At 71.5% G+C, this 49904-nt stretch carries 47 protein-coding genes; 25 read left to right on the top strand and 22 right to left on the bottom strand.

Translation table 11 applies throughout. The features are described 5' to 3' along the window. From ACH34R_RS42630 to mfd, 4 genes are all read right to left on the bottom strand, one after another. Positions 1 to 882, bottom strand: an 882-nt coding sequence (locus tag ACH34R_RS42630; RefSeq protein ID WP_397567319.1) for a serine/threonine-protein kinase, incomplete at its 3' end; no start/stop codon positions are given. A gap of 35 nt (positions 883 to 917) precedes the next feature. Continuing rightward, positions 918 to 1868: a MazG family protein gene (locus ACH34R_RS42625; RefSeq protein WP_397567318.1), complete on the bottom strand. Its 951-nt coding sequence runs from the start codon at positions 1866 to 1868 to the stop codon at positions 918 to 920. A gap of 19 nt (positions 1869 to 1887) precedes the next feature. After that, a complete protein-coding gene (locus ACH34R_RS42620; protein ID WP_397567317.1) occupies positions 1888 to 2565 on the bottom strand; it encodes a SurA N-terminal domain-containing protein in 678 nt (225 codons plus the stop codon). Positions 2566 to 2597: 32 nt separating this feature from the next. Then, on the bottom strand, positions 2598 to 6140 hold the full coding sequence (gene mfd / locus ACH34R_RS42615) for a transcription-repair coupling factor (RefSeq protein ID WP_397567316.1): 3543 nt from the start codon (positions 6138 to 6140) through the stop codon (positions 2598 to 2600). A 159-nt stretch (positions 6141 to 6299) separates the two neighbouring features. On the opposite strand from mfd, the gene ACH34R_RS42610 reads away from it, so the two are divergent. The 3 genes from ACH34R_RS42610 (at position 6300) to ACH34R_RS42600 (ending at position 9387) form a co-directional block, all read left to right on the top strand. Beyond that, complete coding sequence (locus ACH34R_RS42610; RefSeq protein WP_397567315.1) at positions 6300 to 7079, top strand: methyltransferase domain-containing protein; 780 nt, start codon at positions 6300 to 6302, stop codon at positions 7077 to 7079. Positions 7080 to 7220: 141 nt separating this feature from the next. Continuing rightward, positions 7221 to 8459, top strand: a complete 1239-nt coding sequence (gene cysC, locus ACH34R_RS42605; RefSeq protein WP_397567314.1) for an adenylyl-sulfate kinase — start codon at positions 7221 to 7223, stop codon at positions 8457 to 8459. A gap of 7 nt (positions 8460 to 8466) precedes the next feature. Further along, the gene (locus ACH34R_RS42600; RefSeq protein WP_397567313.1) at positions 8467 to 9387 is read left to right on the top strand and encodes a sulfite exporter TauE/SafE family protein; all 921 of its coding nucleotides are present in this window, start codon (positions 8467 to 8469) and stop codon (positions 9385 to 9387) included. On the opposite strand, the gene ACH34R_RS42595 is transcribed toward ACH34R_RS42600, so the two are convergent. Then, positions 9335 to 10279, bottom strand: coding sequence for a glycoside hydrolase family 26 protein (locus ACH34R_RS42595; protein ID WP_397567312.1), 945 nt, complete (start codon positions 10277 to 10279; stop codon positions 9335 to 9337). The two genes, ACH34R_RS42600 and ACH34R_RS42595, sit on opposite strands and share 53 nt — an antisense overlap. Positions 10280 to 10960: 681 nt before the next feature. Between ACH34R_RS42595 and ACH34R_RS42590 the strand changes: the two genes are divergently transcribed. From ACH34R_RS42590 to ACH34R_RS42565, 6 genes are all read left to right on the top strand, one after another. Continuing rightward, the gene (locus ACH34R_RS42590; RefSeq protein WP_397567311.1) at positions 10961 to 13816 is read left to right on the top strand and encodes a Wzz/FepE/Etk N-terminal domain-containing protein; all 2856 of its coding nucleotides are present in this window, start codon (positions 10961 to 10963) and stop codon (positions 13814 to 13816) included. Next, the gene (locus tag ACH34R_RS42585; protein ID WP_397567310.1) at positions 13813 to 15129 is read left to right on the top strand and encodes a hypothetical protein; all 1317 of its coding nucleotides are present in this window, start codon (positions 13813 to 13815) and stop codon (positions 15127 to 15129) included. Before ACH34R_RS42590 ends, ACH34R_RS42585 begins: the two co-directional genes overlap by 4 nt. Continuing rightward, complete coding sequence (locus tag ACH34R_RS42580; protein WP_397567309.1) at positions 15126 to 16058, top strand: hypothetical protein; 933 nt, start codon at positions 15126 to 15128, stop codon at positions 16056 to 16058. Before ACH34R_RS42585 ends, ACH34R_RS42580 begins: the two co-directional genes overlap by 4 nt. A 104-nt stretch (positions 16059 to 16162) precedes the next feature. Further along, positions 16163 to 16975 (top strand): sulfotransferase domain-containing protein, encoded by an 813-nt coding sequence (locus ACH34R_RS42575; protein WP_397567321.1) that lies wholly within the window; start codon positions 16163 to 16165, stop codon positions 16973 to 16975. Next, positions 16972 to 18393, top strand: coding sequence for a lipopolysaccharide biosynthesis protein (locus tag ACH34R_RS42570; protein ID WP_397567308.1), 1422 nt, complete (start codon positions 16972 to 16974; stop codon positions 18391 to 18393). Before ACH34R_RS42575 ends, ACH34R_RS42570 begins: the two co-directional genes overlap by 4 nt. Then, positions 18390 to 19304 (top strand): sulfotransferase, encoded by a 915-nt coding sequence (locus tag ACH34R_RS42565; RefSeq protein WP_397567307.1) that lies wholly within the window; start codon positions 18390 to 18392, stop codon positions 19302 to 19304. The genes ACH34R_RS42570 and ACH34R_RS42565 overlap by 4 nt, the downstream gene beginning before the upstream one ends. A 33-nt stretch (positions 19305 to 19337) precedes the next feature. On the opposite strand, the gene ACH34R_RS42560 is transcribed toward ACH34R_RS42565, so the two are convergent. Genes ACH34R_RS42560 through ACH34R_RS42550 form a run of 3 tightly spaced genes read right to left on the bottom strand, consistent with a single transcriptional unit; the run spans position 19338 to position 21903 of the window. Next, positions 19338 to 20111: a WecB/TagA/CpsF family glycosyltransferase gene (locus ACH34R_RS42560; RefSeq protein ID WP_397567306.1), complete on the bottom strand. Its 774-nt coding sequence runs from the start codon at positions 20109 to 20111 to the stop codon at positions 19338 to 19340. A gap of 56 nt (positions 20112 to 20167) precedes the next feature. Beyond that, on the bottom strand, positions 20168 to 21094 hold the full coding sequence (locus tag ACH34R_RS42555; protein ID WP_397567305.1) for a glycosyltransferase: 927 nt from the start codon (positions 21092 to 21094) through the stop codon (positions 20168 to 20170). Continuing rightward, the gene (locus tag ACH34R_RS42550) at positions 21091 to 21903 is read right to left on the bottom strand and encodes a sulfotransferase (protein ID WP_397567304.1); all 813 of its coding nucleotides are present in this window, start codon (positions 21901 to 21903) and stop codon (positions 21091 to 21093) included. The genes ACH34R_RS42555 and ACH34R_RS42550 overlap by 4 nt, the downstream gene beginning before the upstream one ends. A 242-nt stretch (positions 21904 to 22145) precedes the next feature. Between ACH34R_RS42550 and ACH34R_RS42545 the strand changes: the two genes are divergently transcribed. Next, entirely contained in the window at positions 22146 to 22484 is a 339-nt protein-coding gene (locus ACH34R_RS42545; protein WP_397567303.1) for an ArsR/SmtB family transcription factor, read from the top strand. Between the two features lie 65 nt (positions 22485 to 22549). Beyond that, the gene (locus ACH34R_RS42540; protein WP_397567302.1) at positions 22550 to 23353 is read left to right on the top strand and encodes a cation transporter; all 804 of its coding nucleotides are present in this window, start codon (positions 22550 to 22552) and stop codon (positions 23351 to 23353) included. Here the strand turns inward: ACH34R_RS42540 and ACH34R_RS42535 are convergent. Next, positions 23276 to 24193, bottom strand: a complete 918-nt coding sequence (locus ACH34R_RS42535; protein ID WP_397567301.1) for an aldo/keto reductase — start codon at positions 24191 to 24193, stop codon at positions 23276 to 23278. The genes ACH34R_RS42540 and ACH34R_RS42535 overlap by 78 nt on opposite strands. 438 nt (positions 24194 to 24631) lie before the next feature. Between ACH34R_RS42535 and ACH34R_RS42530 the strand changes: the two genes are divergently transcribed. Continuing rightward, positions 24632 to 25243, top strand: a complete 612-nt coding sequence (locus tag ACH34R_RS42530; RefSeq protein WP_397567300.1) for a TetR family transcriptional regulator — start codon at positions 24632 to 24634, stop codon at positions 25241 to 25243. Here the strand turns inward: ACH34R_RS42530 and ACH34R_RS42525 are convergent. Next, the gene (locus ACH34R_RS42525; RefSeq protein WP_111170727.1) at positions 25200 to 25526 is read right to left on the bottom strand and encodes a helix-turn-helix transcriptional regulator; all 327 of its coding nucleotides are present in this window, start codon (positions 25524 to 25526) and stop codon (positions 25200 to 25202) included. The genes ACH34R_RS42530 and ACH34R_RS42525 overlap by 44 nt on opposite strands. Positions 25527 to 25650: 124 nt before the next feature. Between ACH34R_RS42525 and ACH34R_RS42520 the strand changes: the two genes are divergently transcribed. The 7 genes from ACH34R_RS42520 to ACH34R_RS42490 all read left to right on the top strand — a co-directional run bounded on the left by ACH34R_RS42520 (position 25651) and on the right by ACH34R_RS42490 (position 34495). After that, entirely contained in the window at positions 25651 to 27114 is a 1464-nt protein-coding gene (locus ACH34R_RS42520) for an MFS transporter (RefSeq protein WP_397567299.1), read from the top strand. Positions 27115 to 27924: 810 nt separating this feature from the next. Then, on the top strand, positions 27925 to 29127 hold the full coding sequence (locus ACH34R_RS42515; RefSeq protein ID WP_397567298.1) for an IS701 family transposase: 1203 nt from the start codon (positions 27925 to 27927) through the stop codon (positions 29125 to 29127). A 217-nt stretch (positions 29128 to 29344) separates the two neighbouring features. Continuing rightward, on the top strand, positions 29345 to 30304 hold the full coding sequence (locus tag ACH34R_RS42510; protein WP_397567297.1) for a ParB N-terminal domain-containing protein: 960 nt from the start codon (positions 29345 to 29347) through the stop codon (positions 30302 to 30304). Between the two features lie 179 nt (positions 30305 to 30483). After that, a complete protein-coding gene (locus ACH34R_RS42505; RefSeq protein WP_397567296.1) occupies positions 30484 to 31686 on the top strand; it encodes an acyl-CoA dehydrogenase family protein in 1203 nt (400 codons plus the stop codon). Between the two features lie 74 nt (positions 31687 to 31760). After that, entirely contained in the window at positions 31761 to 32825 is a 1065-nt protein-coding gene (locus ACH34R_RS42500) for a zinc-binding dehydrogenase (RefSeq protein WP_397567295.1), read from the top strand. A 180-nt stretch (positions 32826 to 33005) separates the two neighbouring features. Further along, the gene (locus tag ACH34R_RS42495) at positions 33006 to 33515 is read left to right on the top strand and encodes a flavin reductase family protein (protein WP_397567294.1); all 510 of its coding nucleotides are present in this window, start codon (positions 33006 to 33008) and stop codon (positions 33513 to 33515) included. Positions 33516 to 33535: 20 nt separating this feature from the next. Further along, positions 33536 to 34495, top strand: a complete 960-nt coding sequence (locus tag ACH34R_RS42490; protein WP_397567293.1) for a Gfo/Idh/MocA family protein — start codon at positions 33536 to 33538, stop codon at positions 34493 to 34495. Here the strand turns inward: ACH34R_RS42490 and ACH34R_RS42485 are convergent. Beyond that, entirely contained in the window at positions 34449 to 35180 is a 732-nt protein-coding gene (locus ACH34R_RS42485; RefSeq protein ID WP_397567292.1) for an SDR family NAD(P)-dependent oxidoreductase, read from the bottom strand. The genes ACH34R_RS42490 and ACH34R_RS42485 overlap by 47 nt on opposite strands. Positions 35181 to 35272: 92 nt before the next feature. Between ACH34R_RS42485 and ACH34R_RS42480 the strand changes: the two genes are divergently transcribed. After that, positions 35273 to 35785: a MarR family winged helix-turn-helix transcriptional regulator gene (locus ACH34R_RS42480; RefSeq protein ID WP_397567291.1), complete on the top strand. Its 513-nt coding sequence runs from the start codon at positions 35273 to 35275 to the stop codon at positions 35783 to 35785. On the opposite strand, the gene ACH34R_RS42475 is transcribed toward ACH34R_RS42480, so the two are convergent. Next, positions 35766 to 36179, bottom strand: coding sequence for a pyridoxamine 5'-phosphate oxidase family protein (locus ACH34R_RS42475; RefSeq protein ID WP_397567290.1), 414 nt, complete (start codon positions 36177 to 36179; stop codon positions 35766 to 35768). The genes ACH34R_RS42480 and ACH34R_RS42475 overlap by 20 nt on opposite strands. A gap of 57 nt (positions 36180 to 36236) precedes the next feature. On the opposite strand from ACH34R_RS42475, the gene ACH34R_RS42470 reads away from it, so the two are divergent. From ACH34R_RS42470 to mltG, 3 genes are all read left to right on the top strand, one after another. Beyond that, positions 36237 to 36620, top strand: a complete 384-nt coding sequence (locus ACH34R_RS42470) for a VOC family protein (RefSeq protein WP_397567289.1) — start codon at positions 36237 to 36239, stop codon at positions 36618 to 36620. An 84-nt stretch (positions 36621 to 36704) separates the two neighbouring features. Further along, the gene (locus ACH34R_RS42465; RefSeq protein WP_397567288.1) at positions 36705 to 37217 is read left to right on the top strand and encodes a SigE family RNA polymerase sigma factor; all 513 of its coding nucleotides are present in this window, start codon (positions 36705 to 36707) and stop codon (positions 37215 to 37217) included. Then, on the top strand, positions 37214 to 38128 hold the full coding sequence (gene mltG, locus ACH34R_RS42460) for an endolytic transglycosylase MltG (protein WP_397567287.1): 915 nt from the start codon (positions 37214 to 37216) through the stop codon (positions 38126 to 38128). Before ACH34R_RS42465 ends, mltG begins: the two co-directional genes overlap by 4 nt. Before the next feature lie 213 nt (positions 38129 to 38341). Here mltG and ACH34R_RS42455 read toward each other — a convergent pair whose 3' ends face one another. Continuing rightward, entirely contained in the window at positions 38342 to 39595 is a 1254-nt protein-coding gene (locus ACH34R_RS42455; RefSeq protein WP_397567286.1) for an FAD-dependent monooxygenase, read from the bottom strand. Positions 39596 to 39634: 39 nt separating this feature from the next. Continuing rightward, complete coding sequence (locus ACH34R_RS42450; RefSeq protein ID WP_397567285.1) at positions 39635 to 40006, bottom strand: winged helix-turn-helix transcriptional regulator; 372 nt, start codon at positions 40004 to 40006, stop codon at positions 39635 to 39637. A 76-nt stretch (positions 40007 to 40082) separates the two neighbouring features. On the opposite strand from ACH34R_RS42450, the gene ACH34R_RS42445 reads away from it, so the two are divergent. Continuing rightward, a complete protein-coding gene (locus ACH34R_RS42445; RefSeq protein WP_397567284.1) occupies positions 40083 to 40952 on the top strand; it encodes an NAD(P)H-binding protein in 870 nt (289 codons plus the stop codon). Between the two features lie 307 nt (positions 40953 to 41259). Here ACH34R_RS42445 and cysN read toward each other — a convergent pair whose 3' ends face one another. The 4 genes from cysN to ACH34R_RS42425 are packed head-to-tail and all read right to left on the bottom strand — an operon-like array spanning position 41260 to position 45601. Further along, on the bottom strand, positions 41260 to 42525 hold the full coding sequence (gene cysN / locus ACH34R_RS42440; RefSeq protein ID WP_397567283.1) for a sulfate adenylyltransferase subunit CysN: 1266 nt from the start codon (positions 42523 to 42525) through the stop codon (positions 41260 to 41262). 4 nt (positions 42526 to 42529) lie between these two features. Continuing rightward, complete coding sequence (gene cysD / locus ACH34R_RS42435) at positions 42530 to 43444, bottom strand: sulfate adenylyltransferase subunit CysD (protein ID WP_397567282.1); 915 nt, start codon at positions 43442 to 43444, stop codon at positions 42530 to 42532. Between the two features lie 37 nt (positions 43445 to 43481). Next, positions 43482 to 44249 carry an inositol monophosphatase family protein gene (locus ACH34R_RS42430; protein WP_397567281.1) on the bottom strand — a complete coding sequence of 256 codons (768 nt, stop codon included), beginning with the start codon at positions 44247 to 44249 and terminating at the stop codon, positions 43482 to 43484. Beyond that, positions 44249 to 45601 (bottom strand): sugar transferase, encoded by a 1353-nt coding sequence (locus ACH34R_RS42425; protein ID WP_397567320.1) that lies wholly within the window; start codon positions 45599 to 45601, stop codon positions 44249 to 44251. Before ACH34R_RS42425 ends, ACH34R_RS42430 begins: the two co-directional genes overlap by 1 nt. 270 nt (positions 45602 to 45871) lie before the next feature. On the opposite strand from ACH34R_RS42425, the gene ACH34R_RS42420 reads away from it, so the two are divergent. Beyond that, a complete protein-coding gene (locus ACH34R_RS42420; RefSeq protein ID WP_397567280.1) occupies positions 45872 to 46516 on the top strand; it encodes an exonuclease in 645 nt (214 codons plus the stop codon). Here the strand turns inward: ACH34R_RS42420 and pth are convergent. The 4 genes from pth to ACH34R_RS42400 all read right to left on the bottom strand — a co-directional run bounded on the left by pth (position 46491) and on the right by ACH34R_RS42400 (position 49631). Beyond that, positions 46491 to 47087, bottom strand: a complete 597-nt coding sequence (pth, locus tag ACH34R_RS42415; protein WP_397567279.1) for an aminoacyl-tRNA hydrolase — start codon at positions 47085 to 47087, stop codon at positions 46491 to 46493. The two genes, ACH34R_RS42420 and pth, sit on opposite strands and share 26 nt — an antisense overlap. 387 nt (positions 47088 to 47474) lie before the next feature. Beyond that, positions 47475 to 48092 (bottom strand): 50S ribosomal protein L25/general stress protein Ctc, encoded by a 618-nt coding sequence (locus ACH34R_RS42410; RefSeq protein ID WP_397567278.1) that lies wholly within the window; start codon positions 48090 to 48092, stop codon positions 47475 to 47477. Positions 48093 to 48186: 94 nt separating this feature from the next. Continuing rightward, complete coding sequence (locus tag ACH34R_RS42405) at positions 48187 to 48813, bottom strand: TetR-like C-terminal domain-containing protein (protein ID WP_397567277.1); 627 nt, start codon at positions 48811 to 48813, stop codon at positions 48187 to 48189. Positions 48814 to 48890: 77 nt separating this feature from the next. Continuing rightward, positions 48891 to 49631, bottom strand: coding sequence for an SDR family oxidoreductase (locus ACH34R_RS42400; protein ID WP_397567276.1), 741 nt, complete (start codon positions 49629 to 49631; stop codon positions 48891 to 48893). Positions 49632 to 49904 lie beyond the last annotated feature (273 nt).

The raw sequence follows: 49904 nt of genomic DNA, 5'->3' as shown, positions 1-49904 counted from the left end.
GGCGGGGGCTTGTTGGGGGCTTGGGGGCTTCGAGGTGCTGGGGGCGTTCGGGGCTTCTGCCGAGTCGATCAGCCTCAGGAGCGTCTCAGCGGCCGTAGGGCGTCCGGAAGGGTCCTTGACCAGGCATCTGTCCAGCAGGTGGCGTAAGGGGCCCTCTGGGACCTCTGAGAGGTCCGGAGGGGCGTTCAGGATGCGGTTGAGCACCGCGGGGATCGTCTGGGCCCCGAACGCCGGGCGTCCGCTGGCCGCGAAGACCATCGTGATCGCCCACGCGAACACGTCGGAGGCCGGGCTCGCCGGGTGGCCGGAGATCTGCTCGGGCGAGGTGTAGGCCGGGGTGCCCATCACCGAACTGGTGGTCGTGGCCGTGGCCATGTCCAGGGCACGGGCGATGCCGAAGTCGATGACCCTCGGCCCGTCGGCGGCCACCAGGACGTTGCTGGGCTTGAAGTCGCGGTGGACGACCCCCGCGTGGTGGATCGCGGCCAGAGCCGTCGCCGTACCGACCGCGATGCGCATCAGCTCGTCGCCGCCGATCGGGCCCCGGTCGCGGACCAGCCGGTCCAGCGGAACGCCGTCGACGAACTCGCTCACCACGTACGGGCGATCGTTGCGCACGTCGGCGTCGAGCACCGGGACGGTGCAGAACCTGGCGACCCGGCGCGCGGTCTCCACTTCGCGCCGGAACCGCTCGCGCGCCGTGGCGTCGGCCGCGAGCCTGGCGTGCAGCAGCTTGACCGCGACGCGCTCGCCCGAGGCGGACTCGGCCAGGAAGACCGTGCCCTGGCCGCCCTCGCCGAGCAGCCCGAGGAGCCGATAGCCGCCCAGCGCGGACGGATCTCCCGGGCGTAATGGATCCACGTTGGGCATCCGCTCGTCCACGGGTACGGCGCCTCCCTCTCACGGGGTGTGGCCGGTCAGCCGGCCGTACGCTCCCACGCGCGGACGCGGTCGCGGTAGGCGCGGGCCGCGGCCCGCAGCTCGGCCTCGGGGTCGAGGCCCTCGGCGCGCGCCTGGCGCACCAGCTCGAACAGTCGCGCGCCCAGCGCCGAGACCCCCTCGCCGGGCAGGTCGGCGGGTGCGCCGATCCGTTCGGCGCGGCTTTGCAGCTTGGCCGCCAGCGTCAGCGACGGCTGGCCGAGCGGCACGCCGGAAAGGACCGACTCCTTGCCCTTGGCGGCCCGCTCCGCGGCCTTGATGACCTCCCAGTTGTCAATGACCTCCGCCTCCCCGCCGGCCTCGACCGACCCGAAGACGTGCGGGTGGCGGCGTACCAGCTTGTCCACGATGCCCGCGGCCACGTCGTCGATGTCGAAGCCGTCGGCCCGCTCCATCGCCAGCCGGGAGTGGAAGGCGACCTGGAGGAGCACGTCGCCCAGCTCCTCGCGCAGCGCCGGGTAGTCGTCCTCCTCGACGGTCTCCTGCACCTCGTACGCCTCTTCGAGCAGGTAGGGGACCAGCGTCTCGTGGGTCTGCTTGGCGTCCCACGGGCATTCGCGGCGCAGCCGGTCCATCACCCCCACCAGGTCGAGCATCCGCGCGCCGGGCAGGTCGTAGGAGCCGGGCATGACCTCGATCGCCGGCGGGTCGTCCTGTCCGACGGCCACGTGCCCGACCGCGCGCAGCAGGTCGGAGTCGCCGTCCTGGGCGGCGAGCCACACGACCTGGCCCGCCCGCGCCTCGGCCACCAGCCGGGCCGGGTCGGGCTCGATCACCTCGATCTGGACCCCGGCCTCCGCGAGATAGGGCAGGCAGGGGTGGTCCGCCGAGCCGGTGTAGGCCCGCCCCTCGCGCAGCAGACGCCAGGCGTCGTGCCCGAGCAGCCCCGGCGCGACCCGGGGCGAGGTGGTGATGAGGATCAGCGGCATGTCGGCATCACCCGCCGGATCAGCCGTCCTGCGGCATCTGGCCCTCGGGGCCGCCCTGCTGCGGCCCGCCCTGCTGGGGCATGCCCTGCTCGGGCCCGCCCTGCTGCGGCTGCGGGGCCTTGCCGAACCGCTCGGTCGCCAGGAACGTGCCCTGCTGCTGGTCCCACCGCCCGTAGCGGGGGTTGAAGGTGACCGGCACCTTCTGGATCTCCTGCACGAGCGCCTGCTGACCGCGCTGCAAGGACGCGTCGTCGGTGCCGCCGCCCATCTCGACGATCAGCTTCTGGCCGGTGAGGAAGGCGCGCACGTAGTCGCGGCTCTGCGACGGCGGCACCCCCTGCACCAGGAGGGCCTGCTCGATCTGGCGCGGGTTGCCGCCGCTCTGGTTGGTGATGAAGGCGTCGATCTCGCCGTCGGTGACCCTGACCTTCTGGGACTCGGCGAGCTGCGCGTACCTGTTGGTCTCGACGAGCTGGAGCAGCACCGACTGCGGCACCGGGCGCGGGAGCTGCTGCTGGGCCTGCGGAACGGCCTGCAGTGCCTTCTGCACCTCGCGGACGCTGTCCTCGACCTCGGCGACGCTGATCCGCTGGTCGCCGACGATCGCCGCCGCGCCTGCCTTCATCGGGGAGCACGCGGTGAGCAGGACGACGCCGCAGGCCGCCGCGGCCACGGCCAGACGCGTTGAAGTCTTCACGGTGGGATCCCTTCCGACAAATCCCGCCTACCTTACCGTGCCTGCTTGACGGGAACCGATTCGAGGAACATCGCCTGGACCAGGTCGCCGCACCACTTCAGCAGATCCAGGTCGCGCAGCGGCTGCCCGCCCAGCGGCTTGGTCTTCGGCACCGGCACCAGCAGGGTCTGCACGGTCTGCTTGTAAAGGGCCTTGGGGTAGAGCCGCTGGAGGCGGACCTGCTGCGACTCGGCGAGCCTGACCGGGGCGAACTTGACGTGCTGGCCCTGCACGGTCACGTCGGTCAGGCCGGCCTGGCGGGCGCGGACCCGGAACCTGGCGACCTCCAGCAGGTTCTCCACGGCCTGCGGGGGCCGCCCGTACCGGTCGGTCAGCTCGTCACGGACCGCCACGATGTCCTCCTGCGCGCCGATCGCCGCGATCCGCTTGTACGCCTCAAGGCGCAGCCGCTCGGAGGTCACGTAGTCGTGCGGGATGTGCGCGTTGATCGGCAGCTCGACCTTGACATCGGCCCGCTCGCCGTCGGCCGCGGGCGCGCCGGTCAGCTTGGCCTTCTGCTCCTGCACCGCCTCGGACATCATCCGCACGTACAGGTCGAAGCCGACGCCCGCGATGTGGCCGGACTGTTCCGCGCCCAGGATGTTGCCCGCGCCGCGGATCTCCAGGTCCTTCATCGCGACGTACATGCCCGCGCCCATCTCGGTGTGCTGGGAGATGGTCGCCAGGCGTTCGTGCGCGGTCTCGGTCAGCGGGCGTTCGGGCGGATAGAGGAAGTAGGCGTACCCGCGCTCGCGCCCGCGCCCCACCCGGCCGCGGAGCTGGTGGAGCTGGGACAGGCCGTAGCTGTCGGCGCGATCGACGATCAGCGTGTTGGCGTTGGGGACGTCCAGGCCGGACTCCACGATGGTCGTGCACACCAGCACGTCGAAGTCGCGTTCCCAGAAGTCCACCATGATCTTTTCGAGCTGGTTCTCGTTCATCTGGCCGTGCGCCACCGCGATCTTGGCCTCCGGCACCAGCTCGTGCAGCCGGGCCGCGGTCTTGTTGATGCTCGCCACCCGGTTGTGGACGAAGAACACCTGGCCGTCGCGCATCAGCTCGCGGCGCACCGCCGCGGCGATCTGCTTCTCGTCGTAGGGGCCGACGAAGGTGAGAATCGGGTGCCGCTCCTCCGGAGGCGTCAGGATCGTGGACATCTCCCTGATCCCGGTCAGGCCCATCTCCAGGGTGCGCGGGATCGGGGTGGCGGACATGGACAGCACGTCGACCTGCGTGCGCAGGTGCTTCATGGCCTCCTTGTGCTCCACGCCGAACCGCTGCTCCTCGTCCACGATGATCAGCCCGAGCTGCTTGAACCTGATCTCCGGGCTGAGCAGCCGGTGCGTGCCGATCACGATGTCCACCGAGCCTTCGGTGAGCCCGCGCATGGTCTCCTTGACCTCGCCGTCGGTCTGGAACCGCGACATCGGCCTGACCACCACGGGGAAGCTGGAGAAGCGCTCGGCGAACGTGGACAGGTGCTGCTGCACCAGCAGGGTCGTGGGGACCAGCACCGCCACCTGCTTGCCGTCCTGGACGGCCTTGAACGCGGCCCGCACCGCGATCTCGGTCTTGCCGTAGCCGACGTCGCCGCAGATCAGCCGGTCCATCGGCAGCGGGCGTTCCATGTCGCGTTTGACCTCGTCGATGGCGGCGAGCTGGTCGTTGGTCTCGGCGTAGGGGAAGGCGTCCTCCATCTCCCGCTGCCAGGGGGTGTCCGCCCCGAACGGGTGTCCCGGCGAGGCCATCCGGGCGCTGTAGAGCCTGATCAGCTCGCCCGCGATCTCCTTGACCGCCTTCTTGGCCCGCGACTTGGCCTTGGCCCAGTCGGCGCCGCCCATCCGGTTGAGCGTCGGGGCCTCGCCGCCGACGTAGCGGGTCACCTCGTCGAGCTGGTCGGTCGGGACGTACAGCCGGTCGCCCTTGGCGTACTCGATGACCAGGTACTCCCTGGTCGCCCCCTGCACCGTGCGCTGGACCATCTCGATGTACCGGCCCACGCCGTGCTGCTCGTGGACCACGTGGTCGCCGACCTTGAGCTGGAGCGGATCGACCATGTTGCGGCGGCGGGACGGCAGCCGCCGCATGTCCTTGGTGGACGCCTTCTGCCCCACCAGGTCCAGGTGCGTGAGCACGGCCAGCGACTCGGTCACGAAGCCGTGCTCCACCCGGCCCGTGGTCACATGGACCACGCCCTTGCCCGGCTCACCGGCCAGCCCGGGCTCCAGCCTGGCCGGCACGTCGACGCCCTTGAGCAGCTCCACCATCCGCTCGGCCGGGCCGTGGCCCTCGCTGAGCAGCACCACCCGGCGGCCCTCGCCCAGCCAGCCCTTGATGTCGGCGAGCGCCCGCTGGGTGTCGCCGCGGTAGGACTCCGCCTCGTGCGCGTCGAGCGTCACCCCGTCGTCGTCGCCGGTACCGGTGAACGGCGCGATCGACCACCACGGCAGCCCCAGCTCACGGGCGTGGGCGCGGACCTCGTCCAGGCCGCGGAACGCCGACGCGCCGAGGTCGATGGGGGCCTCGCCGCCCGCCGCCGCGTTGATCCACGACGCCTCCAGGAACTCCTGGCTGGTGCGGACCAGCTCCTCGGCCCGCCCGCGGATGCGCTCCGGATCGCACACGAACACCGCCGACCGGACCGGCAGGTGGTCCACCAGCAGGTCCATGTCACCGGCCAGGACCGGCGCGAACGCCTCCATGCCCTCCACCGGCGAGCCCTCGGCGAGCTGCTCCAGGGTCTCGGCCAGGGCGGGGTGCCGTTCGGCGAGGTCCTTGGCCCGGGCGCGCACCTCGGGCGTGAGCAGCAGTTCCCGGCAGGGCGCGGCGAACAGGCCGTCGTCGGCGACCTCCAGCGAACGCTGGTCGGCGACCTTGAACCAGCGGATCTCCTCGACGGTGTCGCCCCAGAACTCCAGCCGCAGCGGATGCTCCTCCGTCGGCGGGAACACGTCCAGCAGCCCGCCGCGCACCGCCACCTCGCCGCGCCGCTCGACCATGTCGACCCGGTGGTAACCGTTCTCCACCAGGCGGGCCACCACGTCGTCCAGCTCGGCGTCGTCGCCGGAGCGCAGCCGTACCGGGGTCAGGTCGCCGAGGCCCGCCACGATCGGCTGCAACAGCGCGCGGACCGGCACGACGATCACACCGAGCGGCCCCGCCGCCAGGTCGCCGTCCACCGGATGGGCCAGCCGGCGCAGCACGGCCAGCCGCTTGCCGACCGTGTCGCTGCGCGGCGACAGACGTTCGTGCGGCAGGGTCTCCCAGGCCGGGAACACCGCCACCGACGCCTCATCGAGCAGGCTGCCCAGCGCCGCCGCGAGATCTTCGGCCTCGCGCTCGGTCGCGGTCACCGCGAGGACCGTTCGCATGCCCCCGGCCGCGCCCTCGCGGGCCAGCGCCGCCGCCGTGAACGGGCGCAGCGCGGGCGGCGCGAGGAGCGAGACGTCGGAGGCGACGCCCCCGCGCACATCGCTCAGCAGACCGGCGAGGCGGTCCTCGGCCACGACGAGATCGAGTAGTCCGGAAAGGGTCATCAGAATTGCCCCACAGCCCCACGATGGCAACACGACTACCCCCGGCGAAGGGATTCGGGCACGGGGGTTACTCCATACCAGGGTACTTCCCCCGGTCGGCCCGGCGTCGCCACCCGGGTATCCGCGACTCTCCAGAGCGGATTGACTACGCTAGGTGACATGCACGAGGTGAGATCGGTCATCGAACGAGGCGACCTGTTCAACCGCATGATCCGCGACCAGTGGACCGAGCATCTGGGGCGGCGGATCGACGTCCTGGCGGTCGGCTGCGGCGGGGGCGGCGACCCGTTCCGCGCCACCGAGGCGGCGTCCGGGCCGGGGGCCGGGCCGGGATACGGCGGCGCGCGGCCGATGGAGACCAGGGTCACCGGCATCGACGAGGACCTTCCGGCCCTGCGGCGCGTCGTGGAGTCCCGCGACGATATCGACGCGTTCGCGCTGGGCGACCTGCGTTCGGTCCCGGTGCCGCCGAGGTCGTTCGACGTGGTGCACGTCGAGCATGTGCTGGAGCGGATCAGGTACGCCGAGCTGGTGCTCGACCGGCTGCTGAACGGCCTGCGCCCCGGCGGCCTGCTGATGGTCCGGATGCGCGACCGCGAGTCCGCCTACGGGTTCTGGGCCCGCCGGGTGCCCGCGCCGCTGCGGCGCGCCGCCTGGCGCGGCTTCACGCCGTCCGGCACGGTCGGGCCGCTGCCCGCGATCTACGAGCCGATCACCTCCCGCGACGGCATCCGCTCCTTCTGCCTGAGCCGCGGGCTGCGGATCAGCGAGGAGCACACCGCCGTGGGCGGCCCGGCGCTGCGCGGCGCGCTGGGCGGGCTGGCCAGGCTGGTCTGCAAGCTGACCGACCGGCTCAGCGGCGGGCGGCGTACGGCGGCGTACGACGAGGTGACGTTCGTGATCCGCCGGCCACAGAACCAGTTCGCCCGGCTGCTCTGAACGCCTTGACCTGGGCGATCCCGGGTTGATGTGGGCTGCGGTCAGTCGTTAGGGTGACACTCCCCGACCATGGCGGTAGGTTGGCCGGGATTTACGGGGTTCAACGGTGGTTTCGATGGCGACGGAGCATAAGACGCGCACATGACGGCGACCTTCGAGTGGACCCCCGACGCCCGTGAGCTGGCCGATCTTGAGCTGCTGCTGTCCGGCGCCTTCCACCCGCTCACCGGCTTCCTCGGCGACGCGGACGCGCACTCCGTGCTGGAACGCGGCACGCTCGCCGACGGCACGCCCTGGCCCGACCCGGTGCTGCTGCACCTGCCCGCCGACCATCCGGCCCAGGCGGGCGACCGGATCACGCTGCTCGACCCCGAGGGCGCGGCGCTGGCCGTACTGACCGTGGCCGAGCGCGGCCCGCACGGGGTGGCCGGCCCGATCGAGGGCGGCGCCGGTGGGCCCGAGCACGGCCCGTTCGCGCGGCTGCGCCGCCCGCCCGGCGAGGTGCGCAAGGAACTGGGCGAGGGCCCGGTGCTCGCGGTCACCATGCGCGGCCCGCTCGACGACACGGTGCTCGCCGAGATCACCGCCACCGCCGCCGAACTCTCGGCCACGGTGCTGCTGCTGCCCCTCGCGTACGGCGAGGCCGGGCCCGCCGTGGTGCGCGCGGCCCTGGCCGCCCGCGACAGGCTCCCCGCGGGCACGGCCGTCGCCGCGGTGCCGCTGGCCCCGCGCGAGCCCGTCACCATCGATCTGGAGCTGCGCGAGCACGTCGCCGACGCGTACGGCGCGAGCGAGCACCTGGCCGCCCCCGACCCGATCGCCATCCCCGGCCCGCCGCACCGGCGCGGCCTCGTGGTGTTCTTCACCGGCCTGTCCGGCTCGGGCAAGTCCACCATCGCCCGCGGCCTGCACGACGTACTGCTGGAACGCGGCAGCCGCACGGTGACCTACCTGGACGGCGACGTCGTGCGGCGGCTGCTGTCGGCCGGGCTGACCTTCTCCAAGGCCGACCGGGACGCCAACATCCGGCGCATCGGCTTCGTGGCCGCCGAGGTGGCCAGGCACGGCGGCCTGGCGATCTGCGCGCCCATCGCGCCGTACGCGGCCACCCGCGCCGAGGTCCGCGAGATGGTCGAGTCGGTCGGCGCCGACTTCCTGCTGATCCACGTCGCGACCCCGCTGGCCGAGTGCGAGCGCCGCGACCGCAAGGGCCTGTACGCCAAGGCGCGGGCCGGCCTGATCCCCGAGTTCACCGGCCTCTCCGACCCCTACGAGGAGCCCGACGACGCCGAGCTGGTGATCGACACGACGGGGATGCCGATCGACCGCGCGGTCTCCCGTGTCGTCGACCTGCTGACCTCGGGAGGCTGGATCCGGTGAGGCGCTGATGGACCTGCCCCTGGTCGTTGGATCGTTCTTCGTCGCCATCATCGTCGGGCTGACCGGCATGGGCGGCGGCGCGCTGATGACCCCGATGATGCTCCTGGTGTTCAACGTGCCGCCGCTGGCCGCGGTGTCCAGCGACCTGGTGGCCTCGGCGGTGATGAAACCGGTGGGCGGGTACGTCCACCTGCGCCGCGGCACGGTGAACCTGCGGATGGTGGGCTGGCTGTGCGCCGGGTCGGTGCCCGCGGCGTTCTGCGGGGTGTTCGTGGCGCGCGCGTTCGGCGACGGGGCGGACGTGCAGCGGGCCGTGAAGTACGCGCTGGGCGTCGCGCTGCTGCTGGCCGTGGCGGGGCTGGTGGTCAAGTCGTGGCTGGCGCTGCGGGCGGGCACGGCCGACGGGCCGGCGGGCGCCGGGGGGATGCCGGTCGTTGCGGTACGCCCGATTCCTACCCTACTGGTCGGTACGGTCGGCGGGCTGATCGTCGGGATCTCCTCCGTGGGGTCCGGCTCGCTCATCGTGGTCGCCCTGCTGGCGCTGTATCCGGCGCTGCGGGCCAACCAGTTGGTCGGTACGGACCTCGTGCAGGCCGTGCCGCTGGTGACCTCGGCGGCCCTCGGGCACCTGCTCTACGGCGACTTCCGGCTCGACCTGACCACGTCGCTGCTGGCCGGGTCGATCCCCGGGGTGTACCTCGGCGCGCGGATCTCGGCGCGCGCCCCCGGCGGGTTGATCCGCGCGCTGCTGACCGTCGTGCTGCTGGCCTCGGCGCTCAAACTGCTCGGCGTGAACGACATCGCGACCCTGTGCGTCGTCGGCGTCGCGGTGGTGGCGGGCGTGGCCGGGTGGCGGTTCGTCCGGCCGGCCCGGGTCAGCGTTCCACAGGGGTCGAGCGAAAGTAGGAGTCCCGCGCCAGATCGGTGAACGCCCTGCGCGCGCCCGGGGAGGCGTCGAACCGGGTGTCCCCCCTCGGGGCGTGCGGCGAGTCGAAGTAGACCAGCGCCTTGATCTGCGGATAGTGCTGGATTCGCCTCCGGACCGACCGGAAGAACTCCCGCTTGAAGGCCCGGTCGCCGGACCGCTCGAACACCCCCCACTCGGCCACCATGATCGGCTTGCCGGGGAAGCGCCACTGCATCCAGCGGTAGAAGCCCGGCCAGTCGGGGTAGTCGGCGCGCCGCTTGTTGATCAGGCCGTCGAAGTCGCGTACGCGCCTGTCGGCGTAGGGGTCGAGAGCGACCCAGTCGACCACGTCGTCACCGGGGTATAGCCGCTCGAACCACGGCTTGGACGCCCAGTTGGGCGCGCCCATGTACGTCATCACGGTGACCGCGTTGCCGACGCCACCGGCCCGCAGCCGCAGCACCACCCGCCGGTACATCGCGGCGTAGTCGTCGGCGGTCATCCCGGAGCCGGGGGCGGCGCGCACGTCGTTCTCCGGCTCGTGGTGGACGGTCAGGAAGAACGGCTCGCGGTAGGTCCTGGCGATGTGCCGCGCCAGCCGGTCGATCCGCCGGTCGATGGCGCCTGCGGCGATGTCGGCCCAGGTGTGCTCGAACGACGGCTTCCAGTTGATCAGCAGCATCCGGCGGTCGCGCGCGAGGCCCTGTTCCTCCTCGGAGGGGAACAGCTCGTCCTCCCGGTGGTAGAGGTGCACGATGTCGGCCCGCCGCCCCATGCGACGCTCGGCCCGCCCCAACGCCCGCTCAGGCGGGCGCCCGGTGAACACCTCGGGCGCGATCCCCCACCAGGCCCCGCACGAGGGGATCAACTTCGCCGCCACCTCACAGGGCGCCGACGCCCCGAGCCCCCGCATGTTCCCGCCATCGTCATGACCCTTCTCGTGACCCTCTGAGGACCTCGCCGCGGCACCCGAGGTCCCCCGACCCGCCTCCCCGGCACACGCGCTACTCCCCCCGACCAGAACGGCCACCACCCCGACCGCCACCCAGCGTCCCGCCGAAGGCCGCCCGCAGGGCGTGGCCGGGGCCGGGGCCTGCCGGGAGTGGGTCGGCGGCAATGTCGCAACGGGCATCCGAAGGCTTCGGATACGCCCCCTATTTGCGATTTTCCGGAGAAAGAACGGACAGATCACATTAAGCCGGAAAGCCAGCAGCGGCTTGACCAGAGCCCCGATTCCGGATTTTCCACCCTTACGACCACAATGACGCAAGACTTCACCACTTCCTTCGCCATACGCCACGCCCGCGCGTTTTCCGACACCGCCGCCCACCACCATCCCACCGGCGGATCACCTCACGTCAGGCACTTTACATAGCTCTTGCCCGGCCACTCGCCCAGCTATGTCTGAATATTTCCGAACAATCCGCCCTAACTCAGCATGTTTTACTTGCCGAAATTCATCCACAGGACGGAAAATCTCGGTCAACCAGGTCGGCGAAATGGCCGACCGGCTTATAGTGGGGAGCCGTTCATCTTTGCGTGCGCGAGCCGATTCGCGCAACTACCCGAACCAGGCGGGAGGGGCACGATTTCCATGAGCGGCCTGTCGCCGGACTTTCCCGAGCGCGGTTCGGGCACGGACCTGTCCGAGTACACCTCACTGCTGCGCAGACGCTGGCTGATCTTCTTCTTCTGCCTGGCCTCCGGGTTCACCGGCGGCGCCGCGCTGCTCAGGGTGACCCCGCCCGCCTACACCTCGACGACCCAGGTCCTGGTCTCCCCCACCGGGGTCAACGACCAGGCCAACCAGGTCAACGGCCGGCAGCGGGAGTCCCTCAACCTCGACACCGAGGCGCAGGTCGCCCAGTCGGCCGTGGTCGCGGAGCAGGCCCGCGCCAAGCTCACGCCCTCCGCGATGGCGGAGCCGATCCCGGCCGCCACGATCGCCGTCGCCGTCCCCCCCAACTCGGCCGTGCTGTCGATCTCCGCGACCGCCGCCACCCCGGCGTCCGCCGCCGCCCATGCCCGCGCCTACGCCGACGCCTACCTCCAGCACCGCACCGAGGCCGCGCAGCGCGACGTGAGCGCCCAGCTCAAGGCGCTCGCCGCCAAGCTCAAGCAGCTCAACGACGACCTGAGCAAGATCGCAACCACGCTGCCCGGCCTGGCCAGGGGCACCGCCGAGCGCACGATCGCCCAGCAGCAGCAAGACGTGCTGACCCGCCAGGTCTACAACCTCACCGTCCGATACGACACGCTCAGGACGGTCGCCATCACCCCCGGCTCGGTGATCAGCGAGGCAGTGCCGCCCGGCGCGCCGAGCGCGCCCAGCCCCGCCCTCTACCTCGGCAGCGGCCTGATGCTCGGCATGCTCGCGGGGGCCGGGGCCGCCTTCGCCCGTGACCGCCTCGACACCCGGCTGCGCACGGCCCGCGACGTCGAGCGGCTGACCGGCGTCCCGGTGATCGCCGGGCCGTCGGGGGTGCCCGCCGGCCGCGACCCCGACACTCCGCATGAGCTGGCGTCCACGCTGCTCGCCGCCCGTCCGGGCGGCCACCTGCTCATTCGCCCCGTCGGCGCGGACTACGAGGCGCGGCAGCTCGCCGACGCCCTGGCCCGGCCGCTCGGGCCGACCCGCGTCCTCACCGGCGAGGGCCTGCACGACCTCGCCCGCGCCGACAGCGCGGTGCTGCTGGTCGCGCTGCGCGGGGTTCCGGCGCGCGAGGTCGTCGCGGCGGCGCAGGCGCTTCACCGGGCCGGGGCGCGGCTGATCGGAGCCGTCGTGGTACGCCCGGCCCGCCGCCGCACCCGCCGAACCCGCCGCGACCCCACCACCCGCCCCAACCGGCCCGCCGAACCCACCGGGTCCGGTACACGCTCCAACCGGCCCGCCGAACCCACCGAACGTTCCGACTGGCCCGCTGAACCCACCGAGCGTTCCGACTGGCCCGCCAGGCCCACTGCCCGCTCGGACTGGCCCGCCGAACCCACCGGGTCCAGCGCACGCTCTGACCGGCCCGCTGAACCCGCCGAACGTTCCGACTGGCCCGCCAGGCCCACTGCCCGCTCGGACTGGCCCGCCGAACCCAACGAGCCCGGCACACGCTCCAACTGGCCCGCTGAGCGTTCCGAGCGTTCCGACTGGCCCGCCGGATCCACGGAGTCCGCTGAGCTTGCCGAGTCTGCCGAGCCCGTTGGGCCTGCCGCCAGGACCGCCGGGCCGTTCGGGCCCGCCCGGCCTGCTCAGCCCGGCCAGCCCGGTCAGCGTGCCGGGGGGTCCGCGTCGTCGCCGGCCGCTGAAGGCGGCCGGCCGGTCCCTGCGGTCACACCGGCGCCGCCCTCCCGTACGGCCTCGCCGGAGGAGCACCAGGCCCTGGCCGCGCAGCTCACGACCACGCGTTCGCGGACCGGCAGGGACCGGCCGCACGCCGCACCGCAGGCACCGGCGAGCGCGGACGAATGGCCCGTGCCACCGCGCCCGCCGGCCACCTCCCGCCCCCTCCCGCAGACCGGCGCAGGCGCGCCCGCCGCCGCCGGCGAGGCCGCTCGTGCCAGGCGAGACGCCGGGCCCGCGCCGGAAGGGCTCGGCAAGCTGGTCGTACCGGCTCCGGGCAAGGGCGGGCCGGGCCGTTCGGCCGCCGAGGACGGTACGACCACCGGCACCCACGCCACCGAGGCCCTGATCACCAGCCCGCTGCACCAGCTCAACGACCCCGCCCACACCGCCGGACCGAACAGCGCCGCATCCCGCCGGCCCGCACCGGCGGACCCACTCGACGGCCCCCACCCGACACACCGCCCCGGCCGAGCCGGCTCCCGCTGGGCCGACCCACAGGACGAACCACCCACCGGCCGCAAATGGGGCGACCTCCCCGCACCCACCACCAGCGACCCCGCACCCCGCGCGACCACGCACACGTCCTGGAAGGACCAGCACACCCCAGGCCACGCACCCCCCGAAACCTGGGACAACGAATCCTCCCCCAGCGACCGAGCACCGCACGGAACCACGCGCTCATCCTGGAAAGACCCGCACACCCCCGAAACCTGGGACGACGCCCTCTCCCCGGCCGTCCCGCCACACACCACCTGGACGGACCGGCAGTCGGTGCCCGGTGACCCGGTACCGGAGACCTGGGACGACCTGCCCTCCGGCGACCCGGCCCCCCGGGCGTGGGGCGACCGGGTCTCCCGCGACGACCGGTCCGACCCCGCCGCAGTACCGCACCCGGCCGCACACGACCGCGCGGCCCCGGCCGCGCCGGCGACACCACGCCGGACGAGCCCTCCCTATCCCCCCAGCCGCAACGACCGAGACGAGCACAACGACCCGCCGACCCCCCACAACACCGACCAAGAGCGCGGACGCGGACGCCCCGCCGCAAGCCGCAACGCCCTTCAGTCCTGGCTGGAAGACTCAGATCCGCCCGATCCATGGCGCGAGACGTGACTCCCAAGACCCACGGCAAGCGCTGGCGCCTCCACCCGGCCGCCTGGCCGATCGCCGCGTTACTCATCGGCTACCCCCTCTGGTGGGCCCTCGGCTTCGGCGGCCTGTCGGTGATCGTCATGGCGGTGCCGATGGCCGTCATGCTGTGGCGGCGCAGACCGGTCAAGGTACCGCCGGGGTTCGGCCTGTGGCTGCTTCTGCTGGCCGGCCAGGCGCTAGGCGCGCTGATGCTGGCGGAAAACCCCCCTGGCACCTACGGCGACCTGAGCCAGGGCAGGGTGCTCGGCCACCTCATGCGCCTGGCGCTCTGCGCCGCGCTCCTCGTCGTCGTGCTCTACCTGGGCAACCTCACCCAGCGCGAGCTGCCGCAGCTCACCCTGGTCCGGATGCTCGGGGCGCTGTTCGTGATCACCGTCGCCGGCGGCGTGCTGGGCCTGCTCGCACCCGGCTTCCAGTTCACCTCCCCGGTCGAACTCGCGCTCCCCGACTGGGTGAGCGGCAACTCGTTCGTCAGCAACCTGATCCACCCCACCGCCGCACAGACCCAGAAGGTCCTCGGCCACGCCGCCCCTCGCCCCGAGGCCCCCTTCGAGTGGGCCAACGCCTGGGGCAGCAACCTGTCGGTGCTCGCCGTGTGGTTCGTGGTGGGCTGGTGGGTGTACGGCGGGCCCCGCCACCGGCTCGCCGTCGCCGGGGTGCTGGCGGTGGCCGCCGTACCGGTGGTGTACTCGCTCAACCGTGGCCTGTGGATCGGCATCGGCCTGGCCGCCCTCTACCTGCTCATGCGGCTCAGCGCCCGCGCCCGCATCGCGGTCTGCGCGGCCACGGCCGCCGGGGCGCTGCTCTTCCTGCAAAGCCCGCTCCAGGCCGTGGTCGTGCAGCGGCTGGACAACCCGCACAGCAACGACGTCCGCGCCTTCACGGTGTCGGCGACCATCGCCGCCGCCGCCCACTCACCGATCATCGGCTACGGCAACACCCGCAACGCGCTGGGCAACCACCGTTCGATCACCACGGGCAAGACGCAGTGGTGCGACGAGTGCGGGCATCCCCCGCTGGGCAGCGACGGTCATCTGTGGCATCTGGCCATCGCCCAGGGGTTCGTGGGGGCCGCGCTCTACATCGCGTTCTTCGGCGGCGCGGTGCTGCGGTGGTGGCGCGACCGGAGCCCGGTGGGCCTGGCCGGGGTCCTGGTGATGCTGCTGGTGCTCTTCTACATGCTCATCTACGACGGCTACTTCACCCCCCTCGCGTTCTACATGATCTCGTTCGCCCTCCTGTGGAGAGGGTCCCTAGCCAAGGGGTCACCGTGAATGACGCTCGTGTCCGGGTGCGCTATCTCGACGAGACCGTACACCGGCTGTTCCCCAGTGGAGACAGCGGCGAGATGGCCGCGTACTCCCTGCTGCCGCACGCCCGGCTGCCCCGCCGGCTGGTCCGCCGCCGCTGGTGGCACCGCCCGCTGAGCAGGCCGGTCATGGTCCCGGCGGCCGATGGCGGGTCGATCGAAGATCACCTGGGCGAGGTGCTGGGCATGCCGATCCGCACGGTCCTGCACGTACGGCCGGCCCGGCGCGCCAACCGCAAGCCGATCCTTTCGGCGTACGGGCCGGACGGGCTCGCCGCCTACGTCAAGATCGGCGACACCGAGCGCACCGCGAAGCTGGTCGGCGACGAGGCGCGGGCGCTGCGCCTGGTCGCCGACCTGCCGCTCAAGGTGGTGACCGCGCCGACCGTGCTGCACCACGGGAGCTGGCGGGGCCTCGCGGTGCTGGCGGTGTCGCCGCTGCCGGTGCCCCGCCGCCATCCCCGGGGCACGCGCTTCGCGGGTGACACGGTACGCGCCGCCGTACGCGAGATCGCCGAGCTGTGCCCCGGCGAGCCGTACGCCTGGCACGGCGACCTCACGCCCTGGAACATGGCGCCCGCGCCGGACGGGCGGATGCTGGTCTGGGACTGGGAGCGGTTCGCGACCGGGGTGCCGCTGGGGTTCGACGCGGTGCACTTCTTCCTGCACCGGGCGCTGCGCCGGATGCGTCCGGCGCTGGCGGCAAGGGCCTGCCTGGCGCAGGCGACGGGCGTGCTCGCCCCGTACGGCCTGTCCTCGGCCGAGGCCCGGCTGACCGTGCTGCGCTACCTGATCGCGCTCGCCGACCGGCACGCCGCAGACGGGCACGAGCCGTTCGGGCCGCCCGCGACCTGGCTGTCCCCGCTCATCGATCACGCGGAGCCGATCCTTTGAGCCACCGGCACGACGTGCCGGGGGTGCCCGGGGCCATCGGGCGTACGCTCACCGGCTCACTCGGACGCTCGGTCAAGCGCTCCGCGCACGCGGTGTCGCTGGCCATGGGCCGGCTCACCGCAGGTCAGCGGGTGCTGCCCGGCTTCCTGATCATCGGGGCGCAGCGCTGCGGCACGACCTCCCTCTACCGGGCGCTGTCCCAGCACCCGCTGGTGCTCAAGCCGGTGCTCCGCAAGGGCGTCCACTACTTCGACGTGGCCTATGAGCATGAGTTGCGGTGGTATCGCGCGCATTTCCCGCTTCGCGCCACGGCGGCACGCCTGCACCGGATGTACGGGCACCGCCCGATCGCGTTTGAGTCGTCGCCCTACTACCTCTTCCACCCGCTGGCGGCGGCCCGGATCGCGCGGGAACTGCCCGGGGTGAAGTTGATCGTCCTGGTCCGCGATCCGGTCGAACGCGCCTATTCCGCCCATGCGCACGAGCTGGCCCGGGGGTACGAGCGCGAGCCCTGCTTCGAGCGCGCGGTGCTCCTGGAGGACGAACGGCTGGCCGGCGAACCCGAACGGCTGTGCGCCGACCCCCGGGCCGGCAGCCACGCCCACCGCCACCACGCGTACCTGGCCAGGGGCCGCTACGCCGAACAGCTCGCCCGGATCGAGCCGCTGGTCGGCCGCGATCACCTGCTGGTGGTGGACAGCCACCGGTTCTTCACCTCCCCGGCCGCCGTCTATGCGGAGGTGCTGCGGTTCCTCGGCCTGCCCGAACTGACCGTCCCCGGGTTCGCCTGCCACAACGCCCGTCCGCGCGCCGCCCCGATGCCGGCCCCGCTGCGCCGCCGCCTCGCCGCCCACTTCGCGCCCTGGGACTCCCGCCTCACGCCCTGGCTGGGCCATCCGCCCTCATGGCTGCGGTGACCGCCCGGCCGTCGCTGGCGTCCGTGGCCAGGGGCGGGGCGCTGGGCCTGGCCGGCGCGGCGGCGGGGGCGGCGGCGCAGGTGGCGCTGGTCCTGGTGGTGACCCGGTCGTTCCCGCCCGCCACGGCGGGCGCGCTGTTCACCGCGATGGCCCTGTGCCTGATGACCGCCGGGGTGGTCCGGCTGGACGCGAGCAACGGCCTCGTCCACGCGCTGGCCTCTGGCACCGAGCGCGCCCCCATACACGCCTATGTCCGGGCGGCCCTGTATCCGGTGATCGCCCTTTCCATGGCCACGGCCGTTGCGGTGTACCTGCTCGCGCCCACCGTCGCCGCCGTCACCGGCGTACCGGCCGAGTGGGTGCGCCTGCTGACCCTCGCCCTGCCGTTCATCGCCTGCGCCGACGTGCTCGTCGCGGCGACCAGGGGCCTCGGCGCCATGGGCCCGACCACGTACCTCCTCGGGCTGGTCCAGCCGCTCATCCAGCTCACCCTGATCTGCCTGGCCACCATCATCGGCTCAGCGTCCGCGCTCCCCCTCGCCTGGGCCCTGCCGTACGTACCGGTCCTCGCCCTCGCCGCCCTCTGGCTCCACCGGCACGCATCGGCCCTCGCCGAAAGTGGCCGGCCGTCGGTGACCGGGAACCCGCCCCCCGGCCCCGGCGAACCACCCGGTGCCGTGATCCCGGCGATGCCGGGAGCCGGGCATACGGACGGGGAGCGGGCGCGGCACACCCGTCACGCCGCCCGCGAGCTCTGGCGGCACACGGGCCCGCGAGCGGTGGCCGGCGGGATTCAGGCGGTGTTCCAGCGGCTGGACATCGTGATCGTCGCGGTGCTCGCCGGACCGGCCGAGGCGGCCTGCTACACGGCGGCGACCCGCTTCAAGATCATCGGTCAGCTCGCCGCGCAAGGGCTCGCGCATGCCGTGCAACCACGGCTCGTCCGCGCCCTGACCGGGCATGACCTGCACACCGCGCGACGCCTCTACCAGGTGACCACGCTGTGGCTGGTCGCGCTGACCTGGCCGGTGTGGATCGGCTACGCGGCGCTCGCGCCCTGGCTTCCGGCGCTGCTCGGTACCGGCTACCGGCAGGGCGCGCAGGTGGCCGTCGTGCTGGCCGCGACCATGATGGTCGCCTCGGCGTGCGGGATGGCGGACCTCGCGCTGATCGCCGCCGGACACACCACCGCAAGCCTGGCGAACACCACCATCGCCATCACCGTGACCGTGGCCGCCGACATCGCCCTCGTGCCCGCGCACGGGGCGCTGGGCGCGGCGCTCGGCTGGTCGGCCGGAGTACTCGTGAAGAACCTGCTGCCCCTGCTCCACCTGCACCGCACGTACCGGTTGCGGCCCTTCGGCCGGCACACACCGGCCGCCCTGCGTCCGCGCGCCTGGCAGGAGGGCCCGGCGTGAACGCGCCCATCCTGGTCACCGGCCTGCCGCGCAGCGGGACGAGCTGGACCGGCCGGATGCTCACGGTCGGCGGCGGGCTCGTCTACGTCAACGAGCCACTGAACCCGCAGCACCCGCCCGGTCGCTGCCCCGGCGTGCTGAACGCCGAGGTCACCCACCGCTTCCAGTACATCTGCCGGGACAACGAGGACACCTGGCTCCCCGCGTTCCGCGACACGGTGGCGCTGCGCTACCGGTTCGCCGCCGAACTGCGCCGCAACCGCTCGCCGTACGACCTGGCCAGGCTCGTCCGCTACGGGACCGCCTTCACCGCCGGACGGCTGCGGCGCGCCAGGGCGCTGCTGGACGACCCGTTCGCGGTACTTTCGGCGGGCTGGTTCGCCGACCGGCTGGGCTGCCAGGTGATCGTACTTCGCCGCGATCCGGTGTCGTTCGTGGCGAGCTGGCAGCGGCTCGGCTGGACGATCCACTTCCGCGACCTGCTGGACCAGCCGCTGCTCGTCCGCGACCACCCCGAGGTCGCGCAGGCCGGCGCACTCGCCGAGTCCACCGACCGGATCACCAAGGCCGCCACCCTGTGGCGGCTCACGGCCACCATCACCACCCGCCTCGCGGCCCGGCACCCGGGCATCCAGGTCGTCCAGTACGAAGACCTGGCCCGCGACCCTCTCGGCGGCTTCCGCGCCCTCTACGACCGGACCGGCCTGGAGTGGTCCCCCCGCGCGGAAGAACGCATCACCCACGCCTGCACCGCCGCCATCACCGCCCGACCCCCCACCGCCTTCACCTGGACCGGCCTTTCCCTGTCCCGCACCGCCTACCGCCGCACCGACTCCCGCACCGCCGCCCACATCCGCCCCGACGGCCTGACCCCCACCGACATCACCCGCATCCGCACCCTCTGCTCCTGACCCTCCCGGCCCGGCTCCATTCGCCAGGCCCCTTCAGCCGGTGACTCCGCCGGGCGTGCGGCGGCGGAAGACTCTGCGCACTGCGCAGGTGGTGAGGAGGCGGGCCGCGAAGGGAAGGTCGTGGATCAGGTAACGGCGGGCCAGGCGGATCGGTTCCTTGATGAGCCGGTGCAGCCACTCCAGACCGGCGTGGCGCATCCACTCCGGTGCTCGCCGGGCCGCGCCCGCCGCGAAGGTGACCGCCGCGCCGCAGCCGATGAACCACGCGTCGGGCAGGTCGGCGCGCAGGCCGGCGATCAGGCGGTCCTGTTTGGGGAAGCCCAGCCCGACGAACACCAGCCGTGGCCCCGCCGCGACCACCTCGCGCCTGACCCGCGCCCACTCCGCCGCGGACGACTCGAACCCGAACGGCGGAGCCGACGCCCCGGCCACGGTCAGGCCCGGGCTACGTGCCGCCAGCGCCTGGGCGGCCAGCTCCGGCACCCCCGAGGGCCCGCCGAGCAGGTAGATCGGCATGCCCTCGCGGGCCGCCGCCGCCGACAGCGACCAGATCAGGTCGGCGCCGGCGACCCGGCGCGGCACCGGGGTGCCCAGCAGCTTGGACGCCCACACCAGCGGCATGCCATCGGCCACCGCGATGTCCGCGGAGGCCACCAGCGCCGCGATCTCCTTGTCCCGGCGCGCCGCCCGGCAGATGTCGACATTGGGGGTGACGATGTGGCCCCCGTGCCCCGTCCGGAACGCCTGCACGACGCGCTCGACGACCTCCCCTTCGGTGAGCGGGTCGAACGCGACCCGCCCGACCACCACCCGACCGGCGGAAGGAGCCGAAGAACCCGAGGACCGCTCGGGTAAGTGGCCGCTCATATGCCCCGGCCCAAGCTGTGCAGCCGGTGCAGGACCGTGTGCGCCGACACCAGACCGGCGGCGACGATGAGGGCCAGGGCGGCACGCGGCTCGGCGAGCCGGGCGGCCGAGGCGCGCAGTGCCCACCTGCACGCCTCACGGCGATGGCCGAGCGCCGCGTGGGCGAACGCGAGCTGGCCGTAGATCCGCGCCGCGCCGCGTGGATCTACGGCCAGCTCCGTGTGCCGGGCCAGCATCCACTGCAGCCCGGCGATCCTGTCCGCCCACTGGGCGATGTAGTCGGAGACGCCCCAGCGGACCCTGACCAGGGGCCGATCGACGTGGGCGATCGGATGCCGCTTGGCCGCGCGCAGCGCGAAGTCCCAGTCTTCGTTCTGACCGCCTGGGGCGCTCTCATCGACCCGCAGGGCGGCTTCGCGGCGGAACACGAAAGTGGAGGAATGCACCATGACCATCCGGGACCTCATGAGGTGAGCGGGTGTGATCGTGTCGGTGCCTGCCAGTCGCACGGTGCGGCGCGTGCCGTACTCGACCTCGATGCCGCAACTGGCGAACTCGGCGGCGGGGCGTGCGGCGAGCGCCGCCGCCTGGGCGGCGAGCTTGCCGGGCAGCCACTCGTCGTCGTCATCGCAGAACGCCACGAGATCGGTGTGGAGTGCGGCGATGCCGGTATTGCGCGCTCCGGGGAGACCCGGGCGGCCCCCGTTGGGGAGCACCCGGAGATCGGCCCCGGTCTCGGACACGATCCCGGCCAGTTGGCCGGCCACCGTGACCACGAGCTCATGGCCGCCATCGGCCACCACGACGACCTGCACCGCTCCCGGGTAGTCCTGCCGGACGGCCGCCAGGGTCGCCGCGCGCAGCGACTTCGGCCGCCTGCCGCGGGTCGCGATCACCACTCCGACCGATGGGGGCGCCGTCATGCGGCCGCCCTCGCGCGGTAGCCGTACTGGAGCATGAGCGGGAGCGTCAGCGCGGTCACCAGGAGGCGCTGGCCGCTGGGCAGCGCCTGCCGCCAGGCGTCGTCGCGGACCAGCTCCACCGCGCCGGAGATGAACCGCACCGGATTGCCGGACGCGGTGTGCGCGGTGGTCAGGTGAACCTGGCGGTCGGTCAGGAAGTCGAGCCGTGGCGCCAGGTCGAGGCGGGTGAGCAGGCGGGCGAACGCGGTGCGCGGCGAATCGAGCAAGTCCTCGTAACGGACTCTGGTCACCGGCACTCCCTTGCCCGCGAGCAGCTCAAGTGCGAGGTTTTGCGTGGTCCAGTGCGCGGCGGTGCGGGCCGGTGACCAGCGAGGCATCGGGGTGCCGTCTTCCGGCCTGATGATCCGCCTTTGCCATGAGTGTGCCACGGCCCGGGGGTCGCGGACCAGGTGTACGACATGGACCGGTACACCGGCCGCGGCCAGGCAGAACGCCAGCGAGGCGTGCTTGCTCGAATCGACCACGACGGGGCTGTCGGCGACCTCGCCGGCCGCCGAGTAGAGGCGGTGGTAAACGCTGACATATTCCACCAGCTCGATGGTCAGCCGCGGCGGAATCCGGCGGGTGCGGTCGACCCGCCGGCGCAGCTCGATCATGCGCTCGGCCAGCTCGGGGGCCCACCCGCCGAAGGCCAGCCGCCCGACCTCCGCCCAGAACTCGCACTCCGGCAGCGGAACCCCGCACCCGCACGGCTCCCCATCGATCAACCCCCGGGCCCACAGATGCACGACCTCACCGAGCGGAACCACCCCCGGCACCTCTCCCAGCAAGCGCTCCAAGAGCGTGCTGCCACTTCGGCCAAGCCCGCCCAAGAAGATCACCCGAGCGGGTGGCGGGCATTGGCCCACGAACGAACCTCCAAACGGCCGCTACTTGCTGCACTCATTATAACACACAGAGTAATCGTCCGACATGGCGGCCCCAAAAGAGCGGTCAAGCGATCAAGGATTCAGGATATTATGAATTCAGGAAGTTGTGTATCGTGGCTGGCATGCTGACCACGGCCACCGGGATCGAAGTGCTCGCCAGGTTCGGGCGGGCGCTCGCCGACCCCATCCGCTGCCGCGTCCTCGTCGCGCTGCGCGAGGCCCCGGCCCATCCCGCCGACCTGGCCGAACTGCTCGGCATCTCGCGCACCCGGCTGTCCAACCACCTGGCCTGCCTGCGCGACTGCGGTCTGGTGGTCGCCGTCCCTGTCGGCAGGCGTACCCGCTACGAGCTGGCCGACCCCCGCCTCGGGCACGCGCTCGACGACCTGCTGGCCGCGGTCGTCGCCGTGGCCACCGACCGCACCTGCATCGACGCGGAGGATCAGGGCTGCTGCCCCTGATTTCTTGAGCGCGCGTCTGCCCTGCGCCACCGCCGACCGCCCGCCCGCCAGGGAGGACACTCTCCATGACCGCCGTCCCGCTCGCCCCTGGCCCGGCGCGCCGCGCCGTACTGACCCGGCGCATCCGGCTGCTGGTGGCCGCCACCATCGCCTACAACCTGGCCGAGGCCGCCGTCGCCCTCACCGCGGGGGTGGTGGCCTCCTCCGGAGCACTGATCGGCTTCGGGCTGGACTCCCTCGTCGAGGTGGCCTCGGCCACCGCCGTCGCGTGGCAGTTCTCCGCCGCCGACCCGCAACAGCGGGAGCGGGTCACCCTGCGGCTCATCGCGATCTCGTTCTACGCGCTCGCCGCCTACGTCGCCTTCGACTCCGCCCGGACCCTCCTCGGCGCGGAGCACGCCGAGCACTCCACCCCGGGCCTGGTGCTCGCCGCCCTGTCGTTGCTGGTCATGCCGTTCCTGTCCCACGCCCAACGACACGCGGGCCGCGAACTGGGCTCGGCCACGGCGGTCGCCGACTCCAAGCAGACCCTGCTCTGCACCTACCTGTCGGCCGTACTGCTGGCCGGCCTGGCCCTCAACAGCCTGTTCGGCTGGCACTGGGCCGACCCGATCGCCGCCCTGGTCATCGCCGCCATCGCCGCCAAGGAGGGCTACGCCGCCTGGCACGGCGACACCTGCTGCCCGCCCCCCACCGGCAAGGCCGCCGCCCAGCCCGGCACCTGCTGCTCCCACGCCCCGGCGGATCTTGCGGGACGGATTCCGCGCACGATGTGTGAGAAGGCGCTTGTGTCAGGTGGACGCCTCTGTCAGGGCTGTGAGTTCGTCGTCCTTCAGGTCGAAGTGGGCGGCGGCGAGGATGGGGGGTAGCTGGGCGAGGGTGCGGGCGCTGGCGAGGGGGGCGGTGACGGAGGGCTGGGCGAGGAGCCAGGCGATGGCGACGGTGGCCGGGTGGGCCCCGCGGTCGGTCGCGATCCGCTCCACGGCGGCGAGTACCCGCTGACCGCGCTCGGTGCCCAGATACTTGGTGACACGCGGTTCGCGCACGCTGTCGATGGGCGCGCCCGCCCGGTACTTGCCGGTCAGGAACCCCGCCGCCAGCGAGAAGTAGGGGAAGACCGCCAGGTCGTGCCGCAGCGCGATCGGGCGCATCGCCGTCTCGTAGAACTCGCGTTCCATCAGGTTGTAGTGGGGCTGCAAGGCGACGTACCGGGCGCGGCCCTCGCGGGCGGAGAAGGCCAGCGACTCCTCCAGGCGTTCCGGGGTGATGTTGGAGGCCGCGATGGCACGTACCTTTCCCTGTGTGACCAGGCGGTCCAGTGCCGTGATGATGTCCTCGACCGGCACCGACAGGTCGTCGAAATGCGTGTAGTACAGGTCGATGTGGTCGGTGCGCAGGCGGCGCAGTGAGTCCTCGGCGGCTGCGGCGATGGTCGCGGGGGCCAGTCCGCGGTGCTTCGGGTGGGCGCTGACCTTGGTGGCGATGACGACGTCCGAGCGGTTGCGGCGGGACGCGAGCCAATCGCCGATGATGCTCTCCGACTCACCGCCCTGGTTGCCCGGCGCCCAGGCCGAGTAGCCGTCGGCGGTATCGATGAAGTTTCCGCCTGCGGCGGCGTAGGCGTCGAGCACCCTGAACGACTCGGCCGCGCTCGCGGACCAGCCGAAGACATTGCCGCCAAGAGACACCGGGAACAGTTCGACACCCAAGGAGCTGTATGTGCGAAGTCGCGTCATAATTCGCGCAACAAGCACCGCCTCCGGCAGCGTCCCGATCAGCCGGACCTCACTGCGACTTTGCCAAGTCGGCTTACAAACCAGCCTGCCACCAGCACGTATACCAGCCATCCCATCGAATGGCATACGCCCGCCCGCCCCGTCCACCAGCCCGCAGCGCACCGGATAAATGCAGGTGAGAGCCTTACACAAGCCGTTCAGGAGCCATCGGCCGATCACTGACAATTGTGCCGGTAAGCCGTAACCAGGCTTGCAAATAATGCAGTTCGGAAATTATCGTTCGCAGCGCAGGGAATCGCACACAAGGCTTCTGGAAGGCGCGTCATGCCGCTCGCCCCGACCTAGGCGGCCGTCCCAGCCACCACCGCACAGGACCGTAGCCGACCAGATCTCAGGGAAAGGGCTCACAACATGAAACAGCAGGAGAGGTCGAGCCGGTCCCGCAAGGCCATCCTGGAGGCCGCGGCCGAGGAGTTCGCCGCCCGCGGCTACGCCGCGACCAACCTGTACGACATCGTGGCGCACACCTCCCTCTCCAAGGGCGCGCTGTACGCCCACTTCCCGTCCAAGTCACACCTCGCGACCGCGCTGACGGAGAAGTTCCAGCGCACCTGGGACGAACTGCTGCGCCAGGCCGCCGACCCGTCCCGCCCGCCGCTGGCCGCGCTGCGCGATCTGACGCTGGGGCTGATCGACGTACTCGGGTCCGACGCGTGCTTCTCCGCGGGCCTGCGCCTCACCTGGGACGAGGCGCACGCGCAAGGACGGCCCCCGACCGTCCAGTCCAGTCTGCTGGACACGCTGACCGGCCTCATCCGCGACGCCCAGCGCGGCGGCGGCATCGACGCCGATCAGGACCCGGAGCTGCTGGGCATCCTGCTGGTCGGGCTGCTGTTCGGCGTCCACCAGACCACCGCGCGCGAGAAGAGCCACGTGGCGGCCGAACGCGTGCGGCGGCTGTGGGACATGCTCGCGCCGATCATGCTTCCCGCAGCGCACTCGAATCGGCCAGCACCCCGTTGAGCACCGCGTCGAGCAGTCCGGGGTAGCGGGCGTCGAGGTCCTCGCGGCGGAGGGAGAGCAGGTTCTCCCTACCGGCGGGACGCTGCCAGATCACCCCGGCGTCGCGCAGCACGCGCCAGTGGTGGGTCATCGTGGATTTGGAGACGTTGTCCAAGATCGCGCCGCAGGGCATCTCGCCGCTGTCGAGAAGCACGCGGACCACGGCCAGCCGCATGGGGTTACCGAGGGCGGTCAGCACGTTTTCGAGGCGGATCTGGTCGCGCGTGGGGTGCAGGGCACTCATCCTTCCAACCTAGGTCGATTGTACTTCCCTCTGCGAACTTTCATACCAAACACAGATGACTTGTGATACGTAAGTCCTCGTACAGTCGTATCGTGTTGAGAGACCCCGAAGGAATGCCGCGCACATGTCCACACCACTCGCCCCATCGGCCCGGCGGCCCGCCAACGGCCGGCTCGGCTGGAGCCTGGCGCTGTTCGCGCTGGCTCAACTGATCTTCTCCCTGGACATCTTCATCGTCTACGTCGCCCTGCCCGACATCGGTGCCGACCTGGGCTTCTCCGACCAGACCCTGCAATGGGTGGTCAGTGCCTACGTCGTCTTCGCGGGAGGGTTCCTGCTCCTCGGCGGTCGCGCCGCCGACCTGCTGGGCAGGCGCCGGATCTTCGTGCTCGCCCTGGCCGTTTACGCATTGTCGTCGCTGGCCGGCGGGCTGGCCACCAGCCCAGCGGTGATCATCGCGGCGCGGGCGATCCAGGGCATCGGCGGCGCGCTGCTGCTGCCCTCGACGCTCTCGCTGATCGGCACGCTGTTCGAGGAGGGCCCCAAGCGCAACCGCGCCTTGGCCGTGTGGGGCGGCGCCGGCGCGAGCGGGCTCACCGTCGGCTCCCTGCTCGGGGGCGTCCTCACCCAGAGTTTCGGCTGGCCCGCGGTCTTCTTCGTCAACGTCCCGCTGGCCGGGATCTGCGCCATCGCGGCGCTCGCCGTCGTACCGCGCGACCAGCGTTCGACCGAACGGCGCCGCTTCGACCTGCCCGGCGCGCTGACCGTCACGGCCGGTGCCACGCTGCTGGTCTTCGTGCTGGTCCAGGGTCCGGAGGTCGGCTGGACCCAGCCGATCATCCTCGCCGCCGGGGCGGCGGCGGTCATCCTGCTCGCGTTGTTCGCCATCATCGAGTCGCGCAGCCGCGACCCGCTCATGCCGTTCCGGTTGTTCCGTAATCGCAGCCTGGTCGTCGGCGTCAGTGTCACCGGCCTGTACATGGGGACGTTCGGCGCGCTGCCGTACTTCATGACCATGCTGCTCCAGAACGTGTTCCAGTTCAGTGCGCTGGAGACCGGCCTGGCCTTCCTCGTGCCGTCGGTGGCCATCGCGACCGGCACCCAGCTCGGCGAACGGCTGGTCGGCCGGATCGGCACCCGGGCGACGCTGCTCGGCGGCTTCGTGGTGGGGGTGGCCGGCACGATCGCGTTCGCCCTCGCCTTCGATCATCAGTCGGGGTTCGCGGCCACCGTGCCCGGCATCGTCGTGCTGAGCCTCGGCCAGGGCGTCGTGTGGACGGGCATGTGGATCGCCGCCGCCACGGGCGTCGCGGGCGAGGAGCAGGGCGTGGCCAACGGCCTGGCCTCCACGTCCCTCAACCTGGGCAACGCCATCGGGCTCGCCGTGCTGATCGCGGTCGCCAACGCGGCAGTGACCGGCCAGACGGGGGCCGCGCTGCGGGCCGCGGTCGCCGACGGCGGTTCCCTGGCGGTCCTGCTGACGGCCGCGGGCATGCTCATCGGCGCGCTGGTCAGCCTGACCCTGCCGAGGAAGGTCGCGGCGGCCACCGCCGCGAACCCGGCACCCGCCTCCGCGGTCCACTCGTGACGAACGCCGGACACCCTCGACCCGGGGGTGTCCGGCGGACGCCTCCCGATCCCCGCGCCGCGCTCCCGGCCACACACGCGACCTGGCCATGAGCGCGGCGCGGTCGGGCGTACCGGACCCCGGCCGTAAAGGGCCCGGTGTGAGCGCGGCCGGCGTGCCGATACCGGCAGGTCTCCGGCCCGCACGGATCAACGGTGATCCGGCGAGCCCGAGCGCCCCGACGATGAGCGCCGCCACGATCGAGCGCACCCGGTGGCAGGGAACGGACCTGACGCCAGGCCGAGGACCGGCATCCGGCACAGGTACCCGGCACCGCCCAGCAGAGCACGGGGCCCGGCATCAGGGCACACGACCCGCGCCCGGCCCGGAAACCCAGCGTTAGGGCGCCAAGCCGAGGTCAGTCCCAGGCGCCCGACGTACAGCGCCCGGACATATCGGCCCAGCGGCAGCCGCGGGCCTGAAGCATCGTGAACAGGGCGCCGCGTGGGTGCGCGCGATGGTTGTGGCGACCTGCTCGCGCAGGGTGTCCCGGCATTCGGCGTCGCGCCGCCTCAACTGCGCTGTACACACATTCTCGCCCGCCTCGACAACACGCAGCGGAACCGCGTCGGCCGCCGCATCGCGTTCGGTCATCGGGCTTAGTGCTGCATTCGTACCGTTCCAGCGGCCACCCGCAGCCCGCGTTCCCCCTGCTGAGGCCCCGAAGTCCAAAAGTCGTCACGACAAATGCCGACATATGGTCCAAACAAACATTCGCGTAGGTAGTTTTGTGACGTTGACGCGCGACTTAACCGGAACGGATGTCCGCAAATGCCGAACGGGGAGAGTAAAAAACCGTGGGGGCTAGGCGTCGACCTTGCGCCCATTAGGCGAATTTCTGTCTCTGACTTCATCGAGGAGGTCTTCGGCTACCTTCCGCGCAGCGACCAGCGGCGATGGGCCCGCACGTACCTGAGAGGGCTGCTCAACGTGCCGGGCAAGAAATCGTTGCAGCACATGGCACGGGCCGCCGCCACCGGCCTCAACGCCTCCCATGGCCTGCAACAGTTCATCAACTCCAGCCCATGGGACTGGACCCCGGCGCGAGAGGCGTTGGGCAGGTCGATCAGCGAGACCATGCCGGTGACCGCGTGGGCGGCCGGGATATTGAGCATCCCCAAAAGGGGCGAGCATTCCGTCGGCGTACACCGCCGTTTCGTGCCGCACGCCGGCCGTACGCTGAACTGCCAGGTCGCGGTGGGCATGTTCCTGTCCTCCGAGGAGCAGGCCGTGCCGGTCGACTGGCACCTGTTCCTGGACCCGGCCTGGAGCGGCGACGAGCAGCGCAGGCGGCGGGCCCGCATCCCCGGGCACGTCTCCGCCCTGCCGCTGTGCATGCACGTACTCGAACTGGCCGACCACATGCGGGCCCGGCGGCCCGGCCCGACGCCGCCTCTGGTGGCGGACCTGCGTGTCGGGATGGACATCAGCAGGCTGGCCGACGAACTCAGCGCGCGGGGGATGGACTTCGTCATCGAAGTGCGCGCCGCGCACCCGGTGCTGGCCGCCGCCGGTTCGCTCCGGGCGGCGGGCCGGGCGACGGTCGTCCGGCCGACCACGGTGAGCGAGGTGTGGCGGCAGGACCCACCGCAGGCGGCGGAGAGCCCGCGGGGGCCGGCCATCGCCGCCAGACCGGTCCGGCTGCCCGGCGCGCCGCAGACGTACCGGCTGCTCACGCAGTGGTGGCGGGGCGACCACCGGACCCGCCGGTACTGGATCACCAGCATCCTGGACCAGACCGCGGAAGCCGTACTCGCCCTGGACCGGCACGCCGCACGTGCCGAGGCCGTGATGAAGGACCTGGAGAAGGACTTCGGCGTGCTCGACTTCGCGGGCCGCTCCTTCCCGGGCTGGCACCACCACATGACCATGGTCTCGGCCGCGTACGCCTACCGGACTCTGCTCTCCGGCGACGACGGCGCGCTCGGCCGCGCACATGACGAACGGGGTCACACCGCACTACTCACGATGTGACGGATGAGCGGCGTGCAGCCGCCGACGGCCGTCGTTCAGGCACGCGGGCCACAGCAGAGGGGAAGCAGTGATGCCTGTCAGAGCCCTTGCGGAAACCAGTGGAACATCGACGGGGGATGGTGATGAACTGGCGTGTGGAGGCACACCACGGTTGACGGGGGTCGTCATGGTGCCCGTGGGCGTGCTGCGATCGGCCGACTCGCCGCGCTTGGGAGAGATGGACGTGCAGCATATCCGCAGGCTGATGGCGGCCGACCCGCTGCCGCCGATCATCGTGCATCGATCCACCATGCGGGTGATCGACGGCATGCACCGGCTGCGGGCCGCCGTCCTGATGGGGCGCACCGAGGTCAATGTCCGGTTCTTCGAGGGCAACGACGAGGACGCCTTCGTGATCGCGGTACGCACCAACGTCAGGCACGGCCTGCACCTGTCGGCCAAGGAGCGGTCGGTGGCCGCCAAGCGCATCCTGATCAGCCATCCCGGCTGGTCCGACCGCGCGGTGGCGGCGGCGGCCGGGCTGTCCATGAAGACCGTCGCCGAGATCAGGAAACGTGCATCTGAAGAAATTCCGCACTCGCACACCCGGCTGGGCCTGGACGGGCGGGTCCGCCCGATCGACGCGGCGGCCGGGCGCAGGCGGGCCGCCGAATACATCCAAAGGCACCCGCAGGCGTCGCTGCGGATGATAGCGTCCGCGGTCGGCGTTTCCACCGGGACCGCGCGCGACGTACGCAACCGGCTGGCCCGCCATGAGGACCCGGTGCCGTCCGGGCAGCGCGGCGGCCATGTGAAGGTCGCCTCCCGGGCCGGCGGCGACGGCCCGGCCCGCGCTTCGGTCACGGCCGGCGGCCGGGGCGAACCAGACGGCAGAAGGCGCGCCGACACCGAGCACCGCGTCCGCAGAGACGCGCTCGCGCTGCTGAGCAGGGACCCTTCGCTGCGCTTCACCGAGACGGGCCGGATGCTGCTGCGCATGCTGGACAACCGGCTGCTGGCCTCGATGCATCGTGATCAGATAATCGCCAGCATCCCACCCCACTCCAAGGACACGATCCTGGCGGCGGCCCACCAGTGCATTCGCGTCTGGCAGGAGTTCGCGGACGAGGTGACCAAGGACGGCAGGGCCGAGGGCGCGTTCGGCCCGGTGGTCGATCTGCCGGAGATCTCATACTGACGAACGGCGAAAACAGGTCGGGTCGCCCCGCACACCGGCGGGCGGCCCGACCTCGCCTTTTCAACACATAGCCCTCGGGCTTCAGATCGCGCCGTACTGGATGTTCAAAGGACTGTACGTATGTTGTTGCACATACGTACGGTCCTTTACTGTTTCTCCCGAGATTGAGGAGGCACACGATGAAAGAACCGTCCCACCACCCGGTCCTGATCGATGAGGTCCCGCTGTCCCGGGAAGCCGATCAATGGCTGCAAAAGGTCGCCGAAATCGCCCCGGTGATCGAAAGCCACCGCGACGAGTCGGAACGCCTGCGCCATTCGGCGCAGCCGGTGTTCGAGGCGCTACGCGACGCCGGAATCCATCGGATGCTGGTTTCCCGCGAATTCGGCGGCTCGCAGGTCACCCTGGACACCGGCTCGCGCGTACTCCAGGCCCTGGCCGCCATCGACCCGTCGGTGGCCTGGCAGATGGGGGTGCAGGGCGCGATCGGCCGGCTGTCGGACTACCTGCCGGAGGCCACCGCGCACAAGCTCTTTTCGGACAGTTCCGGCCTCGTGGTCGGTTCGGTCAACCCCACAGGCCGCGCCGAGGCGGTGCCCGGCGGGTTCAAGCTCAGCGGCACCTGGGCCTTCGCCAGCGGTTCCGCGCACGCCGACTGGCTCGTGTGCGCCGCCGTGGTCACCGACGGCGGCAAGCCCCGGATGACCCCGGCCGGCCCGGAGACGCGCCAGGCGTTCGTGCCCAAGTCCGAGGTCCGCATGCTGGACACCTGGCACTCCCTGGGCCTGCGCGGCACCGGCAGCGACCACTACGAGATCGACGAGATCTTCGTGCCCGAGGACCACACGGTCGAGGGCGCGGCGATGTTCCTGCCGCCGCCCGAGCGCCCCGCGCGCGGCTACGCCATCAGCTACTACGACTTCGGCCTGTTCGGCTCGGCCTCCACCGTGCTCGGCACGGCCGCGGGCGCGCTCACCGCGTTCAAGGACCTCGCCCGCGCCAAGGTCGCCGCCGCGTCCTCCAAGACGCTGGACGCCGGCCACGTCGTCCAGGAGCGGGTGGCGCGGGCCGAGATCCTGGTCCGCTCGGCCAGGCTGATGCTCGCCGACGCCGCCTGGCACGCCACCGAGCACGGCCAGAAGGGCGGCGACCCGCTGAGCGCGCTGGTACGGCTCAGCGCCGCGACCGTCGCGGAGAACACCACGGCGGCCGTGGACATCCTGTTCAAACTCGCGGGGACCAGCTCGGTCTATGCCGGCAACCTGCTCGAACGCTACTTCCGTGACATCCATTCGGCGGCCAAGCACATCACGCTGTCCCACACCAACATCGAGATGGTGGGCCAGTACCTGCTCGGCGGCGAGCTGCGGATGCGCCGATAGGGGCGTCCGCGACCGGTGCTCCCCATGGATTCCGCACATCAATCGAGGAAGGCAGGAAACGTTTCATGCACACCATGAAGGCTGTTCAGCTCATCGCTCCGCGCAAGACCATCCTGGCCGAGCTCCCGCGGCCGGAGGCGCCGGCCGACGGCCTTTTGATGCAGACGCTGTGCGTCTCGATCTGCTCGACCGACATCTCCTTCTATGAGGGTCATCTTTTCCCCTCCGAATATCCGATCATCCTGGGCCACGAATACCTCGGCAAGGTCGTCGAGATAGGTCCGGAGTTCGACAACCCCGATATCCGGTTAGGTGACCGGATCGTGTACTGGGGGCAGACCGACTTCGGGGGCTTCGCCGAGTACCGGACGGTGCGGCCGATCTTCTCGGGCGAGGTCAAGAAGGACGTCTTCTGGGCCGACCGCAACTTCTTCGACGACAACCGCGCGGCGGCGGTCAAGGTCCCGGACACCCTGGACGACCTCCAGGCGTCCTTCATCGAACCGACCACCGGCGCGCTGCGGTCGATCCTCGGCAACCCGCCCCAGATCGGCGACAAGGTGCTCATCCTGGGCACCGGCCCGATCGGCATCATCGCCGGCAGCGTCATCAAGCGACTGCTCGCGCCCACCTCGGTCGTCTCCGTGGACGCCAACCCGCGCCGCAACGAGCACGCGATCGAGCACTTCTCCGAGCGCGCCTACCTGCCGGACGAGCTGATCGAGGAGGTGCCGGAGAACACCTTCGACTACGTCTTCGACTGCCTTCCCACCGTCCACGTCGAGGACGAGGAGAAGGACCCGCGCCGGGTGGCCATGCGCAAGATGAAGCCCAAGGGCAGGTACGTCCTCTACGGCGCGTCGCAGGAGATGCAGCGGTTCGACACCTGGCTGATGCTCGCCAAGGGCATCAACATCAGCGCCTCGCCCTTCGACGTCAGCGCGTTCCCCATGCACAAGACGGCCAACGTCATCCAGTCGGCCGTGCAGATGCTGGTGTCGGGCATCGTGGACGGCAAGCGCCTGCTGTCCACGGTGCACAGCTTCGACGACTATGACGGTCTGGTGGACATCTTCGGCAACTACCGATCGACGACCGGTCTGAAGACGATCGTGGACTTTCGGAAGCAGCCCGCCTGACGGGGTCGCGCGATCGCGGATGCGGGGGCGGGGCACGACGGCCCGCCCCCGGCCGTCCCGGCCCCGCCTCCGCCCCGCGTCCGATCCAGACGGCACCGCACGGTGGAACAGCCGTCCGGGCGGCCCGGCCGCGCCGAGCCGCCCTGATCGTTCTCATCCCCCGACACTCTGGAAGCCGACATGACCATAGACGTTGAGGAGTTCACCAGCGCGATGTCCCGGGTGCCCGGTCCTGTGACGGTGGCCACCACCATCGACCGGTCGGGACGCCGCTGGGGCTTCACCGCGAGTTCCTTCATCTCGCTTTCCTTACATCCCCCTCTTGTCCTGATCTGTCTGGACAAACAGGCGAGCACACACGCCGCGTTCGCCTCCGCCCGGCACTTCCTGATCAACATCCTGGCCCAGGAGCAGTCCGGTGTGGCGGTGCGCTTCGCCACCTCCGGCATCGACAGGTTCGCGGCCGGCGACACCGAGCCGGCCGAACTGGGCCTGCCGGGCATCTCCGAGGCCGCCGCTCGGGTGGCGTGTTCCATGCACCAACTGCTCGACGGCGGCGATCACAGCATCCTCGTCGGCCTGGTCGAGGAGGCGCACGTGAGCGATCAGGCCCCCCTGGTCTACTGCGACCGCGTCTTCGGCCGGCACACCGAGCTGAACGCGCCGGAAGCGATGGCCGAGGCCCGGTGACCTTCCCCGCACGATCGAAGTTGAGCCTGCCCAGGACCCGCGTCGCGGTCCTGGGCACGGCCCACGTCCACCTTCCCGACCACATCGCCGCCGTGACCGCCGACGACGGCGCCGAACTGGTCGCGGTCCAGGACCCGGTGGAGGCGGTACCGGACCAGGCCGACGCCCTGATCATCTGCTCCACCACGGCCGGGCACCGCGACCTGCTCCACCACGCCGTCGCCGCGGGGCTGCCCACGCTGGTGGAGAAGCCGCTGGCCGCCGACGCCGCCGAGACGGCCGCGCTGGCGGCCCTGGCCTGCCGCGCTGGGGCGCCCGTCACCACCGCGATGTTCCTGCGCTGCGCGCCGTCGCTGCGCCGGGCCGCGCGGCTGCTGGCGGACGGCGACCTCGGCGAGCCGGTCGCGGCGGACCTGTCCTTCTCGCACGCCGGGCTCCTGGACGGCACGCTGACCGGGGAGACCGCCGCCTGGATGCTCGATCCGCGCCTGGCCGGGCCGGGGGGCGCGTTCGCCGATCTCGGCGTTCACCTGGTGGACCTGCTGCGCTGGCTGCGCCCGGGGGCGGAGATCGCGGTGCGGGGTTCGGTACTGCGCCACCACCCTGATCGCGCCGTGAACATCGGCGGGACTGCCCTGCTGGACTGGGACGGCGTGCCCGCCACCGTCCAGGCCGACTGGACCACCCGCCCCGGCGGGCTGCTGGTCCGCCTGCACGGCACACGCGGAACGGTGACCGTGCGCGACGGCGAAGTCGCCGCGCACGTCGGCGGGAGGTGGCGGGTCGAGCGCCTGGCCCCGCCATCGGCCGGGGACGCCACCACGGCCTTTCTGGCCGCGTTGCGCGGCCGGGAGTCGTGGCGGGCGCCCGATCCGGCGGACATGGTGACCTGCGCGGTGACGCTGGAGGAGGTACTTGAGCGGGCCGCCGGGGTCAGCGCGGGTACGCGCCGCCGTCCAGGCCGATCACCTGGCTGGTGAGGTAGCCGTTGCCGAGCATGGCCATGGCGAGGTCGGCCACCTCCTCCGGGCGGCCGAACCTGCCGACCGGGAGCAGGCCGCGGTCGGCCGACGGCAGCATGCGGGTGTCCTCGATCAAGGCCGGGGCCAGGACGTTCACCGTCACCCCGGCCGCCGCGACCCGGGCGGCCAGGTGGTGCGCCAGTCCGTGCAGGCCCGCCTTCGCGGCGGCGTAGTGGGGACCCACGACCCCGCCGGTGAAGGCCGCCAGCGACGAGGTGAACAGCACCCGCCCGAAGCCGCGCTCGATCATGCCCGGCAGCACCGCCTGGGCGAGCAGGAACGGCGCGCGCAGGTTGACCGCGATGCTGCGGTCCCACATCGCGAGGTCCACCTCGGCGTAGTGGCACGTCTCGCCGAGCCCCGCGTTGGGGATCAGGACGTCGATCGGCCCGAGCGCCCGGACGACCGTGTCGGCCAGCGCGGCGGGCGCCGCCGGGTCGGTGAGGTCGGCCGCGACGGCGATGGCGTTCAGCCCCGCCTCCTTGGCCTCGTTCACCAGCGTGCCGGCCTCGTCCGCGTGGGTCGCGTACGCGAAAGCCGTGCTGACCCCCGCGGCGATGAGCCGGCGCCCGAGCGCCATTCCGATCCCGCCGGAGGCCCCGGTCAGCAGAGCCACCCGCCCGGTCAACCCGGTATCCCGCATCTTCACTCCCCGCCGGTTGACAACATCGAATTCGACGCAGTGACGGATGCTACGCATGTTTCCAATTCGCGGCAATCGGCAAGCTGACCGCCATGAGCGGACCACCCCGGTTGACCGAGACCGAGACACGCGCCTGGACCGGGTTGCTGGAGACCTACGACCTGCTCCACCGCCTGGTCGAGACCCGGCTGCGCGAGGACGGCGGGGTCACCCAGGTCCAGTACGAGATCCTGCACCGGGTCCACGAGCACCCGGCCGCGTCACTGTGCATCACCGAGCCGGCCACCATGATGGTCACCTCGCGCAGCGGCCTCAGCTACCAGATCGCCCAGCTGGAGAAGGCGGGCCTGCTCCGCCGCGAGACCGACCCCGACGACGAACGCAAGGTCCTGATGGGCCTGACCCCCGAGGGGCGCGACATCCTCGAACGCACGACCCCGGGGCACGTCGGCACGGTACGGGCGGGGCTGCTCGACGCGCTCACCGACGAACAGGTGGGTCAGCTCGCCGACATCATGCAGACCACCGGCGCCCACCTCCGCAAGGTCGTCACCCTCCCCCCGCCGCGCAAACCGAAGCCGTTGTTCAGTCGGCGAAGCGGGTGACCGCCTCCGGGTGGAGGACGATGCGCACCGCACCACTGGCGCGCCACTCGTCGAGGACCTTCTGGTAGCTCGGGTCGCTCATGTCCCAGTAGCGTTCGGCCAGGCGGGCGGCCAGCTCGATGCCGCCCTCGTCGTGGAGGGTGACCGAGCCCTCCACGGACACCCAGTGCTCGCGCTCACCTGGGGGAGCGGCGACGACGACGGAAGCGCGGGGCCGCTCCCGGAGACGGTCGAGCTTCGGCGCCCCCAGTATCGAGAACATCTGCAGGTCGCCGTCGCCGGCCACCTCGAACCACACCGGGCGCGGCGCGGGCCAGCGCTCACCGCGCGGCGCGACGGTCAGATAGGCGTACAGCGGCCGGGTGAGCAGGGCCAGGTCATCATCACGGAACATGAGAACCACCTTATGTCTCACACCGCTCCGGCCCCGTTTCTTCGTACACTGACGGGCATGGCATGCCGTATCAGTGAGCTGGTCATCGACGCCGCCGACCCGGAACGGCTGGCCGCCTTCTGGAGCGAGGTCCTCGGCTACGTCGAACTCGGCCGGGAGGACGACGGCAGCATCGAGATCGGACCGCCCGGCGTCGGCTTCGGCGGCCCGCAGCCCACCCTCATCCTCAGCCCCAGCGACGACCCCCGGCCCGAGAAGCTCCGGCTGCACATCGATGTCAACGCCACCGACCGCGACCAGGACGCCGAGCTGGAACGGCTGCTCGCGCTCGGCGCCAGGCGCGCCGACGTCGGCCAGACCGGTACCGAGGGGTGGCACGTCCTGGCCGACCCGGAGGGCAACGAGTTCTGCCTGCTGCGCGCCCGAATCCAGCCCGTCTGACCACGTCCGAGAATCCCCGGCCAGGGTCGGCATAGATCGGAGTGCCGCCCGCGTCCTTGCCTGTGAACATCGCGAGGAGGACGGGTGGATCCAGGATTTGCGGCGGACTTCCGGCGGTTCATCGTCGATCGGTCAGGGGCGTTGTTCCGCACGGCGTACCTGCTGACCGGTGACCGGCACGCCGCCGAGGACCTGGTGCAGTCGGCCCTGACCAAGACCGCCGCGAAGTGGCGCGATCTACGCGATCCCGCCGCCATCGAGGGATACGTCCGCCGGGTCATGTACCACGAGCAGGTGAGCTGGTGGCGGCGGCGCGCACGCGTCGCGGAGGTGTCCACCGGCCGGCTGCCCGACCAGGGCGGCGACGGGCACGCCGACGCCGCGGACCTGCGCGTGGTGATGCGCGCGGCCCTCTCCCGGCTCACCCCCCGGCAGCGGACCATGCTCGTGCTGCGCTACTTCGAGGATCTGTCCGAGACCGAGATCGCGCGGCTGCTCGGCGTCCGGGTGGGGTCGGTACGCAGCCAGATCTACCGCTCGCTGGAACGCCTGAAGAAGACGGCACCTGAACTGACCACCGTGAGGGAGTTCGGATGAACATCGAGAACCTGCTGCGTGAGACGTTCGCCGGCATGGCCGACGAAGAGCCGCCGCCCGCCCCAGGCCGGTTCCTCCCGACCCGCTCCCCCCAGGCCCGCTTCCTCCATGGCCGCGGCCTCGCCCTGGCGGCGGCGGGGGCCGTCACGGCGGTGGCGGTCGGGTCCACGGTGGCACTGCAAGGGATCGCGGCACGGGCCCCTGGTGACGTCGCCGTTTCGCGGCCGGCCCCCGCCATCAGCGTGACCGTGGTGGCAGGGATGCGGCTCGCCCAGTTGTTCAGGGCGCTTTCGTCGCGCACCGGAAGGCCGGTGGCGGAGTTCGAGCAGGCCGCCAAGGACGGTGCCGCGCTCGGCCTGCCCGGCTACGCCCGGGGGGCGCTCGAGGGGTTCGCCTTCCCCGGCGCCTACGAGTTCGCGCCGGCCGCGAGTCCGGCCGAGATCCTCGGGGCGATGGTGGCCCGGTACCGCAGGACCGCCGAGGACACCGCCCTGGCCGAGGGCGCCAGGCGGGCCGGCCGGACGCCGCTGGAGATCCTGACCGTCGCCAGCATCGTCCAGGCCGAGGCGCGCAGGGCCGAGGACATGCCCAAGGTCGCCCGGGTCCTCTACAACCGGCTGAACCGGAAGATGCGGCTCCAGGTGGACAGCACGGTCTTGTACGGGCTGGGCAAGTACGGGATCAGCGCGAAACGCGAGGACCTCAAGAGCCCGTCGCCGTACAACACGTACAAGCATCTCGGCCTCCCCCCGGGGCCCATCGGCAACCCGGGAGCCGACGCCATCAGGGCCGCGCTGAAGCCGGCCTCCGGCTCCTGGCTGTACTACGTGATCACCGACCGGGCGAAGGGCACCATGGAGTTCACCACCTCCCACAGGGAGTACGTCAAGCGGGTCGACGAATACTGGTGAGGTCAGCAGCCGGTGAGCAGATAGTGGGCATGAAGTGGGCTGTCGCCGTCGCACTGACGGCCACCATGGCGCTGCCCTCCTGGGCAGAGCACCAAGGGAATGATCCTCGACAAGTGGCAGGGATGGGGACACCTGTGGAACAAGTCCCCCAACATCAACGGGAAGATTCACAAGATCTCCAAGATCACCGTCCTGTAGACGGGTCGATCCCGGTCAGGAACGGCCCGCGCACAGCGCCCTGAAGTACTCGTCAACGGGTGCGAAGTCGACGCTGTCCCCCCGGTAACCGACGTACTTGTCCGGCCGGATCAAATACAGGCTGGGCCGGCGCACGCCGTACCGGTTGTGGGCGTCGCTGCGCAGGTCGGCGAAGATCCCGTCCGTCGGGCCGGGCGGCAGGTGGCCGCGGGTGACCAGGTGGACCTCGCCGTGCCCGGCCATCGCCTCGCCTGCGGCGGCCTGCCAGCCGGCCAGGGTGTCCGGGTCGGTGGTGTCCGCGGCGAACACGACGAGGTGGTGCCCCGGCGCGCGCAGCAGACGCCGGAGCGCCACCGGGCCCCGGCGGTCTTCGAGGTAGGCGTCCCGTACCAGCTCACCGGCCTCCGGCCCGCTCCTGGCGAAGTCGTTCCACGCCCTGGCCGGTGACTCGTGCCAGCGCTGGAACACCAGGCGGCTGTCACGGTAGTGGACGAGGTGTTCGCCGAAGGCGTTCGACAGCCGCTGCTGCACCGGGTTGAGCCTGCCGAACAGGCGCAGCGCGTGCCGTCTGACCCTGCGGGCGACGAGCGTGCTGCCGGTGGCGACCCTGGTGGTGGTCGAGGTGGCGTCCACCACCGCCTTGACGATGGGCAGGCGTTCGGCCTGGTAGCTGTCCAGGAGGGCATCCCCGGCACGGCCGGTGACGACGAGCGCGAGCTTCCAGCCCAGGTTGTAGGCGTCCTGCATGCCGGTGTTCATGCCCTGGCCGCCCACCGGGCTGTGGCTGTGCGCGGCGTCGCCGGCCAGGAGTACGCGGCCGTGCCGCAGCCGCTCGGCCAGGCTCTCCCTGGCCACGAACGACGAACTCCACTGGAGGTCGGTGACCTCGGGGTTCAGTGGGGTGCGCGCGGTGACGTAGGCGGCGAAGTCGGTCAGTCCGGGGGACTTCGGCGGCCGGTCGTCCGGCGTACTGGCCAGGATGCGCCAGTAGCCGCCGGCCATCGGGAAGACGGCCACCAGGCCGGAGGCGTGGAAGTAGACGTGGAAGCGGTCCCGGGTGAGCGGCCAGTCCACGGCGACGTCGCCCAGGATGAAGCCCCGCTTCAGGTCGGCGCTCCTGCGGGCGATCCCGGCCGCCTCGCGCACGGTGCTGTGCGCGCCGTCGGCCCCGATCAGCCAGCCGGTCTCGCGGTGCTCGGTACTTCCGTCCGGGTGCCGGAGTTCGGCGCTGACACCGTGCTCCCCGGCCCGGTACCCGGGGCCACGCACGCTGGGCGGCGAGTAGAGGGCATGCCGTACTGAAGACCGCTATCGCGCGCGGGCGCGGGCCGCCGCGAGGTCGTCCTGGTGCGCGACGGCCCACAGGGACAGCGCGCGGACCGCCTCCAGGAACGAACGCCCCAGATCGGTGAGCGCATAGTCCACCCGTGGCGTCACGCCCGGCTGGATCGTTCGGCTGACCAGCCCCTCCTCTTCGAGCGCGCGCAGCGTGCGGGTGAGCATCCGGCGGCTCAGACCCTCCACGGACCGATCCAGCTCATTGAACCCGTGCGCGCCGCGCGCCAGTACCGAAAGGAGCACGACGCTCCACTTGTCCCCCACCCGGCGCAGTACGCCGGTCGCGGGGCACTCCTCGTGATCGGAAACCGTGACCGGAACAGTGATGGCGGCAGTGGACATGAATGTTCCTTCTTTCCGGCTCTTCGCCTGCTGGCCAAAGATCTGGATGAGCACGTCGATTCCAGGAGGGTCCTTTATGATCATTGTCAGCGGAGCATCCGGGCAGCTCGGACGCCGCACCGTCGAGCACCTGCTCCAGCGGGTGGACGCCGCCCGCGTGGTCGCATTGTCGCGCACCCCCGACGCCGTCGCCGACCTCGGGGTGACCACCCGGTACGCCGACTTCGACGATCCGGGCAGCCTGCGCGGCGCGTTCGCGGGCGCCGAGCGGCTGCTGATGATCAGCCTCGGCTCGCTCGCCGGGGCCCCGCGCGGGCACGTCAACGCCATCGAGGCGGCGGCCAAGGCGGGGGTGGGCCAGGTCATCTACACGTCGTTCACCAGGGCGGGCGAGCCGGGCCAGCCCCAGGCGCTCATCCGCAACCACCAGGAGACCGAACGGCTGCTGACGGAGTCGGGGCTGACGTTCACGGCGCTGCGCTTCAACCAGTGGCCGGAAATGTGGAACCTTGTCGGGATTCCGGCCCTCGCCGTCGCCACCGGAGTCCTACCCGGCAACGCGGGCGACGGCCGGGTCGGGCACATCACCCGCGACGACAGCGCCGCCGTGGCAGCCGCCGTACTGGCCGAGGGCGGCTGCGAAGGCCAGCTCCTGGAGGTCACCGGCCCGGAGGCGGTGGGCGACGCCGCCGTGGCCGACGCACTCGCCCAGGTCACCGGCCGCCCGGTCCGCCACGAGGAGGTCTCCGACGCCGACCTGGCCACGATCCTGTCCGAACGCGGGCTGCCCGAAATGTACGTCCAGGGCTGGACGGGCCTGGGCACCTACAAGCGCGACGGCTGGTTCGACGTGACCACCCACGCGGTCGAACGCCTCACCGGCCGCAAGCCCACCCCCATTACCGACTACTTCGCCGCCCACCCCGAGGCCCTGCACACCCCCTGACCACACCCCGCGAACACCGGGCACACGAGCACATGGCCTTCGCTTCACCCAGTCGTGTCCTCCACGCCGGACTTCCCCCGATGTTCCCGCCTCCCGCCGGGAACGCGCCACGCGCAGCCAGCAGAGCCCCGCTCCCGGCCCCCGACGCTTCCTAGTGCCGAGCTTCGCTCGACACCCCCACCTACGGCGGGCCGGGGGGCTCTGTCCAGCGGAACGTCGGGCGAAGCCCGGCATAGGAAGCACGACTGGGCGAAGCGGAGGCCACGCTCTTAGGACGCGCGCCGGCGAGGACCGAGCCCGGCAGGGGTTACGGCCGGGCTTCGACCACCATGCCCGCTCCCACGGTCCCGTTGGTGGACTCGTCCACCAGGATGAACCCGCCCGTCATCCGGTTGCGCGCGTAGTCGTCCACGAACAGTGGCTGGGTGACCCGCAGCGACACCCGCCCGATCTCGTTGAGGCCCAGCGACTGCGCCGTCTCGTCGCGGTGCAGCGTGTTGACGTCGAGCCGGTAGTGCAGGTCGCGGACCAGTGCCCGCGCCGTGCGGGTGGTGTGCTTGATGCTGAGCTTGGTGCGCGGCGTCAGCTTGGTGGCGTCGGTCATCCAGCAGACCATCGCCTCCAGCTCCTGCGCGGCGCTCGGCTGGTTGTTGGGCCGGCAGATCATGTCGCCGCGTGAGATGTCGATGTCGTCTTCCAGCCGCAGGGTGACCGACATCGGCGGGTACGCCTCGTCCACCGGCCCGTCGAACGTGTCGATCGAGGCGATCCGGGTGGCGAGGCCGCTGGGCAGGTGGACGACCTCGTCGCCGGGCTTGAGCACGCCGCCCGCCACCTGGCCCGCGTACCCGCGGTAGTCGTGGAAGTCGTGGTCGTTGGCCCGCTGCGGGCGGATCACGTACTGGACCGGGAAGCGCACGTCGACCAGGTTGCGGTCGGAGGCGATGTGCACGTTCTCCAGGTGGTGGAGCAGGGAGCCGCCGTTGTACCAGGGCATGTTCTCCGAGCGCGACACCACGTTGTCGCCGTGCAGCGCCGACATCGGGATGAACGTGAGGTCGCCGACATTGAGCTTGCTGGCGAACGCCGTGAACTCCTCATGGATCTCGTTGAACCGCTCCTCGGAGTAGTCCACCAGGTCCATCTTGTTGACCGCGAGCACCAGGTGCGGCACCCGGAGCAGGGTGGTCAGGAAGGAGTGCCGCCGCGACTGCTCAAGGACGCCCTTGCGGGCGTCGATCAGGATGATCGCCAGGTCCGCGGTGGAGGCCCCGGTCACCATGTTGCGGGTGTACTGGATGTGGCCGGGCGTGTCGGCGATGATGAACTTCCGCTTCGGCGTGGCGAAGTAGCGGTAGGCCACGTCGATCGTGATGCCCTGCTCGCGTTCGGCCCGCAGGCCGTCGGTGAGCAGGGACAGGTCGGTGTACTCGGTGCCACGGTCGCGGCTGGTGCGCTCCACCGCCTCCAGTTGGTCCTCGAAGATCGCCTTGGAGTCGTAGAGCAGCCGCCCGATCAGCGTCGACTTGCCGTCGTCGACCGAGCCCGCCGTCGCGAAACGCAGGATGTCCATGTGATCAGAAGTAACCTTCCCGCTTGCGGTCTTCCATGGCGGCCTCGGAGGTGCGGTCGTCGGCCCGGGTCGCGCCGCGCTCGGTGATCCGGGTGGCGGCGATCTCGGCGATGATCTCCTCGACGCTGGACGCGGCCGACTGGACCGCGCCGGTGCAGGTCATGTCACCGACCGTACGGTAGCGCACGGTCGCCTCGAAGACCGGCTCATCGTCACCGCGGTTGACCACGTCGGCGTCGGAGAGCAGCATCCCGTCGCGGGCGAAGACCTTGCGCGTGTGCGCGAAGTAGATCGACGGGATCTCGATCTCCTCGCGGCGGATGTAGTCCCAGACGTCGAGCTCGGTCCAGTTGGACAGCGGGAAGACGCGGATGTGCTCGCCCCTGCGGATGCGCGCGTTGTAGAGGTTCCACAGCTCGGGGCGCTGGTTCTTCGGGTCCCACTGGCCGAAGTCGTCGCGGAAGGAGAACACGCGCTCCTTGGCGCGGGCCTTCTCCTCGTCCCTGCGGGCCCCGCCGAAGACGGCGTCGAACTCGTGCTCCTCGATCGCGTCCAGCAGCGTGGTGGTCTGGAGCCGGTTGCGGGAGGCCCGGCGGCCGGTCTCCTCGACCACCCGCCCGGCGTCGATGGACGCCTGGACGCTCGCGACGACCAGCCGCACGCCCAGCTCGGCCACCCGGCGGTCGCGGAAGTCGATCACCTCGGAGAAGTTGTGCCCGGTGTCGACGTGCATCAGCGGGAAGGGGATCGGCGCGGGCCAGAACGCCTTCTCCGCAATGCGCAGCATGACGATCGAGTCTTTTCCACCGGAGAAGAGCAGACAGGGCCGTTCGAACTCGGCGGCCACCTCACGCATGATGTGGATCGCCTCGGCCTCAAGGACGTCGAGTTGCGACGTTGTGTAGTCGGCCTGCAACATCGGTGTCTCTCCTCCGGGGTGGAACCGGTCGGCTCGGTCAGCGGTGAAGGTCCCGGATTCCGGCGAGCAAGATCCCCGCCAGGTCCGGTAGGGAAACCAGAATATCTGGTAGTGAGGGGTCGGCCTGGTTGTAGGCGAGCGGCGAGCCGTCGATCCGGCTCGCGTGGGCCCCGGCGGCGAGCGCGACCGCCGCGGGGGCGGCCGAATCCCACTCGTACTGGCCGCCGGCGTGGACGTAAGCCTCGACCTCGCCGGTGAGCACCGCGGAGATCTTCGCCCCGGCCGAGCCGATCGGCACCAGGTCGCCGCCGACCAGGTAGGCGAGCTTCTGCACGAACTCCGGCGGACGGCTGCGGCTGACCGCGATCCTGATCCGGGCACCCGGGCGGGCGGCGGGGAGCCGCGGCGGGTCGGCGGTGGTCAGCGTGCGGCCCTGGGCGGGCAGCGCCACCGCGCCCGCGGCCAGCGCGCCGCGCTCCCACAGCGCCACGTGGACCGCCCAGTCGGACCGGCCCTCCTCGGCGAACTCGCGGGTGCCGTCGAGCGGATCGATGATCCACACCCGGTCGGCGGTGAGCCGCCGTGGGTCCATCCGCTCCTCGCGGGTGGCCTCCTCCGACAGGATGGCGTCGGAGGGGCGCAGGCGGGCCAGCGCCTCGGTCAGGAAGCGGTGCGCGCTCTGGTCGCCCGCGTCCTGCAACGCCCGGGGGTCGCCGAACCCGCGCTCGGCCCGCAACGCGAGCAGCCGCTCGCCGGCCTCGGTGGCCAGATCGCCGGCCAGCGCGTGGTCGTCCCTAATCGTCATCAATACGCTCCAGCTCCCCGGGCGACAGCCGACCAGGTCTTCCACAGGATCTGCAAGTCCAACATCAAGGACCAGTTTTCAACGTAACGCAGGTCCAACCGTACAGATTCCTCCCACGACAGATCCGACCGGCCGCTCACCTGCCACAGACCGGTGAGGCCGGGGCGGACCAGCAGGCGCCGCCGTACGTCGTCGCCGTAGCAGGCGACCTCCTGCGGCAGCGGCGGGCGCGGGCCGACCAGCGACATGTGCCCGAACAGCACGTTGATGAGCTGCGGCAGCTCATCGAGCGAACGGCGGCGCATCCACGCCCCGAACGGAGTGACCCGCGGATCGGCGCGGATCTTGAACAGCAGCCCGTCGGCGTCGCTGACCAGCTCGACCTTGCGCAGCTCGGCGTCGGGGGCCATGGTACGGAACTTGTAGATGGTGAACTCGGCCCCGCCCCGCCCCACCCGCGTCTGCCGGAACAGCGCGGGCCCCTGGCTGCTGGAGCGCACGGCGACGGCGAGCGCGGCCAGCAGCGGCGCGAGCGCGACCAGCAGCACGATCGCGGCCGTGCGGTCGAAGAGGTTCTTCACCAGTTGCCGGTAGCCGGACAGGTCGGGGTGCTCGACGTGGAGCAGCGGGAGCCCGGCGGCCGGGCGGATGGTCGTGCGCGGGCCCGCGACCTCCATCAGCGCGGGGGCCACGACCAGCTCGGTGCGGGTGCGCTCCAGCCGCCAGGCGAGCCGGCTCAGCGCCACGCCGTCCATCTCGGGGCAGCCGAGCACCGCCACGGTGTCGGCGGCGGTCTGGTCGACCACCAGGGCCACGTCGGTGAAGTCGCCGAGCACGGGCACCCCGGCGACCTCGCGCGGGCCGCCCGCGGCGGGCAGGCAGGCGGCCACCACCTGCATGCCGTGCTCGGGCTCCAGCCGGAACCTGCGCACCAGCTCGGCCACGCCCGCCGGGTGGCCCGCCACCACCACCCGGCGCATGCAGTCGCCCCGCTCGCGCCTGCGGTGCAGGCCGCGCCGCAGGGCCTGCCTGGCCGCGAGGGTGAGCAGGGTCATCAGGGGCAGCGCGAGCACCACGTAGCCGCGGGCGATGTCGGTCTTGGTGACGTAGGCGCCGATGGCGAGCCCCGCGGTCAGCATCAGCCCGCACTGCACCACCCGCCGGAACTCCTCGGTGCCCGCCCCCAGCATGCGCGGCTCGTAGGCGCGGTTGACCGTGATCGCCGCCGTCCAGAGCGGGGGCAGCACGGCGCTCAGCGCGAGGTACGGCGTGACGTAGGGGGTCACCTCCCCGAACCGGACGGCCACCGCCACCACCCCGGCCAGCACGGCGCAAGCGGCGTCGGAGAACATCGCCCGCCCGCGATACTGTCGCACCCACAGGGGCGGCCGGCAGCGCTCCGCGGGGGCGGACGCCCGCCGGCCGTCGCGCGGCCTGGCCGGGGCCGTGGATAGCTCACCGTCGAACACGCACCCCTCCTGTAGCCACTCACCGACCCCCATGGCCCGCCCCAGGACAAGGCGGACTCCCCACCCGGCTGAAAAACGCGCGGCGGCTTCATACTGTAGCAAAGGATCAACCTAGAGTGAGCAATACCGATCAGCGCAGCGGAGGCGGCCGAGTTGAAGACTGAAACGTATATCTCTGTTGATGTCGAGGCGGATGGCCCTATTCCCGGGCCGTACTCGATGACGAGCTTGGGAATGACGGTCGCCGGACGGATGCGCGGTCGGCACTTCGAGGCGATAAGTCCGGACACGAGTACTTTTTACGCCGAGCTGCGGCCGATCAGCGATGACTTCGTACCGCAGGCCATGGCGGTGAGCGGCCTGGACAGGGACCGGCTGGTACGCGAGGGCAGCGACCCGGCGGAGGCGATGGCGCGGGCGGCGGCGTGGATCAAGCAGGTCAGCCGGAACTCGATCCCGGTGCTGGCGGCTTATCCGCTCTCTTTTGACTGGATGTGGATTTACTGGTACTTCATGAATTTTCTGGGGTCATCGCCGTTCGGGCATTCGCGGTGCATCGACATCAAAACGCTTTATGCGGCGAAAGCCGGGGTGACCATCGGCTGGGCGACGAAACGGCAGATGCCCCGCCACCTCGCCGCGAAACGCCCGCATACCCACAATGCCCTCGACGACGCCATGGAACAGGCCGAACTCCTCCAGAACCTGATGGCCTGGCCGGGAGCGGCGACCTCGACCGGTCACTGCGCGGCGGGCGAGAGTGCCGGCCCGCTCAGCGAGGAGGGCCGGAGAGCTTGAGGTCGCCCGCGTGGAAGGCGTTCTGGGTGGCCTCCAGGCCCTTGGTGAGCAGCGACTCCACCACGTCGGCCGCGCGGTCCACCAGGAACGGCAGGTCCTTGCGCTCGGCGGTGCCGAAGTCGCGCAGCACGAAGGCGGCGGGGTCCATCCGGCCGGGGGGCCGGCCGATGCCGAAGCGCACCCGCAGGTAGTCGCGGGTGCCGAGGGACTTGGTGATCGACTTGAGGCCGTTGTGGCCGTTGTCGCCGCCGCCGGACTTGGCGCGCAGCGCCCCGTACGGTACGTCCAGCTCGTCGTGGACGACGATCACCCGGGCCGGCTCGACCTTGTAGAAGTCGGCGAGGGCCTTGCAGGGGCCGCCGGAGAGATTCATGAACGACAGGGGCTTGGCGAGCACGGCGGGCACCCCGGCCACGCGCCCCTCGACCACCACCGCCCCGGCCCGGTGCGCCTTGAACCGCGCCCCGGCCCGCGCGGCCAGCTCATCGACCACCATGAAGCCGACGTTGTGCCGGTTGCCCACGTCTTCCGGCCTGGGGTTGCCCAGGCCCGCGATCAGCCACCGGTCCACGGACACCTCCAAAACCACAACGGGCGGCCCGGATCCCCCCGACCGCCCTACCAGCCTGACACAACCACCGAGCCCTACGCCCGACGACAAAACCCGGACCGCCAACACCACAACCCGGCCAAACCCAACCCCACCGAACCCGAGCCCACAGGCCCATGCCGGGCTTGAAACCAGGGCTCATCAGGCCCGAGCCAGAAGAACCGCTGGGCCCAGGGGCGGCCAGGGCAAGATCGGGGGCGTCGCCTGTCGGGCCCCGGAGGCCGCCGGAGTCAGGGCTTACCGAGGTTGCGGTGGCTCGGCCGGGGGCCCGATGAGCGTATTGCGGTTGGGGCCGGACCAAGCCCAGGGCCCCGGAGGGGGGTTGGGCCGGGGCCGGGCCTTCCGGGGTTACTCGGACTCGGTGGTGCCCTCGGCGGCGGACTCGCCCTCGGCCGCGGCGCCCTCGGCAGGGGCCTCCGCCTCGACCGAGGTCGGCTTGGTGGTGATGTGCAGGACCAGGGCCTCGGCGTCGGCGGACAGCGAGACGCCGGACGGCAGGGGCAGGTCGCCCGAGGTGATCTGGGTGCCGAGCGCGAGGCCGGTGATGTCGACCTCGACGCCCTGCGGGATGTGCGTGGCCTCGGCCTCGACCGGGACGGACATCATGAGCTGCTCCAGCATGCCGTCCGGCACGACATCGCCCACGACGTTGACCGGGATCTCGACGCTGACCGTCTCGCCCCGGCGGACCAGCAGCAGGTCGATGTGCTCCAGGAAGCCCTTGAGCGGGTCGCGCTGGATGCCCTTGGGCAGGGCCAGCTCGTCCACGCCGTCACCGGCGAGGCGGATCAGCACGTTGGGCGTGCGCAGCGCGATCATCAGCTCGTGGCCGGGCAGGGTGAGGTGCTTGGGCTCGGTGCCGTGCCCGTAAAGGACGGCGGGCACCTTGGCGGCGCGGCGGATCTTGCGGGCGGCGCCCTTGCCGAACGCGGTGCGCTGCTCGACGTTGATGCGTACTTCGGACACGGCTGATCTCCTAGGGATCTCGGCGATTCGGGCGGAATGCGCGCCCACCCTGGTCCGCCCTAGCGGAAGGCGTTACGGGCGCAACCTCGCTAGTCTATACGCCGCCGAAGCCGATCCCGTCCATAAGGTTGTTCACCAACGCGACGATGAAGTCGTCGGTGACCGGTTCGTCCGGGATGAGCAGCCGGTGGTAGACCGAGCCCCAGAGCTGGTCGACGACGACCCGCACATCGATGTCGGCCCGGATCTGCCCGGCCTCCTGTGCCCGGCGCAGCCGCTCGCCGGCCAGCGCGCGCCGCCCCGAGGAGTACAGCCGCCGGAAGGCGGCGGACAGGTCGGGGTCGGTCTGCGCCTGGCCGATCAGTTCGGCCAGGACCCTCCCGCCCGGTGTCTCGGTCATCACCCGGGCGAACGCGCGCAACTGGCTGATCAGGTCGGCGCGGACGTCTCCCGTGTCAGGAAAGGCCAGTCTCTCCTGGACGGCGTGGAAGTAGCCGTCCATGGCCAGGGCGCCCTTGGAGGGCCACCATTTGTAGAGGGTCGTCTTGCTGACGCACGACAGCCTGGCCACCCGCTCGAAGGTCAGGTCCGCGATGCCCTCGGTGAGCAGGAGTTCGCCGACCGTGCGGAGTACGTCGGCCCGGACCTCGTCCGCCGGCCGGCGCCCCCGCCCACGCTGGCCGCGCTCTCCGGCGACGACGCCCTTGGGCTCTGTGGCCACGTTCGCTCCCGCTGTGTCGTTACCGGATCTCGTCAGTCTAGGCAGGCCCGCGAGGTCGCCGGTTCCGGAGGAGGCGATCAGGCGAAGCCGCCGTTGACGTAGATCACCTGGCCGTTGACCCAGCGGGCCGGACCGGCCAGATGGGAGACGGTCTCGGCGATGTCGGCGGGCTCGCCGAGGCGCTCCAGCGGGGCGGCCTTGGCCAGGGCGGCGATCGTGGCTTCGTCCTTGCCGTTGAGGAACAGCGGGGTGGCGGTGGGACCGGGGGCCACGGCGTTGGCGGTGATGTCACGGCCGCGCAGCTCGCGGGCGAGGATCAGGGTCATGCCCTCGACGGCGGCCTTGCCGGCCACGTAGGGCGCGTAGTTCGGGGCCTGGCCGCGGACGACGGACGTCGAGAAGTTGATGATGGCCCCGCCCGCGCGGACCCGGCGGGCGGCCTGCTGGGAGACGACGAACGCGCCGCGGATGTTGGTGCGGTGCATCCGGTCCAGGTCGGCGAGGTCGAACGTCGCGATGGGCCCGAGGATCATGATCCCCGCCGCGTTCACCACGACGTCGATGCCGCCGAACGCGGACTCCACCGCGTCGAACGCCGCGGCCATGGCGTTCTCGTCGGCGATGTCGCCCGTGACGGCGATCGCCTGGCCGCCGGCCTCGGTGATCTCCGCGACGATCTCCTCGGCCGCGGCCCGGTTACCGGCGTAGTGGACGGCCACGGCCATGCCGTCCTCCGCGAGCCGCCGGGCCACGGCCCGGCCGATGCCGCCCGAGCCTCCGGTGACCAGTGCGACGCGACGGGTGCCGACTGCGTTCATGGGTTTCCTCCAGCGCTCGAAATGAACGATGCGTACATATAAGCAGAGATATGAACGCCACGCCCATATAAGTCGTCGTGATGTACCTCACAACAAAAGCAGGCCGGCGCCCGCGGAAAGCGGACACCGGCCGGTACGACCAGAAGCTAGTGGTGCATCACGCAACCTTGGTGGGGTAACTGGTCCATGACCGGATCGGGGAGCTGGCGGCGAAGCTGACCTTCGGGGCGGCGTGCCGGTTGCGCCAGCGGACGTAGGCCGCGATGGCGGCGT

This window comes from Spongiactinospora sp. 9N601, from assembly GCF_044326295.1.
Taxonomy (GTDB): domain Bacteria; phylum Actinomycetota; class Actinomycetes; order Streptosporangiales; family Streptosporangiaceae; genus Spongiactinospora; species Spongiactinospora gelatinilytica.
This window is presented reverse-complemented; position numbering and strand designations above follow the sequence as displayed.

What these genes read in the sequence shown, in the direction of transcription:
- ACH34R_RS42625 (WP_397567318.1), bottom strand. Translation starts at nt 1,868, where the DNA reads ATGCCGCTGATCCTCATCACCACCTCGCCCCGGGTCGCGCCGGGGCTG.
- mfd (WP_397567316.1), bottom strand. Translation starts at nt 6,140, where the DNA reads ATGACCCTTTCCGGACTACTCGATCTCGTCGTGGCCGAGGACCGCCTC.
- ACH34R_RS42610 (WP_397567315.1), top strand. Translation starts at nt 6,300, where the DNA reads ATGCACGAGGTGAGATCGGTCATCGAACGAGGCGACCTGTTCAACCGC.
- cysC (WP_397567314.1), top strand. Translation starts at nt 7,221, where the DNA reads ATGACGGCGACCTTCGAGTGGACCCCCGACGCCCGTGAGCTGGCCGAT.
- ACH34R_RS42600 (WP_397567313.1), top strand. Translation starts at nt 8,467, where the DNA reads ATGGACCTGCCCCTGGTCGTTGGATCGTTCTTCGTCGCCATCATCGTC.
- ACH34R_RS42595 (WP_397567312.1), bottom strand. Translation starts at nt 10,279, where the DNA reads ATGCGGGGGCTCGGGGCGTCGGCGCCCTGTGAGGTGGCGGCGAAGTTG.
- ACH34R_RS42590 (WP_397567311.1), top strand. Translation starts at nt 10,961, where the DNA reads ATGAGCGGCCTGTCGCCGGACTTTCCCGAGCGCGGTTCGGGCACGGAC.
- ACH34R_RS42575 (WP_397567321.1), top strand. Translation starts at nt 16,163, where the DNA reads ATGGGCCGGCTCACCGCAGGTCAGCGGGTGCTGCCCGGCTTCCTGATC.
- ACH34R_RS42555 (WP_397567305.1), bottom strand. Translation starts at nt 21,094, where the DNA reads ATGACGGCGCCCCCATCGGTCGGAGTGGTGATCGCGACCCGCGGCAGG.
- ACH34R_RS42545 (WP_397567303.1), top strand. Translation starts at nt 22,146, where the DNA reads ATGCTGACCACGGCCACCGGGATCGAAGTGCTCGCCAGGTTCGGGCGG.
- ACH34R_RS42540 (WP_397567302.1), top strand. Translation starts at nt 22,550, where the DNA reads ATGACCGCCGTCCCGCTCGCCCCTGGCCCGGCGCGCCGCGCCGTACTG.
- ACH34R_RS42530 (WP_397567300.1), top strand. Translation starts at nt 24,632, where the DNA reads ATGAAACAGCAGGAGAGGTCGAGCCGGTCCCGCAAGGCCATCCTGGAG.
- ACH34R_RS42525 (WP_111170727.1), bottom strand. Translation starts at nt 25,526, where the DNA reads ATGAGTGCCCTGCACCCCACGCGCGACCAGATCCGCCTCGAAAACGTG.
- ACH34R_RS42520 (WP_397567299.1), top strand. Translation starts at nt 25,651, where the DNA reads ATGTCCACACCACTCGCCCCATCGGCCCGGCGGCCCGCCAACGGCCGG.
- ACH34R_RS42515 (WP_397567298.1), top strand. Translation starts at nt 27,925, where the DNA reads ATGCCGAACGGGGAGAGTAAAAAACCGTGGGGGCTAGGCGTCGACCTT.
- ACH34R_RS42510 (WP_397567297.1), top strand. Translation starts at nt 29,345, where the DNA reads ATGGACGTGCAGCATATCCGCAGGCTGATGGCGGCCGACCCGCTGCCG.
- ACH34R_RS42505 (WP_397567296.1), top strand. Translation starts at nt 30,484, where the DNA reads ATGAAAGAACCGTCCCACCACCCGGTCCTGATCGATGAGGTCCCGCTG.
- ACH34R_RS42500 (WP_397567295.1), top strand. Translation starts at nt 31,761, where the DNA reads ATGAAGGCTGTTCAGCTCATCGCTCCGCGCAAGACCATCCTGGCCGAG.
- ACH34R_RS42495 (WP_397567294.1), top strand. Translation starts at nt 33,006, where the DNA reads ATGACCATAGACGTTGAGGAGTTCACCAGCGCGATGTCCCGGGTGCCC.
- ACH34R_RS42485 (WP_397567292.1), bottom strand. Translation starts at nt 35,180, where the DNA reads ATGCGGGATACCGGGTTGACCGGGCGGGTGGCTCTGCTGACCGGGGCC.
- ACH34R_RS42480 (WP_397567291.1), top strand. Translation starts at nt 35,273, where the DNA reads ATGAGCGGACCACCCCGGTTGACCGAGACCGAGACACGCGCCTGGACC.
- ACH34R_RS42475 (WP_397567290.1), bottom strand. Translation starts at nt 36,179, where the DNA reads ATGTTCCGTGATGATGACCTGGCCCTGCTCACCCGGCCGCTGTACGCC.
- ACH34R_RS42470 (WP_397567289.1), top strand. Translation starts at nt 36,237, where the DNA reads ATGGCATGCCGTATCAGTGAGCTGGTCATCGACGCCGCCGACCCGGAA.
- mltG (WP_397567287.1), top strand. Translation starts at nt 37,214, where the DNA reads ATGAACATCGAGAACCTGCTGCGTGAGACGTTCGCCGGCATGGCCGAC.
- ACH34R_RS42450 (WP_397567285.1), bottom strand. Translation starts at nt 40,006, where the DNA reads ATGTCCACTGCCGCCATCACTGTTCCGGTCACGGTTTCCGATCACGAG.
- ACH34R_RS42445 (WP_397567284.1), top strand. Translation starts at nt 40,083, where the DNA reads ATGATCATTGTCAGCGGAGCATCCGGGCAGCTCGGACGCCGCACCGTC.
- cysN (WP_397567283.1), bottom strand. Translation starts at nt 42,525, where the DNA reads ATGGACATCCTGCGTTTCGCGACGGCGGGCTCGGTCGACGACGGCAAG.
- cysD (WP_397567282.1), bottom strand. Translation starts at nt 43,444, where the DNA reads ATGTTGCAGGCCGACTACACAACGTCGCAACTCGACGTCCTTGAGGCC.
- ACH34R_RS42430 (WP_397567281.1), bottom strand. Translation starts at nt 44,249, where the DNA reads ATGACGATTAGGGACGACCACGCGCTGGCCGGCGATCTGGCCACCGAG.
- ACH34R_RS42425 (WP_397567320.1), bottom strand. Translation starts at nt 45,601, where the DNA reads ATGTTCTCCGACGCCGCTTGCGCCGTGCTGGCCGGGGTGGTGGCGGTG.
- ACH34R_RS42400 (WP_397567276.1), bottom strand. Translation starts at nt 49,631, where the DNA reads ATGAACGCAGTCGGCACCCGTCGCGTCGCACTGGTCACCGGAGGCTCG.